The sequence below is a fragment of the Methylosinus sp. DMC45 genome (assembly GCF_056313885.1).
Map to the genome: position 1 here is coordinate 1 of NZ_JBQUZK010000010.1, position 44,270 is coordinate 44,270.

The window sequence follows — 44,270 nt, forward strand, 5'->3', positions numbered from 1 at the left end:
TAACGGTTGATCCACTCGCCGATGAGCAGACCCAGAACCGCGAAGGTCGCGCCGAACGGGAGACGGAAGTTCTCCCAAAGGAACGCCTGAGCCGCAGCCGCGAAGGTCACGCCCAGGATCGGGATGACCGTCGGCCACATACGACGGTCTTTCCAGTCGACCCAGAAGTCCCAGTCGCCGGCCGTCAGCATGAAGTGAATATGATAGCCGCCCAGCACTGCCAGAAACAGCAGCGTCAGAATCAGCCAATCGGAGGTCTTAACGCATCCCGCCGCTTCCGCGACAGAATGGAAAGGCCCGATAGCCCCCCCGCTCTTCGATGTAGACATCACTCTTCTCCTTGGTGTCTGTCCGCCCGGCGTCTTCGCGCCGGCGTCTCGAGACCTGCCTCCGGCTCTCTCGCGCCGGATTGTCCTTAAAGCTTGCGTCCCCGGCGCCCGCCCTCTCCCCCCGCTCCCCGAGACCCCGTCCGAACCGCCGCAGCGCGGCCGTCCGAACGAAGCCTTCGTTCCGAGAGCATTCGGAAATTTCATTCGCCGGAGGCGGCCGTCCGCAGAGCGGGCGGCCGAGTGTCAGGCTTCGATCAGCCGATCAGCGCCGCAACGCCGTCCTTGCCCAGCAGGCGCTTCACGCCGGCCAGGATCTGAAGGACGACACCGAACACGCCCAGCGCCATCCAGCCGAAGAACACGAAGCCCCAATGCAGCGGAGCGACGAACAGCTCTTCCATGAACCAGAAGGTGTGGCCCCACTCGTTCAGGCCGACGTTCGGGATGATCATGAACGGGCCGATGGCCACGATCAGGAACGCCAGCGAATAGCCGTGCGCGAAGAACGGAATGCGGGTCTTGGCGTAGAAGAACGAGCCGACGCCGAAGATCGAGTAGATCGGGTAGCTGAGATAGAACTCGATGATGTGCGACGGCGTGAAGTCCGTGTCGCGAATCACGGTCATATGCCAGGTGCCGTCCTGCTCCGTGAAGAAGCTGGCGCCCCAGTAGATGGCCACCGAGTAGACCGTCAGCCACTGCAGCAGCACGACGTGACGGCGAAGCTCCTCACGCGGAGAAACCGCGTCGACATTGCGGTCGCGGGTCTTCCACAGATAGCCGGCGAGGCCCAGACCGGCCACGAGCTCCAGCGGAATTTCCGTCCACAGCATCGTCAGCCAATAGGTCTGGAACTCGGGAGCGAACGAGTCGAGGCCCGCGCGCCAGCCGAAGATCTGCTCATAGATGCGGATGAAGAGGTAGAAAACATTGAGGACGGCCACGCCGATCCACATGCCCTTCAGGTCCACGATGGCATCTGAGCCGGCGGCTGCGCCGGCCGATGTCTCTGTCGTTACGCTCATCTCAATTCCTCCTAAGTGCTCCCAGGGATTCTCGAAGCGATCTCGCCGCGTCCCGCCTCCCTGCTCGGCACGCGCCTTCGTCTCCAACGGTTGATTGTCGTTGCCACGGCCTCGCCCTCGGCGCGCCGCTCTCCCGACCTCCCGTTCTCACCGCCTGACGACCCCTTAAAAAGGACCCGCCGACGGCGTTCTTCTTCTTTGCTCGGAGACGAATTTTTCTCGAAACCGCCGCGCGAAACGAAAGCCCCAGACCCCCGGCGCCTCCCAGCGCCAAAACATCCAAAACGCCCTCGTCCGGCGAGCCGCAACCATTTCCGTTCCGCCTCGTAATGACAATATCCAATAGGGTGGGTCAAAATAATCTATAGAATGGTATCGAGCACGCTATCGGGCAGTTTATGCGGCGCCGCACTTTCGGGCGCTCCCACCCGCGGCGCTTGTCGCCGGAGCCGCACTATCCGCATATAAATCCTTTTAATTCAGCATTTATAAATTTCAGCAACGCCTATAGATCAGGCGCCACAGCCTCGGATGGCCCTCCCCGTCCAGGCTGTGACAGAATGACTTGAGCCGCGGCGCGGCGCCCGTCAGCGGGCGGCTCTCGCCGGCTCGGAAGCCACAGCGTCCAACGCATTGCGCAGGTCCGCGGCGCCCTTGTCGCGCGCGGTGAGCGGCGCCAATCCGAAGCGCGTCTCGATCGTCGCCAGAATCGACGACGTGTCATAGCTCGTGTGGTCGACGAATCCCTTTTTCGCGAAGGGCGAGAGGATCAGCGTCGGCACGCGCGTTCCGGGACCGAAGCGGTCGATCTGCGGCGGCGCGACATGATCCCAGGCGCCGCCATTCTCGTCGGCGGTGACGATGACCAGCATGTCTTTCCAATTTGGACTGCGCCGCAGCCGCGCGACGACGTCGGCGAGATGGACGTCGCCGGTTTTCAGATCGGCGTAATTGGGATGCTCGTTGAACTTGCCGACCGGCTTGTAGAAGGACACTGCGGGCAGCGTCCCCGCCTCCGCCGCCGCGAAGAAATCGTCGGCGTCCTTCAAATGCTGCTCGCGCGCCGGCGTTCCGGGCGCGAAATTGGCGAAATAGAGGAAGGGCTGGTGATGCGTCTGGAAATATTCCGGCGCCTCGCGCTGGCGGATGCGCCCGGCCCGCATGTCGTTCCAGCCGCCGGCGTACCACGCCCATGAGACGCCTTGCTCGGAAAGGCGATCGCCGATCGTCGGCTGCGTCTGCGGCGGCAGGCCGACGCCCGACGGGGATTCGAGCGGCGAGAGCGGGGTCGGCGGCTGCATCGTGCTGATCACGAAGCCGTCGCTGGTCACGGGCCCGGACTTTTTGTAGCGCGGCGGGCCGATGCGCGCGCTCTTCGGCGAATCCGGCGCGCGGGCCAGAAGGCCGGTCGCCTCATCGACCTCGGCGATCAGCGACGGCGGCGCCGAAGGAAAGGTCGGCGCGCAGGCGCAGACGAGGAACATGTGATTGACGAAGGAGCCGCCGAAGAAGCCGTGGAAGAAATGATCGGCAAGCGTGAACTCCTGCGCGAGCCGCCATTGCGCCAGCGAGCGGCCGTCGTAATAGCCCATCACCAGGCCGCCGGCGCCGGAAACGGCGGCGAAGCGATCCATCTTGCCGCCGTCGATCTGCTCCTTCTCCTGGAAGAAGTCGTGCGTCAGATCGGGCGTCTTCTCGGCATTGGGCAGAAAAGCGTCGATCGCGAAAGGCGCATTGGGAAGAACCGCGGGAAAGCGGGAGTCGACGCCCTTCTCGCCACGGATCGGCGGCAGCTCGCCGAAAGGCCTGCCGTCTACATCGACCTGGACGAAACGCTCCGCGCCTATGCCGAGCCCATCGGCGCCGGGATAAAGGCCGAAGACATTATCGAAGCTACGATTCTCCGTGTAGATCACGACGATATGGCCGATGTCGGCGAAAGGGTTGCGCGCCTCCGCCGTCGCGGGGCCGGAAAGGCCGAAGAGCAGCGGCAAGAGCGCCGCTCCGGCGAAAATTCGCGATCGTGTCGAAATGCGTGCCTGTGTCCAAACGCGTGAGCGATCCATGGCGCGGCTCCAGTCTCGATAGCCTCGTCGAAGGCGTGATGGGCGAAGGTAGAATGCCACGCGCCATAGAAAAAGCCTCCGCGCGGCGATGCGCGGAGGCTCTTCGATGCGTCGGGCGAGAAGCGGCTCAGTGAGCGTGCTTCGCGGCGAGCTCTTGCTGCGGCTGAGGCGTCGCATTGGTGCGGCCCGGCAGGACCGGATATTCGACCTTGGGCTGATCGCCGGTCAGCGCGCCGAGGAAGGCGACGATGGCCGTGGTCTCGTCCGGCGCCAGCTCGAGGCCGAGCTGCGATTTCGCCATGACATTGACCGCCTCCTCCAGAGTCCACACCTGGCCGGTGTGGAAGTAGGGAGCGCGCAGCGCCACATTGCGCAGCGGCGCGACGCGGAAGGAGAAGACGTCCGCCGGGCTCTTGGTGACGTTGAAACGGCCCTTGTCCGCTTCCGGCAGAATGGCCGCCGCGGGCTTCTCCACCGCGCCGAACTGCGTGTAGCCGCCGCCGCCGGCGTTCACGCCGTCGTGGCAGCCGCCACAGCCCTTGTCGAGGAAGAGCCGCAGGCCCTTCTTCTGCGTCGCGTCCAGCGCCGCCTCGTCGCCGCCGAGGAATTTGTCGAGGCGCGAATTGGGCGTCACCAGAGTCGATTCGAAGGCCTCGATCGCCTTGGCGAAATTGTCGAAGCTCGCCGGCTTGTTGTCGCCGGGGAAGGCCTTCTGGAAGGAGGCGACATAGGCCGGAATGCTGTTCAGCGTCGCCTCGACATTGGCGGGCGTGTTGTTCATCTCGACGCCGGCCTGCACCGGGCCCTTGGCCTGGGCTTTCAGATCCTCGGCGCGGCCGTCCCAGAACTGGGCGACGTTGAACACGGCGTTGAGAACGGTCGGCGCGCGGCGCGGACCCTTCTGCCAGCCATGGCCGATGGAGGTCGAGCCGGCGTCGACGCCGCCGAGGCTCAGATTATGGCACGAGTTGCAGCTGATGAGCTGGCTCGAGGAAATGCGCGGATCGAAGAACAGCTGCTTGCCGAGCTCGATCTTGGCAGGTGTGACGTCGTTGTTCTTGACCGCCTTTGTGGCCGCGGCCGGGGTGATCGGCTTGAAAACGGCGTTGGCGTCCGACCGCAGATCGCCAGCGACCGCGGCGAAAGGGACCAGCGCCAGCGCGCTCAGCGCAGCGATGAATGCTCGTGACATTTTCCCAGGGCTCCTCCGATGGGGATCGAGCTTGCGCTGCGAACAGCCGAGGCCCGAACCGCCGCCCGCCTACCACAAGCTGGGCTCACGGGCAAAGGCGATAATGCGCCAAAATGGGAGAAATCATGTAATTGCAACTATAGCTCGACGATTTTCCCGGTCATGTCGAATTGATGACGCCGACCTGCGCTCAGATGATTTTCTTGCGCTCGGCAATGGCAATATTTGTTGCGCCGCACAGCCGATGTTACTGGCGAAGGCCAAGACAAAAACATGCGCTCGGGCGCGAGGCGCCTTGCCGATGAGACAAATTCCAGGCAGGATCATGACCATCGCGCCGAGAAAAGAAGCGGCTCCTATCCGACAGGCGCGACGGGGAGGAAGACATGGCCGTGCGCAAGCGCGCCGCGACGACGCTCGCGGCAATGCTCAGTCTTTCGGGGCTCGGTTTCGCGGGAGTCGGCGTCGCCGAGCCGCTGGGGCTTCCCCCGGTGACAATCCCGCAGGACAATCCGCAGACGGCGGACAAGATCGCGCTGGGCAATCGCCTGTTCCACGATCTGCGCTTCTCCTCGGACGGCGCGGTCGCCTGCGCCACCTGCCACAAGGACGATCACGCCTTCACCGACAGCCCGCTGCGCACATCCGAGGGCGTCGGCAAGAAGACCGGGACGCGCAACGCCCCGACGGTGATAAACGCGGCCTATTTCACCTCCTTTTTCTGGGACGGCCGCTCGCCAACGCTCGAGGATCAGTCGCAGCATCCCTTCCTCAATCCGGTCGAGATGGGCCTGCCGACACATGAGCCCATTCTGCTCATCGCGCGGTCCGACCCCTTCTATGTCGAGCTGTTCAAAAAGGCCTTCGGCAAGACCGGCGACGGCGTGACGATGGAGGAGGTGAAGAAGGCCATCGCCGCCTATGAGCGCACCATTATTTCCGGCGATTCGCCTTTCGACCGCTGGCGCTTCGGCAATGAGGAGAATGCGATATCGGAGGCCGCCAAGCGCGGCTTCGAGGTGTTCGTCGGCCAGGGCCGCTGCGTCTCCTGCCATGTGATCGAGCAGACTCAGGCTCTGTTCACCGATAATCGCTTCCACAATATCGGCGTCGGCATCAATCGGGCGCAATTCGACGTGCCTCGTCTCTCCGCTGAATTCCTGACCGCCAAGGCGAAAGGCGCGGACGTCGACAAGGCCGTGCTGACCGATCCCAAAACCTCCGAGCTCGGCCGCTTCGCCGTCACCGATCAGTTCGACGTGATCGGCGCCTTCAAGACGCCCACCCTGCGCAATGTGGCGGTGACAGCGCCCTATATGCACGACGGCTCGCTGAAGACGCTGAAGGATGTCGTCAAGCACTATAATAATGGCGGACGCAGCGAGGGCGATCCGGCCCAGGTCAACGACTATCTCTCCGGCGGCATTCGTCCTCTCAATCTCTCCGAGCAGCAGATGGACGAACTCGTCGCCTTCATGGAAACGCTCACCACGCCGGCCTATTTCGGCGCCAAAACGAGATGAGCGCGCCGCGCCACGCGGTCACGACAAGGGAGCCGAGCAGATGAGCGAATTCGTCACCAGGCGCAGCGTGCTGGCGGGAGCCGGCGCCGGCGCGGCGCTGACCACTCTGCCGATCAGCATGGTCACGCTCGCCTTCGGCGGGGAGCGCGAGGATTTCACCTTCACCTATATTTCCGACGCGCATATTCAGCAGATCAAGGGCGCGAGCTTCGTGCGCAATTGGGATCAGGGGCTGAAGCGCGCCGTCGCCGAGGCCAATCTGGTGAAGCCGGAATCGGATTTCGTCATCTTCGGCGGCGATCTCGCCCAGCTCGGCAAGCGCGAGGAGCTGGACCACGGGGCCGAAATTCTCTCCAAGCTGAAGGGCAAGCTGCACGCCGTCATGGGCGAGCACGATTATTATCTCGATCTCGGCGATTATTGGAGCAAGCTCTACGGCCCGCATTATTACAGCTTCGACCATAAGGGCGTGCATTTCATCGTGCTGAACTCGATTTTGACGAGCGAGCAATGGACCTTCCATCGCTGGCCGACGGCCGAGCAGCGCATGCTGGAGATGGCGGGCCTCGACAATCCGAACGGCTCGCCCTTCATGGTCGGCGACAAGCAGCGCAAATGGCTCGCCAGTGATCTCGCCAAGCTGGACAAGAAGACGCCGATCGTCGTCTTCTCCCATTCGCCGCTGCAGAAGATCTACAAGGGCTGGAATTTCTGGACCGACGACGCCGAGGATGTGCAGGCGCTGCTCGCGCCTTTCGACAGCGTCAACGTCATCTACGGCCACGTCCATCAGATCCAATATAATCAGATCGGCAACATCAGCTTCAATTCGGTGATGGCCACCGCCTGGCCCTGGCCCTATCCGCAGAGCTATGCGCAGGCCGAGAGCCATCTGCCCGTGCTCACCATTCCGATGAACCGCGCCGATCCTTTCTTCGAGCGCGACGCCACCGGCTGGCAGCTGATCGACATAGGCTCGGGCCGCGTCACCGCGCGCTATCAGCTCTGGGACAATGACCAGCGCACCGTCGCCTTCGACCACAAGGCCGGGCATCCGGTCGATGTCGCCTATCAGGAGCCGACGCAGCGCCGTCTGCCGCAGACTCATTATTGATCGGAGTTCGCCATGCTTCGCTCGACCTTGCTCCTCGCTTTCAGTCTCGCCGCCTTCGGCGCGACGACCGCGCGCGCCGATGAGTTCACCAAGACCGACGTCGAGCGCTATCAAAAGGAATTCGAGCAGGTGGCCGCCAAGGGCCGCGAATTATGGACGAGCGGCGCGCTCGGGACCAATGGCGTCGCCTGCGCGCAATGCCACCCCAACGCCGCCAACACCCATCCCGAGACCTATCCCAAGTTCCAGAAGCAGCTCGGCAAGGTCGCGCAGCTTTTCGAAATGGCGAATTGGTGCATTCGCAATCCGCTGCAAGGCGCCAATCTCGCGCCCGACGATCCGCGCATGACGGCGCTCGTCTCCTACATCACTTTCGAGCGGCGCGGCGTGAAGCTCGCGCCGGGCCAGCACTAGGAAATTCGCCATGCGAAAAAGCTTTGCTCTCGTCCTGCCCGCTCTGCTGATCGCCGGCTCCGCCTGGGCGGCCGCGAGCGACCAGCCCGGCGCCGATGCGCAGAATTTGGCGGGCGCCGCCCCGGCTCAGGCGACGGTCGCGCCCTCCCCTTGCGCGGGCTGCGCCGGTCACGATTGCGCCAATTGCCCGCTGGCCCTCGCCGCAGCGCAGGAGACCGGCGCGGCGCAACCGCCGGCCCCGATCCGCTGCAATATCGACTGATTACGCGCTGTGCCGAATGATTCGGCGCATGACGACGCTCACTCGTCGATGCTCCAGCTCGCGACCTCGCGCCCATCGCCGTCCAATATGCGGAAGCCATGCGGCAGCGGCTTATGCTTGCGCTGGACGATCACATTCGAGAACAGCGACTTGGCGTGAGTGACCGCCTTGCGCACGTCGCTGATGTCGGTGTTCATCCGATCGATGACCTGCGCGGTCATTCCCTCTGGAGCGACGCCGACGAATTCGATGACGAGCATGGGAGCCTCCCGGGTCAGAACCAGGAGGTCGGGCGCGCAAGGGGCTCCGTCAAGGCGCGCTGCGGTCCGCCCTCAGCCCAGCGACATCTTCTCCCCGAACAGCTTGCGATATTCGCCGAGCGCATAGCGGTCGGTCATTCCGGCGATGTAATCGGCGACATGGCGGGCGCGGGCGGCGCCCTCCTCGGCGCGGGCGAGCTCGGCCCATTCCGGCGGCATTTGCGCCGGATCGTCGAAATAGACCGGGAAAAGCCGCGAGATCACCTGCTCGGCGCGCTCCCAGACGCCCACGACTTTCTCGTGCCGATACATTTTGGGGAAGAGAAAGGCCTTGATCGACCGATCCGCCTCGGCCATGGGCGGCGAGAAGGCGATCGTCGCCACGCCGGCGCCGCGGACATCCTCCACGCTTTTCGCCCCGACGAGGCGCAGACGCTTCTCCGACTGAATGATGGCGTCCTCGACGAAGCGGGTGATGACCCGCCGGCCGAGCTCGTGAATGACGCGCGTGCGCTCCAGCGCGCCATAGACGGCGCGAATCTCGTCCAGCATCACGCCGATGAAGGGGACGGCCTCGATATCCTCGAGCGAGAACAGGCCGGCGCGCAACCCGTCGTCTATGTCATGGGCGTCATAGGCGATATCGTCGGCGAGCGCGGCCGCCTGCGCCTCCGGCCCGGCGAATGTGTCCAGCTCGAGCGGAAACAGCGCGTCGAACTCCGCCACATAGGGGGCGAGCGCGCGATTGGCGCGCGGGCCGCGCAACGGGCCATTGTGCTTGACGAGGCCTTCCAGCGTCTCGAAGGTGAGGTCCAGCCCATCGTAGCGGGCGTAGCGGCGCTCGAGCAGAGTGACGACGCGCAAAGCCTGCGCGTTGTGATCGAAGCCGCCATAAGCCTCCATGCAGCGCTGCAGCGCATGCTCCCCGGCATGGCCGAAGGGCGTATGACCGAGGTCATGGGCGAGCGCCACCGCCTCGGCGAGGTCCTCGTCCAGCGCCAGAGCGCGGGCGAGCGCGCGGGCGATCTGCCCCACTTCTATCGTATGGGTCAGCCGCGTGCGGAAATGGTCGCCGTCCAGCGGCACGAAGACCTGCGTCTTATGCGCGAGGCGGCGAAAGGCCGTCGAATGGATGATGCGGTCGCGGTCGCGCTGGAACTCGCTGCGCGTGGGCGAGACCGATTCGGGAAAGAGGCGCCCGCGCGACGCCGAAGGGTCGCTGGCGCAGGGGGCGCGGCCACGGACGCCGGGATCTTCGATCGCCAATCGTCTCTCCTGTCATTGCAAGGTCACGCGGGCGGCCATATTTTCGCTTCGCATATCCCGCCCGCCCCGGGGAGCGCAAGCGACGAGGCCGGCGAGACAAAAGCCAAAAAAGAGGAAGGCGCGCCCAAATGACCGATACGGCGACGATTGCGAAGATCGAAATGAGCGAGCGCGCGGCCAAGCGCATTCACGCCATTCTCGCCGGCGAGGCCGAAGCGAAGGCGCTGCGGCTTTCGGTCGACGGCGGCGGCTGCTCCGGCCTGCAATACGCCTATACAGTCGAGACCGAGCCCAAGGCCGACGATATCGTCGTCGAGCGCGACGGGGCGCGGCTCGTCGTCGATTCGATCTCCGCCGCCTATATCGCCGGCGCGCGCGTCGATTATGTCGAGGATCTGATGGGCCAGTCCTTCCGCGTCGAGAATCCCAACGCGACCGCCTCCTGCGGCTGCGGCTCCAGCTTCTCGGTCTGACGGCGCACCTCCTCCGCCTCCTCCTGTCGGAGCCCTCGCTTGCAGTCTCTATTTATCGGCCATTCCTATATCGACGTGACCATGCGCACGCAGGTCATGCCCAAGGGCGACGAGAAGGATGTGGCGGAGGATTACGCCGTCTCCTTCGGCGGCAACGCCGTGACCGCCGCCTTCGCCTGCTCCAAGCTGATCGGCGACGGCGTCGATCTGCTGACGCAGCTCGCGCCCGACTGGCTCGGCCATATGTTCATGGACATGGCCGCGACCTATGGGGTGCGCGTGCATCCGCGCCGGGTGCGCCGCTCCTCGCTGTCCTTCGTGCTGCCCAAGGACGGCAAGCGGGCGATTCTGCGCGCCCGCGACAATAATTTCCTCGAGGACTTCCCGCGTCTCGATCTGACCGGGGTGCGCGCCCTGCACAGCGACGGGCATATCGCCGACGCCGCTCTCCATTACGCGCGCGCCTGCCGCGAATCGGGCGCGCTGACCTCGCTGGACGGCGGCGCGCTGCGGCCGGGAATCACCGATCTGCTGGAGTTCATCGACGTCGCCATCGTCGCCGAGCGGCTCTGCGAGCAGATGACGCTCTCGGAGGCCGATATGCTGGCCTTTTTGAAGAGCAAGGGCTGCCGCATCGGCGGCGTCACCAATGGCGAGCGCGGAATGCTCTGGTACGACGAGAATGGCGAGGTGCAGCGCCTGCCCTCGCTCCCCGTGCCGGCGGAGCGCATCGTCGATACGTCCGGCGCGGGCGATGTGTTCCACGGCGCCTATGTGGCGTCCTATCTCCAGCGGCCGGAAGCGCCCTGGCGCGAGCACTTCCGCTTCGCGCGCGCGGCTTCCGGCTACAAGATTCAGCACCTCGGCAATGAGGCGGGCCTGCCGTCCCAGAATGACATAGTAGCGACACTCGCGCTTTTTCCCCCTGCCGATTGAATGGCTTGTGGGCGACGCGAAAGAAATCGAGAAAGGCGGCGAACAGGGCTTGGCAAGAGTGCTTAGAGCTTGCTATATGCCCGCCACCGTTCCCCGATAGCTCAGCCGGTAGAGCAAGCGACTGTTAATCGCTGGGTCGCAGGTTCGAGTCCTGCTCGGGGAGCCAGCCGCCTTTTTTCACGCATCCGCGGCAGTCCGCCAGCGTCCGGCAAAGGCCGCAATCACCCACAAAAATCAAGCGATTGGCCGCGATAGGCCAGATTTTCCGTCCGCTTTGGTCCGGTTCGATGCGGTAGCATCCGCGCCGCTTTGTTGTTATCCGGTTGGTATGCGGCCGAGGCCGCCCCGCCATACCAACAAAGCCGCCGCCCATGCCGCTTTCTGATGCGCTCGCCCGCGCTGCCAAGCCAAAAGACGGAAAACTCACGAAATTCTCGGACGGCTACGGCCTGCAGCTCTGGGCGCATCCTAGCGGCGTTCGAAGCTGGCATGTCGCCTATCGATTCGGCGGTCGACAGCGAAGCGTGACGCTCGGCGACTATCCCGAGCTATCGCTCAAGGATGCGCGGGAGCGCGCCCGCGACATTCGCCGGCGCGTCGCCGCCGGCGACGATCCGAGCCCGCACGCTCCCGCGCCGGCTGCGGCCCCTGCGCTGGCCGCCGCGACCTTCGGCGCGATCAAGGCCGATTGGCTCGCCAAGGTCGAGCGCGAAGGCAAGGCGGACGCGACCCGCCAAAAGGCGGTTTGGCTCGCCGGCCTGCTCGGCCCGCTCGACTCGCGGCCGATCGCCGAGATCAAAGCGCCGGAAATTCTCGAAATCCTCAAGCCGATCGAAGCCGCCGGCCATCTCGAGACGGTCCGCCGCCTGCGGTCGACCGCCTCGCGCATCTTCCGCTATGCCGCGGCGCTCGGGGCGGTCGAGCATGATCCGGCGGCGCTCCTGCATGGCGCCGTCGCCGCTCCGAAGCCCGTCCATCGCGCCGCCATCCTCGACCCGAAGGCCTTCGGCGCGTTGCTGCGCGCGATCGACGCCTATGAGGGCCGGGCAAGCCAAGTCCGCGAGGCGCTGCAATTGCTTGCCCTCACGGCCGCTCGGCCGGGCGAGCTGCGGCTCGCCCAATGGGAGGGCGAGTTCGATCTCGACGCGGGTGTGTGGACGGTCCCCGCCAATCGAATGAAAATGCGCGAGCCCCATAAAGCGCCTCTCGCGCGCCAGGCGGTCGAGATACTTCGCCGGCTGAAAAAGCAAGACGGGCTCGCACGCCCCGCCTCGCCCTTCCTCTTCCCGAGCCCGCGGCCTGGGCGTCCCCTCTCGGAAAACGCCTTCAATGTCGCGCTGCGCGCCATGGGCTTCGGCAAGGAAGATATCTCGGCCCATGGCTTCCGGTCGACGTTCTCGACCATGGCGAACGAATCGGGCCTCTTCGCCTTCGACGCGGTCGAGCGGGCGCTGGCGCATCAAGACGGATCGGAAGTGCGGCGCGCCTATCATCGCGCCGATTATTTCGAGGAACGGAAGCGGCTGATGCAATGGTGGGCGGACAAGGTCGACGTGATGCGGGTCGACCGCTCCGGCGGAACGAACTGCGGTTCAGGCCCCGCCGCCGCCGGCGCCCCTGCTCTCGTTCCAAACATCGAATAACTTCTCGTCCGGCGCGCTGCCTTTCGCTTTCGCATAAGCTATCGCCCGCTCAAGTTCGTCTGTCACTGAGATACGAGGGCGCGAACGCTTGCGTTGCGCCATATAATCCTCCGCTTCCGCTAGGGTTATTGCGGAGAGATATCTATTGATACTTTTTCGAGCGCCGTCTCCCGAATGGATTTTCAATGAAACCCTAGTCGGGAGCCCGAACTCTTTTAGAAAATCCAATTGAGCATCGGTCGCAGAGCGTGGCTTCCAGCGAAGCACTTCACTAACTACCTTTTTCAGCCCGATAATTTCTAAATCTAAGCTTTCTTCTTCTACTATTTCAGGATGCTCCTTTCTTATTATCGTTGCAATTTCGGCTATGGACAGTCCATCGCTCCATAGTTTGCTGATGAACATTCTCGTTTTCGGGGCAGTGACACTCATGGCGACGCCGTTCCTCCGCGAATCGATTCAGCCACGATACCGCAGCTTCGAGTTGCAAGAGAACGGCCGAATTGGCATGATCCTGGAAATAACTCAGTACTTGCTCCGGCGAGTCTTCATTCGCGGCGAGCGCCGAAATCGCCGACTCCAGCCGATAAACGTGGTCCAGGCGACGCGACCAGTCTTTTCGGCGCTGCTTAATTGCCTTGAGCGCCTCTCGATCGGCTTTCGAAAGCGGCGGTTGTAGCGAGCCGTCAGAGGCTCTGACGCGACCGCCGAGCAACTTCCCGATCGCCGCCGCCTGCGCTTTATCCGGATAGCGCCCGTGCTTCCGCAAGAAATCGGAATAGGTGTTCTTGCCGTATTGCGCCTCGACGCCATCCGCGATTTCGCCGAAATTCCGATCGTCGAACCTGCGCTCACGTTTTGCGCTCGTCCGATCCGCGTCGACGGGTTGCAGATAGACAGGAAATTTTCGCGTTTTCATTGTTGGCCGCCGTTTGCTCACAGGAAAATAAGCGTCACGGATTGACACTTCTCTAATCTCGTTTTCGCCTGCGTCGCTCACGACGGCTTTCTCTCGTTCGGCAGGCCGTCAATCCAAGCGTCGAGGTCCGACACTTTGACGAGCGTATGCTTGCCTGATTTCTTCATCGGGATATGGCCGTCTTTCAGCAGCTCGAAAAACTTCGAGCGGCCGACGCCGATATATTTCGCCGCCTCACGTGGGTTGAGAACGGCGGGCTGAATTTGGACGAATGTGCGCGCCGTTTCCGCCGCGCTGGCGGTCCGATCGTCTCGGATGGCCGCCGATTCTTGAATAGGCATTTCGGACTCCTGCTCTGTATCGCCGGCGTCGTCGCCGCCGATTGTCATGACTGGACCTGTTCGAACGTCCGCGACGCGGCGACGAAGCGCCAAGGACCAGTGTCGACATAGGTGAAGAAGCTCGCCAGATAGGCGTCCGGCTCGGCCTCCGCGCCACGCAGCGCCGCCACCATGGCCTCTACGCTCTCGGTGAGTGTGTCGCTCTGCCAGCCGTCGAGGATGCAGCATTGCTCGAAATCGCGCGGCGGCTCCTGGGCGAAGAAATAGCCGTCATCCGTGAGCGTCATTTCGATTGTGTCGAAAGTGTCGCAGCGGAAGAACCGCACGATTTCGCCGTCCGAAAGACGGGCCGCGCCTTCGCCATTGTAGCCGGCGCCCGCGAGATGCGGGGCGCCCTCGATATCGACGATCCATGCGCTCGCCGAGCCGCGGCCGGGCGGCATGTCTTCGTCGAGATGACATTCGGGATACCATTCCGAGTCGACTGGCGCGGTCATTGCGCGACCTCATTCGGTTCGCTCTCCGGCGTGCTCTCGACGCGGCGAATGAAATCGGGAAGGCCCGGCGGAACATCGAAGGCGCGGAGCGGCATGATCGCGCCGACGAATTCCGGGAGCGCCTCGACCTTCACGATCGCCGGCGCGACGCCGTCGCCGAATTTCAGCGCAAGGCTTGGCAGAATGCCGTTGAGCGCGAGCGAAGCGAGTTCGCGAAATGGGCCAAAGACAGAGAAAAGCGACGGCGATAGAAACGCATGCGGAACTATGTCTGCTCTCTTCTCCGAGAACGGCCGTCGCCAGTCCAGCAAGTCGCGATCGTCGAGGCGATAATCTTCCGCTTTCCAAGTCTCACCATCCGCGGCGCGCACATTTGCGAGCGCCGGCGCGTCGAAATCATCGCTGATGTCGGGATGATTCATTTGCGGGAACAGGACGGCGCAGCTGTCGAAAAGATGAACGTCTCCGGGCTGCGCCCATTCCGGCAGCTCGATCGTCTCTTCGCCTTCATCGAAAATTTCGAGCGGCTTCGCCGGCGCGCAGCGTTCGCGAAAGCGCTTCGGAACCAATGCGCGGAAGGGCTGGCTCGCATGTCCGCTGGCGTCATGAACAACCGCGAGAGCGCGGCCATCTGTTGCGATCAGCAAGGCTCCGCCGTCAGGCGCTGGCTCGATCAACAGGCCGACACCGCGCGTGAGGCTTCCCTCATCGGCGTCGTCCAGGATGAAGCGCAGAGCGTGAAGATATTTCGCTTTGAAGCGCGCCGTGAGGGGCTTGCGCATTTCGCGAGCGATTGCCGCGTCAGCCGCCGCGGCGGCTTGTCCGGTTGTTCTGGTCACTGGCCCTTCTCCGACTTTGCATGCTCGCGTCCGCAGCTCGGGCATTTCTGCTCGCCGATCGGCGCGTTCGTTCCGAGGTCCTCGACGATGATGAGCGAGACGCGGCCTACTCTGGTGAGGTGCCGCGGGTCGGTTTCATTCTGATCAGCGAAGGCCGCCTCCTCGCGCGCCTTCTCCAGCGACGCGCCCGCCGACAAGATTCCAAACGAACCGTCGGAATAGATCAGCGCATATCGGCCATCGATGAAATGCGATGGAGCCGTCGTCCATCCGCGCGCCCAACAAAACGCCGCATAGATTGCGACGTCTTTCGGGTCGCCCTTCAATATGTGCCGCAGCAAGTCGGCCTTGCATTGCGCCTCCCATTCATTGCGGCGCCAATCGTCAGAGAAGCCGTGCTTGATCTCGGATGCGCGGGCCTTTTCCTTCAAGGCCTCGGCGAAGCGCTCGAGCATCGCCTTCGTCTCGGGGTGGAGTTGCGCCTCGACCATGCGCGTCACTCCGCCGCCTTGCAGATATTGACAAGCCCTCGCGCGAGGCCATGCAGCATGAAGCCTTTCTTCGCCTTGCGCTTCGAAGTCACGCCGAGATCGAAGAGCACTGCATCCTGCTCATGCGCCTCTATGTGAAAATCGGGATTGATCGCGCGGCCGAACTCTTCGAGATCGGCGCGGAAATCCGCGACCGCATAAGTCGCGGCGCCCTCGCTCGGATAGCAGCGCTCGATCAGAAAGCGCGACATGATATGCAGCCCGCGCGTCGCGATGCAGGCCAGCTCGACCTCGCGCGCCCAATTGCGCGCGGCGGCGTCTTGCGTTGTGGGCGGCGCGGCGTCTTCGCTCTCGCGCACGGCGCGGCGGGCGTCGACGACCTCGGCGGCGGCGTCTTGCGTTGTGGCTGGTGTGGCCTCCTCCGCCTCGCGCGCGGCGCGGCGGGCGTCGAAGACCTCGCCGGCGGCGTCATCGTCCAGCCCTTTCTCATCCGCCTCGATCGCCTCGACCATGGCCTGCGCCGTCGAGCGCGTATCTTGCGCCTCTCTTTCGCAGAGCTTCTCCAGCGCCTCGGGAAGCCATTTGCGGTCCTTGGCGAGGATTGCCGCGCGCTCGACGATCTTCGGCTTGCGCAGCTTGGCGGCGTCCAGCGCGGCGGCCTCTCCGTCGATCGCGCGGATGGCGTCGAGCGCATCCTCGCGCGAGAGGGATTGGAACAGCGCCTTATAGTCGAGCGCCTCGGCGACGTCGGTTCGCACGGCCCCCAAGCGCTGCGCGAGCGTGGCGAAATTCTGCAGCTGCGCAGGCTTCACATCGGCAAAGCAAATCGTGCGCGCCACCAGCTCGGCGAAGGCGGCGGTGAGATCGGCGAGCGGGCTCGTCGCGACAATGGCGAGCGCGGTCGAAAAATGCGAGGGCGCGAGGCGCTGCAAAAGATCGTGACGCGGCGGCTCCGGCGGATCATCGAATGTCGTGCGCAGCCCGACTCCGACGCAGCCATGGGAGCAGCCGAGCGCGGCGGTGGCGAGCGCCAGCGCGAGATACGGATTGCGCGCCGTCGATCGCGCGAGGCCGCCGCCGAGCGCATCGCGGATGATCTCTTCCGCTTCCTTGCCGCCGGGCGGCGGCGGGATCGCCGGCGGCTCCGGCTCGCCGCGCTCTCGCGTCTTCACAATCTCGCCGTCCTTCGTGCGCGAGAACGTCGGCGCGGCGCTCTCCTCCTCCTCGAGCTCCTCCTCGGGCTCCGCCTGGGGGACGGCGCGGACGATTTCGACATTGCCATTGCCGTCCAGCTCGGCGCGCACGCCGAGCGTCGCGCGCTGCTTCTTCGGCACGGCGCGGAGAAACGCGCGAATGTCGATCTCATCGGCCTCCTTATCGAGCGCGAGGCGACGCTCTCCATCCGCGCACTCGCGACATTCGGCGCGAATGGCGTCGATGCGGCGCTCTTCTTTGGCGGTGTAGTCCGGCTCGACCTCGATCGGATCGGGATCGGCGCTGCCAGCGATCTCGGCGCGCCCCCAGCCCTCTTGCTGCATGATCTCTTCGGCGGCCTCCAGCAAATAGCCGTCGGCAAAATTCTTCGCGATCGTGCGGTCGAGCAAGATCGTCTCTTCCGAGAATAGACTCTCTTCGATGCGCCCGCCCAAAAGCTCGTAGCTGGCGCGCCGCGCCGGCTCGCCGAGAATGAATTTCGCCAACGCCTCATGCGCGCCAACGCCCTCGCGCCGCAGCGCCTTGCGCACAAAATAAATCTGCGGCGCGTCATTGCAGCCGTCGAGAACGGCGTCCTGGGCCTCGATCGTGCCGCCCGTAAAGACCTCCGCGAGATCGCGGCTGATTTTGCCGTCGCGCCAGAGCGCGCGAACGCGCGGGCTCAACCGCCCGAGCGCGAGGCGTTGCCTCACATGTCGATCGGTCAAGGCGAAGTCGCGCGCGATCGTCGGCACGTCGAAGCCGGCCCTTTCGAGGTCCGCAAAGGCCTCGAACTCCTCGACCGGGTGCAAGGGCTTTTGCGTCACCGCTTCGGCGAGCGCCGCCTCGCGCGCCTCGGCGTCCGAGCCCTTGAAGATATGCACCTTCAGATAGGAAGTCGCATCCGGGTCGATAGATCGCAGCGCGCGCCAGCGACGCCCGCCCGCGAGAACGGCGAATTCGCCGAGCCCTTCGCCGGCGAGCGCATGCACCAGGATCGGATGCAACAGCCCGCGCGCGCGGATCGTCGCCGCGAGCGTCGAGACGTCGCTGTCCATGTCCTGGCGCGGATTGAGGGGCGACAGGCGCGTGATGAGGGAAAGCGGCAGCTCTTCGTCTATGATCTCGCTCATCGGACGTCCTTTTCCAAACAGGCCAGGCGGGGCAGAGAGACCGTGACGGTGGGCGTGCCGTCATATCGACGGCTCGTGCACAGCGCGTCCGGGCGCTCCTTGGAGATCGCGCGAATTTCCGGCACGGGGCGCGCGGCGCAGGAAATCTTGTCGCGGCTCCGCGCCGGGCTGGCGTCGGCGAGGCGCTCGCGCGGGCCGTGCGGGCGCGGCGGCTTGGTGAAATCATCCGGGCTCATGCGGCGCTCCTCTGCTCGACGATGGCGCGCGGCCGCGGCGCGGCGGCCTGCTCCGGCTGGCCGAGGGCGAGCGCATCGGCGAGCCCAAAAACGCGAGCGTGGCGCGCCAAATGGCGGATGCGCGGCGCGAGGCGAATGGCTTCGCGAAGCGACAACGTGTCATCGTCGATGAGATGGCGGAGCAGCTGCGGCTCGTCGTCGAGGTCCAGCGTCGTGGGAATCGATACGACGGCGCAGCGGATGAGGATGAAATCGGAATCGGGGGCGATGTCGCGCATGGCGGGGCTCGAAGGCTAAAGGGGCAAATGGTCGCGAAGCGACGCAGTGACGTGATGATGGTCGACGCGATTGCGATCGCGCTGCGACAGCTTGGAAAAATGAAGCATCATCTCGACGCCTGCGGCCTGAAGATCGGCGCAATGACGCTGGTAATTGTCGATGGTCGCGCGATGCGTCGCGTTGAGGCGCTGAAGTTCTTCCGTCGCGGCGTTGGCGAGCGCGAGATCATGCGCGAGCTTCGCCTCGCATTCCCCGGCTGCGGCGAGCTGCGCGTTGCGCTGCTCGGCGTCGCGCTGTGCGGACTCGTAATATTCGCGATATTGGAGCAGCGTCTCGTCGCGCTTCGTCAGCTCGATCCGCAAGGCCTCGATCAATTCGTGATCTTCGGCTGAGCCGGCCCATATGCGCAGATCATCGCGCAAGGTCGCTAGGATCGCCTCGCGCAACGCGACATAGCTTTTCTGCTTGTCCTGAATTCTACCGCGCGCTGCGTTGATCTCGGCGTGCGCTTCCGCGACGGCCCTGTCAGCCTGCTTCGCAGAGGCGCGCAAACTTTCCAGCTCGTCGCGCCATGTGGCTTGATCCGCCGCCCATGCGGCGCGCTCGGCCTCGCGCTCGACGCGGCGCATCTCCATTTCTTCGGCGAAGGCGAAGCGAATATTGATGCCGTTAGTGTGCTTCTCCCGCAGCTCGAGACGAAGCTCATTGAGAAGGGTGTCGAATAGCTCCGTGTAGATCGCGCCCTTCATCGCAGCACCCCGTCGGTCGCGACCATGCCTTGATCGTGCAGGCGCGCCTCGAGGCGCTCGACGCTGCTGGCGATGGCGCGGGATTTGGCGGCGGCGCGCAAGCTCGAGCCATTGACGTGGGCGGAGATCGCCGTCTCGACGACGACGGCGCGAAGAAGCTCCGCCTCCTCCATGACGGCGAGCGTCTCGGCGCGCGAGCGGGCGAGGTTGCGCTCGAGAAAGTCATTCTGCCGCATCGCCTCGGCGAGCGAGCGCTCGAGCGTCGATATGCGGTCTTCTGTCGCCTTCAGGCTGGCCTCGATCGAATGGTCGCGATCGAGAACGTCTTGCTGAAGGGCCTTTTCCACGACGCGGCGGCGACGCGCCGACGTGGAGGATTTCCGGCGCCTCGTCGTGCGGCGCGCGGGCGCAGCTGTGGTTTCGGGCGCGGCTGTGTGGGGCTTGGATTTGGGCGGTCGGGACATGCGGGGCTCCATCGCGAGCGGGGGCGTGGCGATGGGGAATAATTGGACGATTTGTCCAACTCGTCAAGGACAAATTGTCCAATTTCAATTGGCGTAGAATTGGCCGATCTGGCCAGTTCCTGCGAATCGCCCCGTTGGCTTCGGCTAAAGGCCGTGTTTAAGCTTTTGGAAAGATTGCTCGCGTTCACACGCCAAAGAGGTTTCGGATGCGCCGTTGTGGAGTTTTATTGTTGATTGGAGCGTTGTCTGCATGCGCGAAGGGCGCCGATAAGGTTCTTCCGTCCCCGGTCCCGACCGCCGAATTCGAGCACGCGGCCTGCCCGCAGCTTGCCGCGGCGCGCATACGGAACATGGAAACCCTGACGGCTCTATCCATGGCGCAGGATCGGGCGTCCTCGAATGATACTATCGGCGTGATTTTCATCGGGCTGCCGCTCGCATCGATGACAGGAGCGGATAAAGAGGCCGAACTCTCCGTCGTAAAAGGCCGGGACCTCGCGCTGCAATCACAAATGGCCGCGAAAAACTGCCCGGGCTGAGAGGATCAAGGACGGCCGCAAGCGCCGGGATATTTGGCGGATATGTTCTTGAGTCCGGCTAGTCGATAGGTCGCTTCGGTGCTGCCGAAAGTCTCCGCGTCCGACCGAACCACCATGTCTTCAGAGCCCAGCATCGCGGCGATCATCTTGGCCGCTTCGGGACTGTCCCACGGTCCAAAAGCCTTGTTATCCTGTGACGCCTGCCATCTCGAGGACTTAACGGGCGGCTCGCCAATTCGATAAGACGCCGAAACACCTCGACTTCCGGCGACAAGCTTCGTGAACGCGAAAATGAGATTTGGCTTCTTATAATCACACGTCAAGATCAACATTGCGTTGTGTGATTGCGCAAATGGATCGCTAAATACCTGTGCTCGGTCCGATTGAAGATAGAATATAACCTTCCTCTGCTTTGAGAGGTGGTCTGTGGTCTCTTCGACGGTCCATGCGCCCGTGTCGTTCGCGGCCGTTGAAGGCGTCGCTGTCGTTGACTTGTCCGGGAATGTGCTGACGCCATTTCGAAACGCGGCGTCATAGCATTTGAGACGATCAGCATCGTTGGCAATATCTTGGCATGCGGCAATTGCGACGCTAGGAAGGATGATGAAAGACGCCAAAAGTCTGAAAAATAATGAACTATGGCTCATGAATCTGCCTCGTGGCGAGCGAGCTGGCGCTTAGCTTTAAGCTCTTTTTTTAAGCAGCCCCTCAGTCACCGGAAGCCGTTTCTCCTCCCGGCCGGTCAATATGTATTCGACGCTTCTCCCCACCACGCCAGCGAATCGAGGGATCAAATATTGAGGCATGGGGGAGCGGCCTTCGTATTTTCGATAGCGATCTGGCGGGATGCCTAGCGCGATTGCCATTTGCTCGGCCGACCACGCTTTTTCCTCGCGCAGCCGTTTCACCCGCGCGCAGAATGCGTCGTTGAAGATCAGTTCCTCGTTGCTCGTCGTCATGCGGGGATTATGGACAAAACGTCCACAGAATTGATTGGACATATTGGCCTTGACATTTTGGACAATTTGTCCAATTCATTCACCCATGGTCGAGAACGCTCTCACAAAGGACGTCGAAGCGAAGCTCCTCGCGCTGGGCGCTTCGAAGACGAACGTTTTTAAATGGCGTCGCCGCGGCGTGCCGGCCGCATGGCGGCTCAAGCTGCTGGAAGCGGAGAGCGGGTCGTCGCTAAGCGCGCATGGTCGAATTGGTTCGACTTCATCGGTCGCCTCGATCCCCTCCCCTTTTCCGCCCGAGGCCGACGCATGATCTCGGAAATGTCGCCATTAAGTAGCCAGCTGGTCGCGGTCGAGCGCGGCAAGCAGCAATCCGTTCTGCTCGCCTTCGACGTCGAGGGCGGTAAGCGGCTGGCGCTGCGCCTGTCGATCGACGACGCCCACGCCCTGCTCGAAGCCGTCGGCCATGTCGCCGACGGCCGCGCCCTGCGCTCGTCCGTCAAGCGGACGGAAACCGAAGGGGGAGCGCGATGAATATTTCCCTCGATCCGCATTCGGAAGCCTGTCGAGCGTCTGAAGGGGAGATTATTCTCTCGGCTCGTCAGCAGGCCGAAGTTTCGCGCATTTTCCGCCGCCGTCGCTGGCTCTGGCTTAGTTTCCCTTTTCGGGGCCGTCGGCCGGCGCAAGAAGAAGCGTGGCCGAATTTGCGAGTGACTGCGCAAGATCTAGAGCTTCTTGAGGAGATAAGGTTATCTGAAAAGGTCTCCCTCCCGTTCTCGCTTCCTGTGGACTCTCTGCGTATCGAATACTCAGACATACATACGACGCAGCTAGGGAAATTGTTCGAAAGTCGAGAACGTAACGCATCTTCACAAGTCCATCGTCGTTCAATTCGAGCCATTTTTGCTCGTCTTCGATTGGCGCTGTCACTGAAAATAACCTCTCTTCGCGAGACAAGAAAAGCGTCGAGCCCAACGCGAGGTGTGGGCTCGTGACCGCCCACGCTATCCGTTTTTGCGCCTCGGCGCATTTCCCTTCGCGCGGTTCTCCCGCTCTTTTCCGCGCGTTGCGACTGGCCGCCGTAAGCGGCCTCCTCGCCCTCCTTGGGCGTTTCCTCCCTAACTCCCCCGAGGCTTCGGCCTCGGGGCCTTTTGCGTCTCACGTTCATTGCGTTCCCCGGCGCGCGCCAACGCGCCGTCACGTTTCGTCTTGTCGAACTTCCATGCCGATGCGGCGCGCCAACGCCGCGACGGCGGTCTAAAGGGCCTTCCGAGCAATGCGCCTCGTCGATGATTTCGCTCTCTCTCCGACGCCCTCGATGCATGCAGCATCGGGGGTTTCGGTGGGAAAAGATTCGTCGAAATTTGGAAACCTTTCCACAAACACTGGAAAGTTTTCCGGCGCGCTGGATCGCGGCGCATTGGAGCGGCTCGTCGCCTATTTGCTGCGGCTCTTTCCGAGCAAGACGGCCGAGGCGGTGGAGGCCGTCACCGATGGCGCTGTGAAGTCCGATCGCGTGCGCAAATGGCTGCAGCTGCAATGCGCGCCGGATTTTCTCGCCCTGTTGCATCTCATCCGCGCGTTCGGCGCGGATTTTCTCGTCTGTGTGATCGGCGACGCGCCCGAGAGTCTGCTCGAGGCGGCGATCTCCGAGCGGCGTGCGCGTTTTCTCGAGAGCGTTCGTAAGCTCGAGGAAGAGTTCGAGTCTTCGTCCAGTCGGTAGTTCCGGTCCAGTCGGTAATCCGAGTTCGGCTCACTCGAACGCTGAGATTTTCTCATGCGCAAATTTTGGCTGCGCGCGGCTCTGGCCGCGTCGCTTTCGCGCGACCTGTGCTCTGGCTGCGCCTGGGCCGTTTCATGGCCGTTCCGCGCGACGTCGCGGCGACTCGATCGCATCGTGCTCGCCTGCCGGGCGCGTGCGACGCCGGCTCCCTGCCGCGATCAGCCGACAGCGGGCGCGATATGGACCGTCGGCGGCGTGCGGCCGGTCTCCCGTGACGAATATCGCGCCTTTCATGCCGCAATGGCGCGCCATGCGCGCGCGGTCTCGATCAGCGACGCGCCGCGCGAGGATTTCGCCGCGCAATATATCGACGCGCGCTCGCTGTAGCGGGCGATCAGTGGCATGCGCCGCGCGCGCGAATTTCCAGGTGACAAAATCAGGGGTGTGACATGAGCGGGATTGTCGCTGTCGACGGCGGGACGCTGCTTTCTTTCATCGGGCGCATTGAAAAGCTCGAAGAGGAAAAGGCCGCGATCGGCGCGGATATCAAGGACGTCTATAGCGAGGCGAAATCGACGGGCTTCGATCCGAAGGTAATGCGCAAGATCATCTCGCTGCGGCGCCAGGACAAGAACAAGCGCGACGAAGAGGCGTCGATCCTCGAGCTCTACATGGCGGCGATCGGCGAGGCCGATGGCGCGAGCGGCGGCGACGATGAGTGATCTCTTCGGCGACGCCGCGCCGGCGCGAAGTCGATTTTTGCGGCCTGCCAGTCGGGCGGAAAAATCGACTCCGGCGATGACGCCCTCGGAGATCGTCGAGAAATTCGGCGTCTCCGACCTCAAATCTCCGCGCGCGCACAAATGCTTTCGATGCGGCGTGTCGACGGGGCTCGGCTTCGGCAGCCTGCATCGGGGCGTGAAAATCGTGTTCGCGTGCAAGGCGCATTTCGGGGAGCTGCAATGAGCGATGATAGCGAAAGGCTGCGTCCGATCGGCGCGATGAGCACGCCCGGCGTCGAGCCGGCCGAAATCGAAAGCGCGCGGCCGACATTCGCGGAAGTCGATCCGAAAAGCCTGCTCGTCGATGAGGGCTATCAGCGCAATCTCTCGGAAAAATCCGTGACGCTCATACGGCGTATCGTCGGCGGATGGAGCTGGCGCGCGTTCAAGCCGCCCGTATGCGTGCGCCTCGGCGAAGCGCTGCATGTGATCGACGGCCAGCATACTGCGATAGCCGCCGCCTCGCATCCGGGCATTGATCGCATTCCGGTGATGATCGTCCCTACCGGCGACACGCAAGATCACGCGATGGCTTTCGTGCGCCATAATCGCGATCGGATTCAGGTGACGGCCAATCAGCTGCATTTTGCTCTGCTCGCCGCAAATGACGAGACGGCGCTCACGATCAGAGACGCGTGCGCCCGCGCCGGAGCGCGCGTGCTGAAAGCGCCGCCGAGCCAGGGGCGCTATAAGCCGGGCGATGTGATGGCCGTCGGCGCGCTCGGCGCGCTCGTTCCGCGAAGGCACGCCATGGGCGCGCGGCGCGTGCTCGAGGTCTGCGTCAAGGGCCAGCTCGCGCCGATCTCCGCCGCCGCGCTGAAGGCGGTCGAAGAGCTGCTTTATGGCGAGCATTACGCCGGGTCGCGCGATGCGGACGATCTTGCCCTCACGATTAGAGAAAAGGGCGCGGACGCCGAACGCGAGGCTGCGCGCTTTTCCGCCGAGCATGATCTCCCGTTGTGGAAAGGGCTCGTCGTGACATGGTTCCGCGCGACGCCGAAGAAGCGCCATGGATAACGAGCGCATGCTGCAAATCGTCAATGACGAGAATGAGCGGCTGCGAGAGCGCGTCGCAATGCTCGAATCGGCATTGATGGCGACGCGCGCGCTGCCGCTGGAATGGCGGCTGACCTCTCCCGAGGCGCGCGTGTTCGGCGTGCTGGTGAATCGCGAGGTTGCGACGAAAGACGCGATCATGGCGGCGCTCTATGTCGACGATGGAAGAGACGAAGCGGAAATCAAGATCGTCGACGTTTTCATTTGCAAGATTCGCAAAAAGCTGAAGCCGTTCGGCGTCGCAATAACGACGGATTGGGGTCAGGGATATCGGCTCGACGCGGCTGTACGGGCGGATTGGCGGATTGCGGAAAATCTGCCGCCGAAATCGAGGGCGCTCGCGTGACCGATCTCGCCCTCTATGACGCGATCATTCGTGATCTCGCGCGCATCACTACGGCGGCCGAAGCCAAGAGCGAGCGCGACAAGGCGGCGGCGCTCGAAGTCTTCGCGCGGCATTCGCGCGATAAGGAGCTGGTGGCGCGCGCGGTGCGCTATAAGCGGCTCGCTGCGCGACGGCTCGGCGAGCTGCTCATCGAACTGGCGGAGGCCGGCGAAAGAGCGACGCGCGGGCGTCCAAAAATGTCGCAGCCTGCGACATTTTCTTTGGAGACGCTCAATCTCACCCGCTCCGATTCGAGCCGCTGCCAAGAACTGGCGCGCCTGCCGCCCGAGCAATTCGAAACATCTGTCGACGCCGCCGTGAGCGAGTCCGTGCAAGCGTGCTCTATGACGCGCGCCGAGCGGCAAATGGAGAAGCGCCAGCGGCGCGCGGCGCGGGAAAGAGAGTTGGGCGCGAAGATCGCGGCATGGCCGACGAAGCGCTATGGCGTGATCTATTGCGATCCTGCTTGGAAATTCGAGACGCATTCCGAGGCGGGCCTCGATCGAGCGGCCGACAATCATTATCCGACGATGACGCTCGACGCGATCATGGCGCTCGATGTGCCGAGCATCGCCGCCGATGATTGCGTGCTCTTCATGTGGGTGACGCGCCCCTTTCTGATGAAGGGCGGCGTCGTCTGCGAGGCTTGGGGCTTCGAATACAAGAGCTGCTTCGTCTGGGACAAGATCGTCGCCGGGAATGGCTATTGGAATCTCGACGACGCGGAAATCCTGCTCATCGCGACGCGCGGCAATGTCCCCTGCCCGGCGCATGGCGATCTCAAATTCAATGCGATGCAACATGAGCTGAAGTCGGCGCACAGCGCCAAGCCCGAACGCTTCGCCGAGATCATCGAAGCCTATTTCCCGAGCCTGGCGAAAATAGAGCTGAACCGGCGCGGGCCGGCGCGGCCGGGGTGGGACGCCTGGGGGAATGAGGCGTCATGAGCGAGCGCGTCCAGCATTTATCGCTCGCCGAGCAAATCGGAGCCGTCGATCGCGCGCGGCGCATTGTCGCCGGCGCGGCTCGTGTCCCGTCGCGCGCTGTCGAGCGCGACTATGACGTCCAGGCGCTCGAGGCCGCGCATCGCACCTTGCGATGGCTGCGCGCGCATGAGGCCGAGGTCCGCGCGGCCGTCTTGCCGAAGCGGCCGAGCGACGCGCAAGCGCCCGTCGATGCACGCGCGCCCGAGCGAGACGCCGCGCCGCGCAAGGAAAATTCGACGCCCTGCGAGTTCCCGCTCGCGCGCCGGGCGGCGATGCGCTGCGCCGAGGGCGCGTTTCAGAAATTTCTCGGCGTCGAGACGGCGGAGGCCGCCGTCGATGAGCTGCGCCGCCGCTGCGCCATCGCCAGTCGCAAAGAATTCGACCGCGACGCCGCGGCGCGCGAGCGCTGGCGCGCGGTGGATGCGGAATTCAGCGCATGGCTGCGCTGCGCGGATGGAGATGGTGATGAGCGAGGCTGAAATCCGCATCCGCCGGGCCGAGCGGCGGCGGTCGTTCACCATTATCGATAATCGGCTGCTCGCGGCCGGCGGCCTCTCGCTGGAAGCAATGGGGCTGCTCGCGTATCTCCTCTCACGGCCTGACGATTGGATCGTGCGGCTCGGCTATCTCTGCGACCAGCATCGCATCGGGCGAGATCGTATGCGCCGTATCATGAGCGAGCTGCGCGAGGCGGGATATGCGCAGCTCGAAACCGTGCGCGATGAGCATACGGGCCGAGTGAAAGGGTCCGTCTGGTCGATCTTTGAAGAGAGCTGTGCAGATGGCGACGGCGAGGAAGATGCTGAAACGCCAAACGACCGAGCGCCTGAAAATCCGTCTCTCGGTTCCGCCGAGCGCCTGAAAACCCGACCGTCGGAAAAACCGACAGTCGGAAAACCCGTCCCTATAATAAATACTGAAGTAATAACAAATACTGATTCAGAACAAATCCCCCTACCCCCCAAAGGGGGCGTTGGGCGGGGGGCTTCGCGAAAAGGCGAAAAGAGCAGCGGCGAGGTCGACGCCGCCGCCGAGGCGCGATGGAAGGTGATGAAAAAGCCGTGGCCGTTCGATCCTGCGGCGACGCCCGGCGACGCGCGGGCGGCTTTCTTGGCGCTATCCGTGAGCGATCAGGAAAACGCTATCCGCTATGCGCCTCGCTATCTCGCTGCGACCGAGGGCCGAAAGAGAAAGTTCCTCGGCAATTGGATCGCGGCGCGGGGCTGGGACGATTTCGTCGAACAAGAGGCGGCGGCCGCGGCGAAGAAATCCGACGTGCGCGCGCAGCTCGCCGCTCTGCACGAAGCGCAGCGCGCCAAATACGGCGGCGTGCTGATCCGCTGGGGGTCGCCGCAGAATGCGGCCTGGGCGCGATACGACGCGGCGCGCGGCGTCGACTGGCGCCGCGAGGTCAAGAGCTATCCGACCGGCGAGGCCTATGTGCGGCCGACAGAATGGCCGCCGTCCAGCGCTGCGCGCGACGGGCCGCAGCCCGAGGCCGAGTGAGCGCGTTCGGTTGCGTGGCGTGGAAGAATTCGGCGGATGGCAATGAGGCTGGCTATGGGCGATTGGTTCGTTCTCGAATGCGTGGCGGGAAAGGATTTCGACGTGACGCGCAAGCTCGCGGCGGCGGGCTATGCGGTGTGGCGTCCGCTTGTGCGCGTGACGTCCACCGTGCGCGAATCGGGAGCGCGCAAGCGCAAGCCGCAATGGAAGCCGCGCTTCGGCCGCTATCTGTTCCTCGAAATGGCGGGCTCGGAATCGATGATCTGGTCGATATCCACAACCGAAGGCGTGCATCGGTTTCTCGCGCGCGCCGGCTCTGATCGGCCGGCGATCGTGCCGCAGGAATGGATGGATTTCCTGCGCGGCGCTTCAGCTTTGCCGGATCGTCGTGGGCTCATATTCACGCCTGGAATGCGCGTGCGCGTGTCCGCTGGGCCGTTCATGGGAAGCGTCGGGCGCGTCATGGGCGTTGACTCTTGCGGCTCGGTGCACATAGAGATTCACGCATTCGGGCGCTGGATAGAGATACCTCTCGACTCCGGCTATCTCGATCGCTTGGAGCAATGCGCCGCGTGAGGCGCGTCCGATAGCGGCGAGAGACCAAGCCCGAACGATTAGGCACTCCGGCGCCCATGCGCACGAAAGCCGGAGACGCGAGCCCTGGTGCAATGCCGCAAGGCGTCCGAGGGGCAGACGTGAGCAACCCGCAAAGCGGGCGAGTGCGAAGCATGCGCAAATCAACCCGGCTTAGAATGGTGGCTAGAGCCCATGGCCAAGGCCCCTCGCCTCGCCGGTCGGCGAGGCGCTCTTCCCGTTTCCGCCGCCGCAGCGCGTCCGCAGAGCGACGCGGACTATGAGCGGCGCCGTCGTGACGCAGCGCCTTGGCGAGCATGGTATGGGCTCGCGCGTTGGCGCGCCATCCGAGCGCAGCAATTGGCGAGCGAGCCCATTTGCCGCATGTGCCTCGCCGATGGCGTCGTGACCGCGGCGAGCGTCTGCGACCACGTCGAGCCGCATCGCGGCGACGCGCATAAGTTCTGGAACGGACCGTTTCAATCGCTGTGCGAGTTCCACCACAACCGCGACAAGCAGCGCGAAGAGGCCGAGACGCGCCGCGGCTGACGCCGCCGACCGCCGCCGCAGAGCGCGAACTGCCCCCAGGGTGGGGGGGCGGTCAAACCTCCCAGCCCCCTGCCCGCGACCGGTTGCTCAAGCTCCGGCAAATCGCCGCAAAATCCGCGGAAATGTTTTTTTTGGAGCGTCGAGAGGAACTTATGGGACGTCGTCGTGATCCGCCGGAGTTGCAAGCGGCGAAGGCCTATCCGGGCAAGCGGCGGTCGAAGACCGATCGCCAGATCGCCGACGCCGAGTCTCTCGCATCGCTGCTCGCGGCAGCTCCCGCCGAGGCGGATGACACGCTCGCGCCGCCGGCGCTGCTCAATGACGGCCGCCTTCTCCCGGCGCTCACGATCTGGCGCGAATACGCGCCCCGCCTCGCGAAGCTGAACCTCTTCCAGCCGCTCGACCGCCATTCCTTCGCGATTTTCTGCGTCTATTATGCCGACTTCGTCGCCGCGCAGGCCGACATAAACAAAAACGGCTTCTATCGACTCGTCAAAACGATATCCCGCGATCGCATGCCGCGCGACAATCCGATGGTCGCTCGCCGCGACACGGCGGTCAAATTCATCCTCGAATTCTCGAAACGGTTCGGCCTTACGCCGCTCGACCGTCTCGACCTCATCGGCAAGCAGGCCGGCGGGCTCTCCGGCGGCCTCTTCGATCCGCCCGGCGCCCCAAAGCAGCCGTCGAAAGCCGCGCCGCAGCCGGAAGACGGAATCGTCGGCCTCGCCAATCGCTTCGATTCGCCGCCGCCCGGCACCTATCAGTAAGCGCGTATGGATATCGCGCTCCCGGCCGGCGACGCCTCGGCCGCGGCGCTCACCTGCGTCGCCGGCGACGCCTTCACGCCCGAGCCGGACTGGATCGTCAAGGCGTCCGCCCTCGGCTGGGAATGGCCGAGCATCACTTGGCGCCGCGCCGCCCGCGTTCCCGGCGCATGGTTCGATGCGGCGAAGGCCGATGCGATCGTCGAGCTATGGCCGAAAATTTTCCGTCTCACGGATGATCGCTTCGCCGGCGCTCCCTTCCGTCTCGCCTTCTGGCAGGAAATCACGGTCCGCCTGCTCGTCGGCTGGAAGGTTCCCGTCGAAGTCCTCGACCCCCAAACGCATGAAAAGAGTTTCGAGCATGTCCGGCTCTTCCGCCGTCTCATGCTGTGGATTCCGCGCAAGAACGGCAAGAGCGAATTTCTCGCCGCGCTCGCGCTGCTCTTCTGGGTGCTAGAGGGCGTCGTCGGCGGACAGGGCTTCGTCTTCGCGCGAAACGAGGATCAAGCGAAGATCATCTTCGACAAGATGAAGGCGATCGTCGTTCAAAACGACAGCCTCAAGTCCTCGATCGGCATTTTCCGCAAATCCCTATGGATTCCCGAATGTCGCGCCAGCTTTCAGCTTCTTCCGGGCAAGGTCGAGGGAAAGCACGGCCGCTCGCCGACCGTCTCGGTCGGCGACGAAATGCACGAATGGATTTTCGCGCGAGCTGGCGACGACGCTGCGGCAGGGCATGGGCGCGCGTTTGCAGCCGATAGAGCTGTTCGCGTCGACGGCGGGCTTGAAGAGCGCGCTCACGGGCTGGGAACTCTTCGATGAGAGTCAAAAAATTCTCGCCGGTCCGATCGCGCCGCCGACCGCCGAGGCCGACGAAGGCGCCGGCATTTACGAGCCGTCGACGCTCGTCGTCATGTTCGCGGCCGGCGAAGATGATGATTGGCAAGACGAGGAAGTCTGGCGCCGCGTCAATCCGAACCTCGGCCTTTCGCCGACGCTCGACTTTCTGCGCGGCGAGGCGCGCATCGCGAAAGGCAATCCCCGCGCCGAGTCGCATTTTCGCCGCTACCATCTCAATCAATGGGTCGAGGCGATCTCGCGATGGCTTCCGATCAAGAAATGGGACGCCTGCGGCGAAAAGGACGGCTGGCGCCGATTTTCGAAAGATCTACGCGGGAAGGCCTGCGTCGGCGGCTTCGACATATCATCGACCACCGATATAACCGCGCTCATCTGGTGGTTTCTGCCGGAAGAGCCCGGCGTCAAGGTCCGCCTCGTCGCGCGCTTCTGGGTTCCGGCGGACAATATCGACGTCCGCTCGAAACGCGACCGCGTCAATTACGACCGCTGGCTCCAAATGGGCGCGATCGAAGCGACGCCCGGCGATTACGTCGATCAGTCCTATGTGCAAGCGGCGATCGTCGAGGGCCTCGAGCTCTATGACGTGCGCCGGATCGGCTATGACCCGTGGAACGCCACGAAGCTCTACACGGATCTTCAAAACGAAGGCGTCGACGCCGAGCTGTTCTTGAAGGTCCGCCAAGGAATCCCCAGCCTCGGCGAAGCGTCGAAGGATTTCGAGCGTCTCGTCTTCGCCGGACTGCTCGACCATGGCGGCCATCCCGTCTTGCGATGGATGGCGCAAAACGCGCTCGTTCGCTTCGATCGCAACATGAACTTCTCGCCCGATAAGGCAGCCTCGCGCGAGAAAATCGACGGCATAGCCGCCGCGATAACCGCCAACGTCGCTGCACTCAACGGCGCGCCCGCCGCCGGCTCCGGCTTCCTCGATTATTGAAGGCTCCGCATGTTCGGCTTCGGAAAGCGCGCGCGGCTGCGTCGCGAAATCGAAACATTGCGCCTCGAGAAAGAGGCGAGCGATCTGCGCGCCGCGGTCCAGAATTCGGGAACGACCGCGACCTATCCGCTCTCCGATCCGCTCGCCTTCGAAAAGCTGTTCGGGCCACAAACGAACAATGTCTCGGCGGATAAGGCGCTCACGCATAGCGCCTTCTACGCATGCGTCCGGCTGATCGCTGGTTGCGTTTCCATGCTGCCTTTCGCGCTATTCGATGAGAATGGCGACGGTCATCGCACGCGCGAGCGCACGTCTCCGCTCGCGACGATGCTCGACAAGCGTCCGAACTCCCGCCTTTCCGCGTCCATGTTCTGGCGTGCAGTGGTCTCCGATATGCTATCGAACGGCAATGGAATTGCGTGGATCGAGCGGCGCTCGTTCCGCTCGGCGGAGCCGTTCGAGCTGCATTATGTGCCGTGGTCGCGCACGGGAATTCGTCTCGATCGCGTAGATGGTCGCCCGCTTCAGATTTACACGATGACACTCGACGACGGACGCATGATCGTCGCGCCACAAGATGACGTGCTGCACATTCCGGGCACTCCGATCTGGCAGATTTTCCGCGCCATGTCGCCTCTCTCGGCCTATGCGATGAGCGTGGGAATCGGCCTCGCCGCCGATGAGTTCGCGAAAAACTATTTCGACAATGGCTCTTCGCCGGACGGCTATATCACCTTTCCGAATGGCGTCGCCAAGGACTCGCCCGACGAAATCCGCAAGCATTGGATGGCGAAGCATGGCTCCGACAATCGCTTCGCCGGGCCGGCGGTATTCACGAACGGCGGCGAGTTCAAAGAGCTTCGGATCAATGCGGCGGACGCGCAATTACTCGACACACGCCGCTTCAGCGTCGAGGATATCGCGACGCGCGTGTTCGGCGTGCCGGGCTTTCTCGTCGGTCTCGAGCAAAAGTCGACCGGCTTCGGCAAGGGCCTCGAGGAGATGCGCCAAGGCTTCGTAGATTTCTGCCTCGGCCCTCATCTTTGCGCCATCGAAGACGAGGTCAATTACAAGCTCGTTCCGGCCGGACAGATCGCTGAATTCGATCGCGAGGGATTTGAGCGCGCGGATATGAAATCGCGCATGGAAGCTTTCCAGATCGCGCTCGGCGGCAACAACGGCCCCGGTGTGATGAGTCAGAACGAAGTCCGGCAAAAGCTCAACATGGGGCCGTCGAAAGATCCGAGCGCCGACAAGCTCGTCACCTGGGAACGCAAGGCGCCGCAGATCGGACAGAGCGGCGGCGCGCCCGCCGAAGACGGCGCGAAGCAAGAGCCGCCGCCGCCCGAGCCGCCGCAGCAATCTTCATCCCGCACGTCGCGAAAGCCGAGGAAGTGACGCCATGCCCATGCGCCGACTCTTGAAATTGCTGGCCTCGAACGGTCCCGGCCGCAAGCCGAAGATCGTCAGGGGCTTTGATCCCGACTGGGATGGAGACGACGATAGCAATCCCGCCTTCGACCCGGATCGCGACGGCGATGAAGCCTCGATCTATGTCTATGACGTGATCGGCGGTTGGGATCAGCCGACGACCGAGGAAATCGTGCGCGGCGTGCGCGGGCTGGCGGCGAAGACGATTCATCTACGCATCAATTCCCCCGGCGGCCTCGTCTTCGAAGCGACGGCGATCAAGACGGCGCTCGAGCAGCATCCGGCGCGTGTCATCGCCCATATCGACGGAATGGCCGCCTCGGCCGCGTCGACGCTCATGCTCGCCGGGGATGAGATCGAAATCGCGCCCGGCGGCTTCGTGATGATCCACAATCCCGAGTCGATGGCCTGGGGCGACGCCGACGAAATGCGGAGTTGCGCCGACATGCTCGACGCCATCCGCGATTCGATCGCGAGCCAATATGCGACCCGCGCGAGCCTTTCGGTCGAAGAGCTGACGGCCATGATGAAAGCCGAGACCTGGCTCTCGGCGGAACAGGCTGTCGAAATGAAATTCTGCGACCGCGTCGCCGCCCGCACGCCCGCGGCGAGCAATCTGCGCCGCTTCGATCTCTCGGCTTACGACCATCCGCCGAAGGCGCTGCTCGCGCCGCCGCAGGCCGATCCGGTCGCTGCCTATCTCAAAACCTCGCAAGAGCGTCACGCGCGCATGTTGCGGCTGTTCGAACGCGCCGCCTGATTTCGCCCGCCTTCCCTCACGGGAAATCGCCCCTTCACGGGGTCTCACACTCCGCCAAAGGAGCAATCTGCGATGTCGTCTCTGAAAAATCTGCGCGAAGAGCGCGCCCGCAAGGTGACGGAATATAAGAACCTCGTCGAGTCCAAGGCCTATACGAAGGAAATCGAGGCCAAGGCCGACGCTGTCTTGATCGAAATCGAGCTGATCGATGGCCAGATCAGCCGCGTTCAGAATTCCTTGACGCTCTCCGCCGATGATGCGACCGATTTCAACGCCCGCGCCGCGAGCAATGAGAACGGCAAGAGCGTCGACGAAAACGCGCATCGCGTGAAGCAGGCCCGCACGGCCTTCGCCAAGGCGCTGGCGCGCGGCGTCGCAGCGCTCACGCCCGAGGAAGCCGCGCTCGTCTCGGCCAACGACCCGCGCAATCTCAATCGCGTCATGAATGTCGCGGAAGGCTCCTCGGCGACTGGCGGCGTTCTCGTTCCGACGCTCATCATGCCGACGCTGCTCGAATTCCTGAAGGCCTATGGCGGCATGCGCCTCGTCGCATGGATTCTCGCCACGGCCGGCGGCCAGCCCTTCACCTGGGGCACGATGGACGATACGGCGGCGGAAGGCGAGCTCGTGGCCGAGGGCGTCACGGCCGATGATGATGATCTCACCTTCGGCTCTGTGTCGATCGGCGCCTATAAATTCGCGTCGAAGACCATTCCCGTCTCGATGGAAATTCTTCAGGACGCGGCGGTGAATGTCGAATCCGTCGTGTTGCGCGCGCTCGCGACGCGCGTCGCCCGCGGACAGAACCGCTATTTCACGACCGGCACGGGCACGGGCCAGCCGCAGGGCGTCGTGACCGCGGCCTCGGTCGGCTATCAGGCCCCAACCGGAAACACGACGTCGCTCGCCTATGACTTCTTCATGGAACTCTATCATTCCGTCGATCCGGCCTACCGTTCCTCGGCGAGCTGCGCATGGATGATGAACGATAAGACGTGGAAGACCGTCAAAAAGCTCAAGGACGCCAATAATCGTCCGCTCTTCCTGCCCTCGCTCGAGGCGGCTTTCGCGGGCGGCGAGTCGACCGGCTATCAGATCGAAGGCAAGCCGATCGTCATCAATCAGCATATGGCGGACCTCGCGGCCAATGCCAAATCCATCGCCTTCGGCGATTTCTCGAAATACATGATCCGCGACGTCATGGATGTTCTGATCCTGCGCTTCACCGACTCCGCCTATGCGAAGAAAGGACAGGTCGGATTCTTGGCCTGGGCGCGCGCCGACGGCCGCATGATCGACGCCAAGAATGCGACGACGTCGCAATGGGAGTCGATCCGCACCTTGCAGCAGTCCGCCACCTGATCGCGCTGCGCCCGGCCGCGCGGCCGGGCGTCTCTTCCCTCGCGGAAATGAAGCCGAGGACTCAGAACCGATGAAAATCAAGCTGCTCACATCGATCGCCGGCGCGCATCAATCGGACCTGCCCGGCGATATCGTCGACAAGCCCGACGACGTCGCGCGCGAATGGATCAAAACCGGCCTCGCGATCGAAGCGCCGGAGCAAGAAATCGCCGCCGCGCGCGTCGCCGATCTGTCCAAGGCGCTCGACGCTGTGATCTCCGAGCGCGAAGGGCTCGTCAAGCAAGCCGCGGACCTCGCCGGCAAGCTCGCCTCCGCGGCGAAGGAAAAGGCCGGCGCCATCGCCGAGGCCGACGTCCATCGCAAAGCGGCCGATGCGGCGCGGACGCAGCGCGACGCCGTCGTCGAAACCTTCGAAAAATACAAGGTCGCGGCGTCCATGCGGCTGAAGGCCGCCGAAGATGAGCGCGACGACTTCAAGCGCCAGGCGGAAGCTCTGGCCGAGCAGCTCTCGACCAAGCTCGCCGAGCTGGCCGAGCAGCCCGCGACGAAGCCGACCGATCCGGCGAGCTGATCGGAGGCCATATGACCGGCGTCTATAATCTCGTCTCGTCGTCGACGACGCCGATCGTCTCGCTCGCCGAGGCCAAGCGGCAAACGAACACGGCCGACTTCGGCGACGACGACGCATTGCTGACGGCGCTGCTCGACGTGGCGACGCAGCACTTCGACCTGGAGAGCGGAATCATCGGTCGTCCGCTGCTCACGCAAGTCTGGGAATATGCGGCGCCGTCTCCGCCGCAGAACAATGGCCGCTCCGATCCGCGCTTGCGCGGCCTTCCGCCGGCGACGGGCTTCGTCATCGACCGCGCGCCGCTCCAATCCGTCGACAAGGTCGAATATCTACAGGACGGCGCCTATCAGACGCTGGCGAGCGGGCAATGGGTGAAGCGGAAGATTTCGAAGGAGCTGACCTTCGTGCGCCTCGCCAAAGGCGTCGCATGGCCGCGCGTCGACGATGACGAGGCCGCATGGAAAATCACCATGTCGCTCGGCTATGGGGCGACGCCCGATCTCGTCCCCGCGCCGATCCGTCACGCGGCGCTGCTCATGATCTCGCATCTCTATCAAAATCGCGAGGCTGTGACCGGCTTCGGCGCCGCATTGCAGGAAACGCCGCTCGCTGTCACCGCGCTCGTCGCGCCCTTCCGCTCGCCGAATTTCTGAAAGGCTCCCGATGCTCGCCGGACGCATGCGCTATTCGGTCACAATTCTGCGTCGCGCCGTCATCATGGGAGACCCCGGCGGCGCGCCACGCGGCGATTTCTCGGACGCCTTCGCGACGCGCGCATCCTTCAAGCAGGCCTCGGGCGCAAAGGCGGTCGAGGCCGGGCTCGCCGAAGACCAGTCGCGCGGGCTGCTCAGAATCTATGACTGCGCCCAAAATCGGACGATCAACGTCGCCGATCGCATCCGCGTCGAAGGGCGCGAATGGGCGGTCGAATCCGTCTCTCTCCCGGATCGCACGCGGCGCTTCATAGAGATTGTCGTCTCTCGCAAGATCGGAGGCTGAAATGCCGAAAGTCCAAGTCACCGAGGAAGCGCTGGTCATCGCCCGGCCCGGCTTCCATGTCGTCTATCAGCCCGGCGAGCGCCTAGCGCCCGATGCGCATATCGAAGAAATCGAGCGCCAAGGCAAAGGCAAACGCCTCACCAATCGCGGCGACGCCTTTGCGGGGCCGACCCCCGCGGCTCAGACGGGCGCCGCATCGTGACCTCGCCTATGGTCGCGCTGAAGACGGCCACGATAGAGTGGCTGAAGGCGGATGCGGCGCTCGCCGCCCTCGTCGGCGCGAAAATCTATGACGAAGTGCCGCGCGACGATCGCGGCGACCCGTCGGATGCGGCCGCGCCTTATCTCTTCCTCGGCGCCATGCGCTGGGGCGATTTCGAGATCGGTTGCAATCCCGGCCTCGACGTCGTCATCGAGCTTCACGCAGTCTCCACAAAATTCGGCCGCGAAGAGTGCTGGAATATCGCCGAGGCGGTCCGCCATGCGCTCGAATGGCGCGAGCTGACGCTCGCCGGCGGCCATCTCATGACGCCCTATCGCCGGCGCAGCGGCGGCGATGCGATTTCTCCGCTGTTCCCCAAGCAGGCCTATGTGGCGCTGCGCACGCAACTCTCCGAAGCCCTTACCTGAGAGGCACTCATGACCGCGAATCCTGTTGCGCCGCTTCCCGGCAATAAATTCTATGTGCTCGTCGGCGACGGCGGCTCGCCGAGCGAGACTTTCAGCTTTCTCTGCGTCGCAACGACGATCGATTCCGATCATTCGCTCGACCTCGAGGATGCAATGGTGCTCGATTGCGGTGATCCGACGCTCATTGCCGCGCGCGCCAGCACGCCCAAGGGTCGCACCTGGGATTTGAAGCTGTCCGGCGTCTGCGACCCGGCGAAAACGCCCTATCAGCGCCTCTCGACCGCGCATCGCACGGCCGTCGTCGTCAATTGTCAGCTCATGAAGAATTTGCCCGGCGCCTCGAACGGCAATATCGAGCAGGCCGGCTTTTTCGTCAGCAAATTGACCGAAAGCAAGGCCGATAACGGCCTCGTCAAATTCTCGGCCGAGCTGCATGGCCAGGGCCTGCCGACAATCACGGCCAACGCATGACCGAGGCCAGCGCGCAAACCGCCATTTGGCGGGAGTTCGCCGGCCGGCGCCGCAAATTCGAGCTGCGCCTCGGCGAGATCGGCGAGCTGGAGCGTCTCTGCGGCGTAGGCCTCGGCGCCATCTATTGGCGCGTCGTCGCCATGCAATGGCGCTGGGACGATATCCGCGAGACGGTCCGCCTCGGCCTCATCGGCGGCGGCGCGACCGAGCCGGATGCGACCGCCCTCGCCCTCCATTATCTCGACGATCGGCCGAAGGCGCAGTTCCTTCAGCTCGCCGCCGACGTGCTGGGGGCGTGCATCAATGGGGCCGCCGCGGGAAACGCGGACGGGGAGGCGGCGCCGAGCGCGAGCCCGGAGACCTCCTCCCCTTCTACGAATGGGGCGGCGCCCTCCGCATGAGCCCGCGCGAGATCGACCGTCTCACGCCCGCCGAATTCGCGGCCGTGACGCGCGGCTATCTGCGCTCCCGTGGCGTCGATCCGGGCGCCGCGGCCGGCGAGGAAGCGGAATATTTCGCCGCGCTCATCGCCTTCGAAAAGGCCGGACTCGCCTGAATTGGCGCTATCGATCAAATTTCCGATCGTCGACGATCATGTCATCGTCGCCGCGGATGGCGCGCTCGGCCCCCGCGAGCGCGCCGCCGCTTTCGCCTCGCTCGCCGCGCGCGACATAGCGGCGATCGATGCGCGCAACGCCGCCGCCATCGGCTCGTCCATCCCGCACGAAACCTTCGTCGACGGCGCGGCGACGAACGATCTTCTGCGCGCCTCCGAGCGCAGCGAGATCATGGCGCGCTGGAAGGTCGAGGTCGGCGTCATCGAATGGATTTGGGACGCGCTCCATTCCGCCGGCCCGATCAAGACCGGCGCCTATCGCGCCTCCGCACGCATCTATGCCGACGGCCGTGAGGTCTCCTCTCCGCGGGAAGCGCTCGGCGCGCGCGAGGTGATGATCGTCTCGATCGCGCCCTATGCCCGCAAGATCGAACGCGGCGCCAAGGGCTATTCGCCCGGCAAGGTCTATGAGTCCGTGGCGCAGGCCGCACGCGCCCGCTTCGCCAACGCCGCCCGCGTGAAATTCACTTTCGCCGAGCCGGAAGGCCCCGCCCCCGGCCTCGACCATTGGGCCGCGGCCCATGCGCGGCGCGCCTTTTCACATCCGCAGCGCCGGGCCGCGCAATCGGCGCGCAACCGGCGCCAGCCCGCCATTCTCGTTTTTCTGGGGTGACGATGAGCGATAATCTCACGGCGCAAGCCTCCTATGTGTTGCGTGAAACGGGCGTCGACGAGACGGCGGCCAAGCTGCGTCGGCTCGGCGACGCCAATGCGAAGACCGCGCAACAGGCCGAAATCCTCACGCGCCAGCAAACGCTCCAGGACGCCTCGACCACCCGCCTCGGCGCCAAGCTCGACAATCTCGCGCGCAAATATGATCCGGTCTATCGCGCGCAAGCCGAGGCGCAGCGCCTCGAGCGGACGATCGCCGCCGCCGAGAAAGGCGGAATCGCCGTCCCCGAGGCGGCTACGCGCGCGCTGGAAATCGCCAAGCAGCGCCACGCCGACCTCGTCGACCCCAAGGCGATGGACAGTGCGACCGACAGCGTCGCGCGCTTCCGCAAGCAGGTCGATCGCGTCGAGGCCTTCGCCTGGAACAATACGAACTTCAGCTCGAATGAAATCGAGCGCGTCACCGGACCGATCCGGGCGCTCGCCGGCGCGATCGGCGTCATTCCGACCGTCGCCGTCGCCGGCTTTGCCGCCGTCGGCGCGGCGATGCTGGCGATCGAAATGCGCGCCCACAATATCAGCGTCGCTGCGGGCCAGATGGCTGATGATCTCTCGCTTTCGGGACAGGTGAATGCCTCCGGCGCAATCGGCGCGGGCGGTCAGCAATATGCTGAGCAGCTCACGAAAATGTCGAGCGCCTGGGATGTGATCGGCAAGGGCGCGTCGCTGTCGACCGATGAGGTCCGCAAGTTCGGCGCCGAGGTCGCAAAGCTCCCCGGCGTCACTGCGGAGACGGCCGCGGGCCTCGGCGATCTCGCGCGGGCCGAGCGCTACGCCTTCGGCGCGGAAGGCGTCGACAGCATTCAGAATCTCGTCGCGGCGCTCCGCCAGCCGGAGCAGGCGCTGCAAAATCTCATCGCCAATAATCTCGGGCTCACGGTCGCGCAGCGGCAAATGGCGCAATCGGCGCTCGAGAGCGGCAATGGCCAAAAGCAGGCCTCCGCCTATTTCCGCATCGTCACCGACGATCTCGTCAAGCAAAAGGCGGAAGCTGCTCTGCTCGACGCCGCGCAGCATTCTCTGAGCGGCGCGACGCGCGAGGTCGCGCAGCAAGCGCTCGACGCCGCCCGCGCCAGCGGTGATTTCGAAGGCGCGCTCGAACGTCTCGCCGCGACGGGAAGCGACGCCGCCCGCCGCCTGCTCGGCGTCGTTTCCTCGATCCGCAGCGTGCGCGCCGAGCTGGCCCGCGGCCTCTCTGGGATAGAGCTGACCAATCAGCTGCGCGCGATCAACGACAAGCTCTATCCGCTGCGCACATCCTCGCGCCAGGCCGATGCGCAATTCGCCGACTCCCGCGCCAATGTGGAAAATGCAGAGCGCACGGCTGCGGCGAACGAGGCGAATCTGAGGCGCATCGAGCGCGCCGGAGAGGCCGGGTCGGACGAATATAAGCGTGTCACCGCGCAGCTCGCGGAAGCAAACGAGCAATTGCGGCTCGCACGCGAGAATACGGCGGCGCTCGATGCGGCGCGTCGCAAGGCGGCCGAGGCGGTCGAAGGCGGCTCGTCCTACGATCGGGCGAAGAAGAATATCGACTCCGCTCACGACGTCGATAAGGACGAAGTCGCGCGCCATCGCGAGACGATCGCGGCGCTCGAGGCGCAGCGCGCCGACCTCGAGCGCTCGAATGTGGCGTCGAGCGAAGACGGCGCCGCGAAAGTCCGAGAGATCAATCAGAGCCTCAAAGACGAAGAAGCAAAACTCTCCGATGAGCGTCTCAAGGTGCAAGTCGCACGTATCGACGCGGAGATCGCGAAGGAAGAGCAGGGCTCGGAACGAAAGAAGCAGCTCGCGCGTCAGAAATTCGAGTTGGAAACGCGCGGCGTCGCGCCGGACTCCGCCGAGGCGATCGGCAAGCAGAGCGATCTGCAGAGCGTCCTAGACGAGGAAGCGAAGGGCGGCGGCGGCAAAGGCCGGTCCGGCTCGGCGCGAGCCTCGCTGGATCAGGTCGACCGCGTCATCCAATCGCTCGAAAAAGAGAACGCCTCGCTCCAGGGCGAAGCCGACGCCATCGGCAAATCCAATGTCGAGCGCGAGAAAACCATCGATCTCGCCAAGGCGGAGGAAGCGGCGAAAGAGCGCGGCTCCGCGCTCACCGAGGAAGAGCGCGCCCACGTGCTCGCCTTGGCCGAGGCGCACGCCACGCTGCGGCAAAAGGTCGATGAGGCGACGAAGGCGCAGGAAGCCGCCGAGGCAGCTCGCAAGCAGTTCGCCGAAATGGGCGAGTCCTCAGTCGAGCGCCTCATCGTCGAGCATCAAAAGCTCGCTGATGTGCTGAAGGATATCGTCAAGGAACTCGAGAAAATGGCGCTGAAGGCCGTGCTGACGGGGCAAGGCCCCCTCGCCGGCCTGTTCGGCACGCAAGGGCAGAATGGCGGCGTCGGCGGGCTGTTCGGCCTTCTCGGCAATATTGGCCATGGCGGCTCTCTACCGACGGTGGCGCAGGGCGGCATGGGGCCGGACATGCCCGTCGGAATGGCCGGGGGCGGTGGCGGCGGAGGCCTCCTCGGCTTCCTCGGCGGCCTCTTCGGCTTCGCCAATGGGGGCCTCATCACAATGGCGCACCTGCCCCGCTACGCCAGCGGCGGCCCCGTCGCGCCGGATGGCGGCTTCCCGATCCTCGCGCATCCGGGCGAGGTGGTCCTCAACGCCGCGCAACAGCGCAATGTCGCCGGCGCGATCGGCGGCCAAGGGTCGAAGATCGTCTTCGAAAATCACGCCCCCGGCGTCACCGTCCAGTCGCTCTACGCCACCCATGGCGAGGTCCGCTACATGATTCAGAGCGAGGTCGCCGCCAATAATGAGCGCCAGTCGTTGGCGCCTTTGCAGGCCTGGTGATGGCTTATGACCCGTCAATTCCCCATTGGCCGCGCAAGCTGCTCCCACAGAGCTGGGGTGGCGGCGTGGCCAATGGCCAGCTGCTCGGCCCGCTTCCCTTCGTCGGGCCGCCGCAGAGCAATGTCTCGCCCTCCGGCGCCCTCTCCTTCCGACTCGACGATATCCGCCTCTTCGATCCGCCGCGCGGTCCGGCGACGGCGACGGCCGCGCCACGTTCCCGCCGCGTGCATCTCTTTCGCGCGCTCTATTCGCGGCTGAACAAGGGCGGCGCCGTCTATATGCCGGTCATGGATTGGAGCCGCGGCCCGCGCGCACGCGCCGGCCTGCCGCTCTTCGGGCCGCTCTCGACGCATTCGGACGGCTCCACATTCTCGGACGGCTCCTCCTATTCTCAGGGCGCCGGCGATGCGACCATCGCCCTCGCCGCCGCGGCGCAGAGCTGGCGCGTCACGATCGACGTCGCCTCGACCATCGTTCCCGAGGCCGGCGATTGGATGTCGCTCGGCGATCGCGCCTATCTGCTCGAGGGCGTCTGGCCGAGCGACACTGTGGCGCATCGCTATGAGGTCCTGCTCGATCGCTGGCTCCGCGAGGCGGCCGCGATCGGCGACGTCGTCGAATTCGCGGATCCGTTCTGCCGCATGGTGCTTCAGCCGAAATCGCGCGGGCAGAGCTTTCCGCTCTCGCTCGGCCGCATCGGCGGCGCCTCGCTGGAATTCATCGAGGCCTACTGGGGATGAGCAGCATTTTCGCAGGCGCGATCGCCGCCGCCATCCGCGGCGACACGGTCTCCATCATGCTCGGCGCCAAGCTGAACTATCTCTCCGGCCCGGACGCCTATTGGAACGGAATCGGACCGCTCGACGCGACTGCGCTCGGCGGTCCCGTCTTCAAAGGCGTCGGCGCACTCGGTTCCATGTCGGGCTCGCTCGAGATCGGCACGCAGGCGGCGACGCAAGAGCTGACGCTGACGCTCTCCGGCCTCGATCCGTCGATCCTCGCGAAAATGCAGGATCAAGAAACCGAGGTCCAAGGCCGCCGCGCCGAGATCTATTTCCTCACCTTCGCCGCGCCGGCCGGCGCGCGCGAGACCGAGCGCGCGCTCATCTCCTGCGCGCGCCGCCGCACGCTGGTGATGGATCGAATGGTGCTCGAGGCGGGTCCGGTCGAAGGCGGCCATCAGGCGGCCATCTCCGTTGTCTGCGAGCCTCTGCTCGTCGGCAAGAACAGGGCGCGATGGGCGTTTCTCACCGACGCCGATCAGCAGGCACGCTATCCCGGCGATCGTGTCTGCGAGCGCGTGCAAGAGCTGATTCAAAAGCAGAGCATCGTCTTCTCGGGATGATCCCCGTCGCTCTCTTCCTGCGCGATTACGACGCCATGCCCGGCATGCTGTGCAGCGAGCCCGTGCTCGCCTATCTGCGCGCCAGCGGGCGCGTCGCCGGCGATATCCCGCCCGAGCGCCAGCGCGCGATTTTCGAGCGTTATGGCGTCGTGCGCGCGCTCGCCATTTGCGGCCGCGCGCTCGGCTTCCGACTCGTGCGGCCGTTGCGCCTGGCGGAAGGCGACGCCGTGCTGTTGCGCGCGCCACAGGTTCGCGGCGGCGCGATTTGCGGCCTCATCGGCCGCGACGGCTGCGCGTTGGCCCTCGCCGGCGACGCGCTGGTCGGATGGAGCGCGCCGGACGTGCTGCGCGTGGCGGAGTTCGGATAATGGCGGTCGCGATCGGCGGTCTGCTGCTCGGCGAGGCTATCGCCGGGACGGCTGTGCTCGGCACCACGCTCGGCGCGATCGTGGGAACGACGGTCCTCACGATCGGCACGACTGCGGCGACATTCGGCGCCGAGGCTCTGCTCGCCGGCTCGCATCGTGCTGCGCAGAAATTCACCATTCCGCAAGCGCCGATTCCGCAAGAGCAGGAAGGGCAAGAGACGCCGCCGCGCCTCTATGGCTACGGCCGCTACAAATCCGGCGGCTATCTCCTGTTCCGCGAATCCGCCGGCCAATATGTCGGCTACGCCATGTGCGTCGCCTGCCGACCGATCGATGGCGTCGAGGCCTATATCGTCGACAGCGAGACGCTCACCACGTCGACCGGCGCGACGACAGAGCCGACGCTGGGCGCCTTCGGCTATTATCCGAACACGCGCGACTTCGCCGATAGCGCCATCGTCTGGCCGTCGAGCGGCATGAAAAACGGGCAATACATCGCCTATATCGATGTGCCCGGCCATGGCCCCTCACCGATCGTCACGGCCGTCGGCCCCTTCGGATTCCTCGAGTTTCGCAACGCCACAGAGGCAGGTCACGCGTCGACCCTGCTCACCACCTATTTTGGCGGCGTATGGTCTGCAGACACGCATCTCGGCCGCGGCCTGGCGATCGTCTACACCAAATGGGCGACGATGACGCCCACCTTCCATATGGTGCACTTCCCGCGTTATCTCCCAAGTCATTCGCAGGTCCTTCGCGGCGCCAAGATCTATGATCCGCGCGACAGTGCGCAGAGCTTCCTCGACCCCTCCTCCGGCCTCTATTCAGTCGACAATCCCACATGGACCTATTCGGTCAATGCAGTTTTGCAGATCGCCGATTACCTCACCTTCCCGGAGGCATTCGGCCTCGCCTATGACGATATTCATTGGCCGAGCTTCA

Annotated in this window: 60 protein-coding genes and 1 tRNA gene; 42 read left to right on the forward strand and 19 right to left on the reverse strand. The window is 64.3% G+C overall.

Annotated elements, in window-relative coordinates; genetic code table 11:
- From ACT53T_RS03250 to ACT53T_RS03265, 4 genes are all read right to left on the reverse strand, one after another.
- On the reverse strand, nt 1-329 hold a 329-nt coding region (locus ACT53T_RS03250; protein ID WP_476160050.1), incomplete at its 3' end, for a methane monooxygenase/ammonia monooxygenase subunit A.
- A gap of 254 nt (nt 330-583) precedes the next feature.
- On the reverse strand, nt 584-1,354 hold the full coding sequence (gene amoC, locus ACT53T_RS03255; protein ID WP_018265151.1) for a bacterial ammonia monooxygenase, subunit AmoC: 771 nt from the start codon (nt 1,352-1,354) through the stop codon (nt 584-586).
- 587 nt (nt 1,355-1,941) lie between these two features.
- Entirely contained in the window at nt 1,942-3,420 is a 1,479-nt protein-coding gene (acpA, locus tag ACT53T_RS03260) for an acid phosphatase (RefSeq protein WP_476160051.1), read from the reverse strand.
- Nucleotides 3,421-3,547: 127 nt separating this feature from the next.
- On the reverse strand, nt 3,548-4,612 hold the full coding sequence (locus ACT53T_RS03265; protein WP_018265149.1) for a cytochrome-c peroxidase: 1,065 nt from the start codon (nt 4,610-4,612) through the stop codon (nt 3,548-3,550).
- Between the two features lie 386 nt (nt 4,613-4,998).
- On the opposite strand from ACT53T_RS03265, the gene ACT53T_RS03270 reads away from it, so the two are divergent.
- From ACT53T_RS03270 to ACT53T_RS03285, 4 genes are read left to right on the forward strand one after another with little or no spacing between them, the layout of a single operon-like run.
- Nucleotides 4,999-6,135, forward strand: a complete 1,137-nt coding sequence (locus ACT53T_RS03270; protein WP_476160053.1) for a cytochrome-c peroxidase — start codon at nt 4,999-5,001, stop codon at nt 6,133-6,135.
- A gap of 40 nt (nt 6,136-6,175) precedes the next feature.
- The gene (locus ACT53T_RS03275) at nt 6,176-7,249 is read left to right on the forward strand and encodes a metallophosphoesterase family protein (RefSeq protein ID WP_476160055.1); all 1,074 of its coding nucleotides are present in this window, start codon (nt 6,176-6,178) and stop codon (nt 7,247-7,249) included.
- 12 nt (nt 7,250-7,261) lie between these two features.
- Complete coding sequence (locus ACT53T_RS03280) at nt 7,262-7,663, forward strand: cytochrome c (RefSeq protein ID WP_018265146.1); 402 nt, start codon at nt 7,262-7,264, stop codon at nt 7,661-7,663.
- A 10-nt stretch (nt 7,664-7,673) separates the two neighbouring features.
- On the forward strand, nt 7,674-7,925 hold the full coding sequence (locus ACT53T_RS03285) for a hypothetical protein (RefSeq protein ID WP_476160057.1): 252 nt from the start codon (nt 7,674-7,676) through the stop codon (nt 7,923-7,925).
- 38 nt (nt 7,926-7,963) lie between these two features.
- On the opposite strand, the gene ACT53T_RS03290 is transcribed toward ACT53T_RS03285, so the two are convergent.
- Both ACT53T_RS03290 and ACT53T_RS03295 read right to left on the reverse strand, forming a co-directional pair.
- Complete coding sequence (locus tag ACT53T_RS03290; protein ID WP_018265144.1) at nt 7,964-8,185, reverse strand: hypothetical protein; 222 nt, start codon at nt 8,183-8,185, stop codon at nt 7,964-7,966.
- Nucleotides 8,186-8,257: 72 nt separating this feature from the next.
- The gene (locus ACT53T_RS03295; protein ID WP_476160059.1) at nt 8,258-9,451 is read right to left on the reverse strand and encodes a deoxyguanosinetriphosphate triphosphohydrolase; all 1,194 of its coding nucleotides are present in this window, start codon (nt 9,449-9,451) and stop codon (nt 8,258-8,260) included.
- Between the two features lie 128 nt (nt 9,452-9,579).
- Here ACT53T_RS03295 and erpA point away from each other — a divergent pair, with 128 nt between their 5' ends.
- The 4 genes from erpA to ACT53T_RS03315 all read left to right on the forward strand — a co-directional run bounded on the left by erpA (nt 9,580) and on the right by ACT53T_RS03315 (nt 12,503).
- Complete coding sequence (gene erpA, locus ACT53T_RS03300) at nt 9,580-9,924, forward strand: iron-sulfur cluster insertion protein ErpA (RefSeq protein WP_018265141.1); 345 nt, start codon at nt 9,580-9,582, stop codon at nt 9,922-9,924.
- 39 nt (nt 9,925-9,963) lie between these two features.
- The gene (locus ACT53T_RS03305) at nt 9,964-10,860 is read left to right on the forward strand and encodes a PfkB family carbohydrate kinase (protein ID WP_476160060.1); all 897 of its coding nucleotides are present in this window, start codon (nt 9,964-9,966) and stop codon (nt 10,858-10,860) included.
- Between the two features lie 90 nt (nt 10,861-10,950).
- Nucleotides 10,951-11,026, forward strand: a tRNA-Asn gene (locus ACT53T_RS03310).
- A 205-nt stretch (nt 11,027-11,231) separates the two neighbouring features.
- Entirely contained in the window at nt 11,232-12,503 is a 1,272-nt protein-coding gene (locus ACT53T_RS03315; RefSeq protein WP_476160061.1) for a tyrosine-type recombinase/integrase, read from the forward strand.
- Here the strand turns inward: ACT53T_RS03315 and ACT53T_RS03320 are convergent.
- The 11 genes from ACT53T_RS03320 to ACT53T_RS03370 are packed head-to-tail and all read right to left on the reverse strand — an operon-like array spanning nt 12,453 to nt 19,645.
- A complete protein-coding gene (locus tag ACT53T_RS03320) occupies nt 12,453-12,908 on the reverse strand; it encodes a hypothetical protein (protein ID WP_476160062.1) in 456 nt (151 codons plus the stop codon). The genes ACT53T_RS03315 and ACT53T_RS03320 overlap by 51 nt on opposite strands.
- Nucleotides 12,832-13,503 (reverse strand): RING finger protein, encoded by a 672-nt coding sequence (locus ACT53T_RS03325; RefSeq protein ID WP_476160063.1) that lies wholly within the window; start codon nt 13,501-13,503, stop codon nt 12,832-12,834. The genes ACT53T_RS03320 and ACT53T_RS03325 overlap by 77 nt, the downstream gene beginning before the upstream one ends.
- Nucleotides 13,500-13,763 (reverse strand): excisionase family DNA-binding protein, encoded by a 264-nt coding sequence (locus ACT53T_RS03330; RefSeq protein WP_476160064.1) that lies wholly within the window; start codon nt 13,761-13,763, stop codon nt 13,500-13,502. The genes ACT53T_RS03325 and ACT53T_RS03330 overlap by 4 nt, the downstream gene beginning before the upstream one ends.
- A gap of 44 nt (nt 13,764-13,807) precedes the next feature.
- A complete protein-coding gene (locus ACT53T_RS03335) occupies nt 13,808-14,260 on the reverse strand; it encodes a hypothetical protein (RefSeq protein ID WP_476160065.1) in 453 nt (150 codons plus the stop codon).
- Entirely contained in the window at nt 14,257-15,042 is a 786-nt protein-coding gene (locus tag ACT53T_RS03340) for a hypothetical protein (protein WP_476160066.1), read from the reverse strand. The genes ACT53T_RS03335 and ACT53T_RS03340 overlap by 4 nt, the downstream gene beginning before the upstream one ends.
- A gap of 53 nt (nt 15,043-15,095) precedes the next feature.
- Nucleotides 15,096-15,590, reverse strand: a complete 495-nt coding sequence (locus ACT53T_RS03345; RefSeq protein WP_476160067.1) for a hypothetical protein — start codon at nt 15,588-15,590, stop codon at nt 15,096-15,098.
- 5 nt (nt 15,591-15,595) lie between these two features.
- Nucleotides 15,596-17,917 (reverse strand): ParB/RepB/Spo0J family partition protein, encoded by a 2,322-nt coding sequence (locus tag ACT53T_RS03350; protein WP_476160068.1) that lies wholly within the window; start codon nt 17,915-17,917, stop codon nt 15,596-15,598.
- Complete coding sequence (locus ACT53T_RS03355; RefSeq protein WP_476160069.1) at nt 17,914-18,153, reverse strand: hypothetical protein; 240 nt, start codon at nt 18,151-18,153, stop codon at nt 17,914-17,916. The genes ACT53T_RS03350 and ACT53T_RS03355 overlap by 4 nt, the downstream gene beginning before the upstream one ends.
- Complete coding sequence (locus ACT53T_RS03360; protein WP_476160070.1) at nt 18,150-18,431, reverse strand: hypothetical protein; 282 nt, start codon at nt 18,429-18,431, stop codon at nt 18,150-18,152. The genes ACT53T_RS03355 and ACT53T_RS03360 overlap by 4 nt, the downstream gene beginning before the upstream one ends.
- Nucleotides 18,432-18,446: 15 nt before the next feature.
- Nucleotides 18,447-19,181: a hypothetical protein gene (locus ACT53T_RS03365; RefSeq protein ID WP_476160071.1), complete on the reverse strand. Its 735-nt coding sequence runs from the start codon at nt 19,179-19,181 to the stop codon at nt 18,447-18,449.
- Entirely contained in the window at nt 19,178-19,645 is a 468-nt protein-coding gene (locus ACT53T_RS03370; RefSeq protein ID WP_476160072.1) for a hypothetical protein, read from the reverse strand. Before ACT53T_RS03370 ends, ACT53T_RS03365 begins: the two co-directional genes overlap by 4 nt.
- Nucleotides 19,646-19,851: 206 nt before the next feature.
- On the opposite strand from ACT53T_RS03370, the gene ACT53T_RS03375 reads away from it, so the two are divergent.
- Nucleotides 19,852-20,184, forward strand: a complete 333-nt coding sequence (locus ACT53T_RS03375; protein WP_036290896.1) for a hypothetical protein — start codon at nt 19,852-19,854, stop codon at nt 20,182-20,184.
- 5 nt (nt 20,185-20,189) lie between these two features.
- Here the strand turns inward: ACT53T_RS03375 and ACT53T_RS03380 are convergent, their stop codons facing one another.
- Nucleotides 20,190-20,831 (reverse strand): type VI secretion system-associated protein TagO, encoded by a 642-nt coding sequence (locus tag ACT53T_RS03380; RefSeq protein ID WP_476160073.1) that lies wholly within the window; start codon nt 20,829-20,831, stop codon nt 20,190-20,192.
- Between the two features lie 36 nt (nt 20,832-20,867).
- Entirely contained in the window at nt 20,868-21,185 is a 318-nt protein-coding gene (locus tag ACT53T_RS03385) for a helix-turn-helix domain-containing protein (protein WP_476160074.1), read from the reverse strand.
- Nucleotides 21,186-21,228: 43 nt separating this feature from the next.
- On the opposite strand from ACT53T_RS03385, the gene ACT53T_RS03390 reads away from it, so the two are divergent.
- The 33 genes from ACT53T_RS03390 to ACT53T_RS03550 all read left to right on the forward strand — a co-directional run.
- Nucleotides 21,229-21,453 carry a hypothetical protein gene (locus ACT53T_RS03390; protein WP_476160075.1) on the forward strand — a complete coding sequence of 75 codons (225 nt, stop codon included), beginning with the start codon at nt 21,229-21,231 and terminating at the stop codon, nt 21,451-21,453.
- On the forward strand, nt 21,450-21,674 hold the full coding sequence (locus ACT53T_RS03395; protein ID WP_476160076.1) for a hypothetical protein: 225 nt from the start codon (nt 21,450-21,452) through the stop codon (nt 21,672-21,674). Before ACT53T_RS03390 ends, ACT53T_RS03395 begins: the two co-directional genes overlap by 4 nt.
- 886 nt (nt 21,675-22,560) lie before the next feature.
- Entirely contained in the window at nt 22,561-22,863 is a 303-nt protein-coding gene (locus tag ACT53T_RS03400; RefSeq protein WP_476160077.1) for a hypothetical protein, read from the forward strand.
- A gap of 54 nt (nt 22,864-22,917) precedes the next feature.
- Complete coding sequence (locus tag ACT53T_RS03405; RefSeq protein WP_476160078.1) at nt 22,918-23,250, forward strand: hypothetical protein; 333 nt, start codon at nt 22,918-22,920, stop codon at nt 23,248-23,250.
- Between the two features lie 62 nt (nt 23,251-23,312).
- Complete coding sequence (locus ACT53T_RS03410) at nt 23,313-23,585, forward strand: DUF2312 domain-containing protein (protein ID WP_476160079.1); 273 nt, start codon at nt 23,313-23,315, stop codon at nt 23,583-23,585.
- Nucleotides 23,578-23,829, forward strand: a complete 252-nt coding sequence (locus ACT53T_RS03415; protein WP_476160080.1) for a hypothetical protein — start codon at nt 23,578-23,580, stop codon at nt 23,827-23,829. The genes ACT53T_RS03410 and ACT53T_RS03415 overlap by 8 nt, the downstream gene beginning before the upstream one ends.
- Nucleotides 23,826-24,662, forward strand: a complete 837-nt coding sequence (locus ACT53T_RS03420; RefSeq protein WP_476160081.1) for a hypothetical protein — start codon at nt 23,826-23,828, stop codon at nt 24,660-24,662. Before ACT53T_RS03415 ends, ACT53T_RS03420 begins: the two co-directional genes overlap by 4 nt.
- Nucleotides 24,655-25,047, forward strand: a complete 393-nt coding sequence (locus ACT53T_RS03425; protein ID WP_476160082.1) for a helix-turn-helix domain-containing protein — start codon at nt 24,655-24,657, stop codon at nt 25,045-25,047. The genes ACT53T_RS03420 and ACT53T_RS03425 overlap by 8 nt, the downstream gene beginning before the upstream one ends.
- Nucleotides 25,044-26,033, forward strand: coding sequence for an MT-A70 family methyltransferase (locus ACT53T_RS03430; RefSeq protein ID WP_476160083.1), 990 nt, complete (start codon nt 25,044-25,046; stop codon nt 26,031-26,033). The genes ACT53T_RS03425 and ACT53T_RS03430 overlap by 4 nt, the downstream gene beginning before the upstream one ends.
- A complete protein-coding gene (locus ACT53T_RS03435; protein ID WP_476160084.1) occupies nt 26,030-26,551 on the forward strand; it encodes a hypothetical protein in 522 nt (173 codons plus the stop codon). Before ACT53T_RS03430 ends, ACT53T_RS03435 begins: the two co-directional genes overlap by 4 nt.
- 568 nt (nt 26,552-27,119) lie before the next feature.
- Entirely contained in the window at nt 27,120-27,578 is a 459-nt protein-coding gene (locus ACT53T_RS03440; RefSeq protein ID WP_476160086.1) for a hypothetical protein, read from the forward strand.
- 42 nt (nt 27,579-27,620) lie between these two features.
- A complete protein-coding gene (nusG, locus tag ACT53T_RS03445; RefSeq protein ID WP_476160088.1) occupies nt 27,621-28,154 on the forward strand; it encodes a transcription termination/antitermination protein NusG in 534 nt (177 codons plus the stop codon).
- A gap of 192 nt (nt 28,155-28,346) precedes the next feature.
- Nucleotides 28,347-28,700 (forward strand): HNH endonuclease, encoded by a 354-nt coding sequence (locus ACT53T_RS03450; protein ID WP_476159780.1) that lies wholly within the window; start codon nt 28,347-28,349, stop codon nt 28,698-28,700.
- A 152-nt stretch (nt 28,701-28,852) separates the two neighbouring features.
- Nucleotides 28,853-29,470 carry a P27 family phage terminase small subunit gene (locus tag ACT53T_RS03455; RefSeq protein ID WP_476160090.1) on the forward strand — a complete coding sequence of 206 codons (618 nt, stop codon included), beginning with the start codon at nt 28,853-28,855 and terminating at the stop codon, nt 29,468-29,470.
- A 6-nt stretch (nt 29,471-29,476) separates the two neighbouring features.
- Nucleotides 29,477-30,289 (forward strand): terminase large subunit domain-containing protein, encoded by an 813-nt coding sequence (locus ACT53T_RS03460; protein ID WP_476160092.1) that lies wholly within the window; start codon nt 29,477-29,479, stop codon nt 30,287-30,289.
- On the forward strand, nt 30,204-31,265 hold the full coding sequence (locus ACT53T_RS03465) for a terminase TerL endonuclease subunit (RefSeq protein ID WP_476160094.1): 1,062 nt from the start codon (nt 30,204-30,206) through the stop codon (nt 31,263-31,265). The genes ACT53T_RS03460 and ACT53T_RS03465 overlap by 86 nt, the downstream gene beginning before the upstream one ends.
- A 9-nt stretch (nt 31,266-31,274) precedes the next feature.
- Nucleotides 31,275-32,663 carry a phage portal protein gene (locus ACT53T_RS03470; RefSeq protein ID WP_476160095.1) on the forward strand — a complete coding sequence of 463 codons (1,389 nt, stop codon included), beginning with the start codon at nt 31,275-31,277 and terminating at the stop codon, nt 32,661-32,663.
- A 4-nt stretch (nt 32,664-32,667) separates the two neighbouring features.
- Nucleotides 32,668-33,456, forward strand: coding sequence for a head maturation protease, ClpP-related (locus ACT53T_RS03475; protein ID WP_476160096.1), 789 nt, complete (start codon nt 32,668-32,670; stop codon nt 33,454-33,456).
- 72 nt (nt 33,457-33,528) lie between these two features.
- Nucleotides 33,529-34,818 carry a phage major capsid protein gene (locus ACT53T_RS03480; RefSeq protein ID WP_476160097.1) on the forward strand — a complete coding sequence of 430 codons (1,290 nt, stop codon included), beginning with the start codon at nt 33,529-33,531 and terminating at the stop codon, nt 34,816-34,818.
- A 70-nt stretch (nt 34,819-34,888) separates the two neighbouring features.
- Entirely contained in the window at nt 34,889-35,389 is a 501-nt protein-coding gene (locus tag ACT53T_RS03485; protein WP_476160098.1) for a hypothetical protein, read from the forward strand.
- Nucleotides 35,390-35,400: 11 nt separating this feature from the next.
- Nucleotides 35,401-36,042, forward strand: coding sequence for a head-tail connector protein (locus tag ACT53T_RS03490; protein WP_476159791.1), 642 nt, complete (start codon nt 35,401-35,403; stop codon nt 36,040-36,042).
- A 10-nt stretch (nt 36,043-36,052) separates the two neighbouring features.
- Nucleotides 36,053-36,388, forward strand: coding sequence for a phage head completion protein (locus tag ACT53T_RS03495; RefSeq protein WP_476160100.1), 336 nt, complete (start codon nt 36,053-36,055; stop codon nt 36,386-36,388).
- Nucleotide 36,389: 1 nt separating this feature from the next.
- Complete coding sequence (locus ACT53T_RS03500; protein ID WP_476160102.1) at nt 36,390-36,590, forward strand: hypothetical protein; 201 nt, start codon at nt 36,390-36,392, stop codon at nt 36,588-36,590.
- On the forward strand, nt 36,587-37,018 hold the full coding sequence (locus ACT53T_RS03505; RefSeq protein ID WP_476160104.1) for a DUF3168 domain-containing protein: 432 nt from the start codon (nt 36,587-36,589) through the stop codon (nt 37,016-37,018). Before ACT53T_RS03500 ends, ACT53T_RS03505 begins: the two co-directional genes overlap by 4 nt.
- A gap of 9 nt (nt 37,019-37,027) precedes the next feature.
- A complete protein-coding gene (locus tag ACT53T_RS03510; protein ID WP_476160105.1) occupies nt 37,028-37,489 on the forward strand; it encodes a phage tail tube protein in 462 nt (153 codons plus the stop codon).
- Nucleotides 37,486-37,890: a gene transfer agent family protein gene (locus tag ACT53T_RS03515; protein ID WP_476160107.1), complete on the forward strand. Its 405-nt coding sequence runs from the start codon at nt 37,486-37,488 to the stop codon at nt 37,888-37,890. Before ACT53T_RS03510 ends, ACT53T_RS03515 begins: the two co-directional genes overlap by 4 nt.
- Nucleotides 37,887-38,045: a hypothetical protein gene (locus ACT53T_RS03520; protein WP_428988621.1), complete on the forward strand. Its 159-nt coding sequence runs from the start codon at nt 37,887-37,889 to the stop codon at nt 38,043-38,045. Before ACT53T_RS03515 ends, ACT53T_RS03520 begins: the two co-directional genes overlap by 4 nt.
- A 1-nt stretch (nt 38,046) precedes the next feature.
- The gene (locus ACT53T_RS03525) at nt 38,047-38,718 is read left to right on the forward strand and encodes a hypothetical protein (protein WP_476160108.1); all 672 of its coding nucleotides are present in this window, start codon (nt 38,047-38,049) and stop codon (nt 38,716-38,718) included.
- 2 nt (nt 38,719-38,720) lie between these two features.
- The gene (locus tag ACT53T_RS03530; protein WP_476160109.1) at nt 38,721-41,615 is read left to right on the forward strand and encodes a hypothetical protein; all 2,895 of its coding nucleotides are present in this window, start codon (nt 38,721-38,723) and stop codon (nt 41,613-41,615) included.
- Complete coding sequence (locus ACT53T_RS03535; protein WP_476160111.1) at nt 41,615-42,355, forward strand: hypothetical protein; 741 nt, start codon at nt 41,615-41,617, stop codon at nt 42,353-42,355. The genes ACT53T_RS03530 and ACT53T_RS03535 overlap by 1 nt, the downstream gene beginning before the upstream one ends.
- A complete protein-coding gene (locus tag ACT53T_RS03540; protein WP_476160112.1) occupies nt 42,352-42,960 on the forward strand; it encodes a hypothetical protein in 609 nt (202 codons plus the stop codon). Before ACT53T_RS03535 ends, ACT53T_RS03540 begins: the two co-directional genes overlap by 4 nt.
- Nucleotides 42,957-43,328, forward strand: a complete 372-nt coding sequence (locus ACT53T_RS03545) for a hypothetical protein (RefSeq protein ID WP_476160113.1) — start codon at nt 42,957-42,959, stop codon at nt 43,326-43,328. Before ACT53T_RS03540 ends, ACT53T_RS03545 begins: the two co-directional genes overlap by 4 nt.
- Nucleotides 43,328-44,270, forward strand: a 943-nt coding sequence (locus ACT53T_RS03550; RefSeq protein WP_476160114.1) for a hypothetical protein, incomplete at its 3' end; no start/stop codon positions are given. The genes ACT53T_RS03545 and ACT53T_RS03550, both read left to right, overlap by 1 nt.

What these genes read in the sequence shown, in the direction of transcription:
- ACT53T_RS03420 (WP_476160081.1), top strand. Translation starts at nt 23,826, where the DNA reads ATGAGCGATGATAGCGAAAGGCTGCGTCCGATCGGCGCGATGAGCACG.
- ACT53T_RS03540 (WP_476160112.1), top strand. Translation starts at nt 42,352, where the DNA reads ATGAGCAGCATTTTCGCAGGCGCGATCGCCGCCGCCATCCGCGGCGAC.
- ACT53T_RS03485 (WP_476160098.1), top strand. Translation starts at nt 34,889, where the DNA reads ATGAAAATCAAGCTGCTCACATCGATCGCCGGCGCGCATCAATCGGAC.
- ACT53T_RS03515 (WP_476160107.1), top strand. Translation starts at nt 37,486, where the DNA reads ATGACCGAGGCCAGCGCGCAAACCGCCATTTGGCGGGAGTTCGCCGGC.
- ACT53T_RS03530 (WP_476160109.1), top strand. Translation starts at nt 38,721, where the DNA reads ATGAGCGATAATCTCACGGCGCAAGCCTCCTATGTGTTGCGTGAAACG.
- ACT53T_RS03410 (WP_476160079.1), top strand. Translation starts at nt 23,313, where the DNA reads ATGAGCGGGATTGTCGCTGTCGACGGCGGGACGCTGCTTTCTTTCATC.
- ACT53T_RS03495 (WP_476160100.1), top strand. Translation starts at nt 36,053, where the DNA reads ATGCTCGCCGGACGCATGCGCTATTCGGTCACAATTCTGCGTCGCGCC.
- ACT53T_RS03470 (WP_476160095.1), top strand. Translation starts at nt 31,275, where the DNA reads ATGTTCGGCTTCGGAAAGCGCGCGCGGCTGCGTCGCGAAATCGAAACA.
- ACT53T_RS03480 (WP_476160097.1), top strand. Translation starts at nt 33,529, where the DNA reads ATGTCGTCTCTGAAAAATCTGCGCGAAGAGCGCGCCCGCAAGGTGACG.
- ACT53T_RS03520 (WP_428988621.1), top strand. Translation starts at nt 37,887, where the DNA reads ATGAGCCCGCGCGAGATCGACCGTCTCACGCCCGCCGAATTCGCGGCC.
- ACT53T_RS03395 (WP_476160076.1), top strand. Translation starts at nt 21,450, where the DNA reads ATGATCTCGGAAATGTCGCCATTAAGTAGCCAGCTGGTCGCGGTCGAG.
- ACT53T_RS03275 (WP_476160055.1), top strand. Translation starts at nt 6,176, where the DNA reads ATGAGCGAATTCGTCACCAGGCGCAGCGTGCTGGCGGGAGCCGGCGCC.
- ACT53T_RS03385 (WP_476160074.1), bottom strand. Translation starts at nt 21,185, where the DNA reads ATGTCCAATCAATTCTGTGGACGTTTTGTCCATAATCCCCGCATGACG.
- amoC (WP_018265151.1), bottom strand. Translation starts at nt 1,354, where the DNA reads ATGAGCGTAACGACAGAGACATCGGCCGGCGCAGCCGCCGGCTCAGAT.
- ACT53T_RS03380 (WP_476160073.1), bottom strand. Translation starts at nt 20,831, where the DNA reads ATGAGCCATAGTTCATTATTTTTCAGACTTTTGGCGTCTTTCATCATC.
- ACT53T_RS03510 (WP_476160105.1), top strand. Translation starts at nt 37,028, where the DNA reads ATGACCGCGAATCCTGTTGCGCCGCTTCCCGGCAATAAATTCTATGTG.
- ACT53T_RS03415 (WP_476160080.1), top strand. Translation starts at nt 23,578, where the DNA reads ATGAGTGATCTCTTCGGCGACGCCGCGCCGGCGCGAAGTCGATTTTTG.
- ACT53T_RS03290 (WP_018265144.1), bottom strand. Translation starts at nt 8,185, where the DNA reads ATGCTCGTCATCGAATTCGTCGGCGTCGCTCCAGAGGGAATGACCGCG.
- ACT53T_RS03500 (WP_476160102.1), top strand. Translation starts at nt 36,390, where the DNA reads ATGCCGAAAGTCCAAGTCACCGAGGAAGCGCTGGTCATCGCCCGGCCC.
- ACT53T_RS03460 (WP_476160092.1), top strand. Translation starts at nt 29,477, where the DNA reads ATGGATATCGCGCTCCCGGCCGGCGACGCCTCGGCCGCGGCGCTCACC.
- ACT53T_RS03450 (WP_476159780.1), top strand. Translation starts at nt 28,347, where the DNA reads ATGGCCAAGGCCCCTCGCCTCGCCGGTCGGCGAGGCGCTCTTCCCGTT.
- ACT53T_RS03285 (WP_476160057.1), top strand. Translation starts at nt 7,674, where the DNA reads ATGCGAAAAAGCTTTGCTCTCGTCCTGCCCGCTCTGCTGATCGCCGGC.
- ACT53T_RS03545 (WP_476160113.1), top strand. Translation starts at nt 42,957, where the DNA reads ATGATCCCCGTCGCTCTCTTCCTGCGCGATTACGACGCCATGCCCGGC.
- ACT53T_RS03475 (WP_476160096.1), top strand. Translation starts at nt 32,668, where the DNA reads ATGCCCATGCGCCGACTCTTGAAATTGCTGGCCTCGAACGGTCCCGGC.
- ACT53T_RS03465 (WP_476160094.1), top strand. Translation starts at nt 30,204, where the DNA reads ATGGGCGCGCGTTTGCAGCCGATAGAGCTGTTCGCGTCGACGGCGGGC.
- ACT53T_RS03365 (WP_476160071.1), bottom strand. Translation starts at nt 19,181, where the DNA reads ATGAAGGGCGCGATCTACACGGAGCTATTCGACACCCTTCTCAATGAG.
- acpA (WP_476160051.1), bottom strand. Translation starts at nt 3,420, where the DNA reads ATGGATCGCTCACGCGTTTGGACACAGGCACGCATTTCGACACGATCG.
- ACT53T_RS03345 (WP_476160067.1), bottom strand. Translation starts at nt 15,590, where the DNA reads ATGGTCGAGGCGCAACTCCACCCCGAGACGAAGGCGATGCTCGAGCGC.
- ACT53T_RS03425 (WP_476160082.1), top strand. Translation starts at nt 24,655, where the DNA reads ATGGATAACGAGCGCATGCTGCAAATCGTCAATGACGAGAATGAGCGG.
- ACT53T_RS03370 (WP_476160072.1), bottom strand. Translation starts at nt 19,645, where the DNA reads ATGTCCCGACCGCCCAAATCCAAGCCCCACACAGCCGCGCCCGAAACC.
- ACT53T_RS03340 (WP_476160066.1), bottom strand. Translation starts at nt 15,042, where the DNA reads ATGCGCAAGCCCCTCACGGCGCGCTTCAAAGCGAAATATCTTCACGCT.
- ACT53T_RS03535 (WP_476160111.1), top strand. Translation starts at nt 41,615, where the DNA reads ATGGCTTATGACCCGTCAATTCCCCATTGGCCGCGCAAGCTGCTCCCA.
- ACT53T_RS03355 (WP_476160069.1), bottom strand. Translation starts at nt 18,153, where the DNA reads ATGAGCCCGGATGATTTCACCAAGCCGCCGCGCCCGCACGGCCCGCGC.
- ACT53T_RS03405 (WP_476160078.1), top strand. Translation starts at nt 22,918, where the DNA reads ATGCGCAAATTTTGGCTGCGCGCGGCTCTGGCCGCGTCGCTTTCGCGC.
- ACT53T_RS03315 (WP_476160061.1), top strand. Translation starts at nt 11,232, where the DNA reads ATGCCGCTTTCTGATGCGCTCGCCCGCGCTGCCAAGCCAAAAGACGGA.
- erpA (WP_018265141.1), top strand. Translation starts at nt 9,580, where the DNA reads ATGACCGATACGGCGACGATTGCGAAGATCGAAATGAGCGAGCGCGCG.
- ACT53T_RS03335 (WP_476160065.1), bottom strand. Translation starts at nt 14,260, where the DNA reads ATGACCGCGCCAGTCGACTCGGAATGGTATCCCGAATGTCATCTCGAC.
- ACT53T_RS03320 (WP_476160062.1), bottom strand. Translation starts at nt 12,908, where the DNA reads ATGTTCATCAGCAAACTATGGAGCGATGGACTGTCCATAGCCGAAATT.
- ACT53T_RS03455 (WP_476160090.1), top strand. Translation starts at nt 28,853, where the DNA reads ATGGGACGTCGTCGTGATCCGCCGGAGTTGCAAGCGGCGAAGGCCTAT.
- ACT53T_RS03490 (WP_476159791.1), top strand. Translation starts at nt 35,401, where the DNA reads ATGACCGGCGTCTATAATCTCGTCTCGTCGTCGACGACGCCGATCGTC.
- ACT53T_RS03360 (WP_476160070.1), bottom strand. Translation starts at nt 18,431, where the DNA reads ATGCGCGACATCGCCCCCGATTCCGATTTCATCCTCATCCGCTGCGCC.
- ACT53T_RS03435 (WP_476160084.1), top strand. Translation starts at nt 26,030, where the DNA reads ATGAGCGAGCGCGTCCAGCATTTATCGCTCGCCGAGCAAATCGGAGCC.
- ACT53T_RS03375 (WP_036290896.1), top strand. Translation starts at nt 19,852, where the DNA reads ATGCGCCGTTGTGGAGTTTTATTGTTGATTGGAGCGTTGTCTGCATGC.
- ACT53T_RS03265 (WP_018265149.1), bottom strand. Translation starts at nt 4,612, where the DNA reads ATGTCACGAGCATTCATCGCTGCGCTGAGCGCGCTGGCGCTGGTCCCT.
- ACT53T_RS03330 (WP_476160064.1), bottom strand. Translation starts at nt 13,763, where the DNA reads ATGCCTATTCAAGAATCGGCGGCCATCCGAGACGATCGGACCGCCAGC.
- ACT53T_RS03270 (WP_476160053.1), top strand. Translation starts at nt 4,999, where the DNA reads ATGGCCGTGCGCAAGCGCGCCGCGACGACGCTCGCGGCAATGCTCAGT.
- ACT53T_RS03280 (WP_018265146.1), top strand. Translation starts at nt 7,262, where the DNA reads ATGCTTCGCTCGACCTTGCTCCTCGCTTTCAGTCTCGCCGCCTTCGGC.
- ACT53T_RS03350 (WP_476160068.1), bottom strand. Translation starts at nt 17,917, where the DNA reads ATGAGCGAGATCATAGACGAAGAGCTGCCGCTTTCCCTCATCACGCGC.
- nusG (WP_476160088.1), top strand. Translation starts at nt 27,621, where the DNA reads ATGAGGCTGGCTATGGGCGATTGGTTCGTTCTCGAATGCGTGGCGGGA.
- ACT53T_RS03390 (WP_476160075.1), top strand. Translation starts at nt 21,229, where the DNA reads ATGGTCGAGAACGCTCTCACAAAGGACGTCGAAGCGAAGCTCCTCGCG.